The organism is Variovorax sp. NFACC27 (genome assembly GCF_048301545.1).
GTDB lineage: Bacteria > Pseudomonadota > Gammaproteobacteria > Burkholderiales > Burkholderiaceae_C > Variovorax > Variovorax gossypii.
Genome location: NZ_CP157613.1, coordinates 7547672 through 7601414, shown reverse-complemented (window position 1 = coordinate 7601414; position 53743 = coordinate 7547672). Strand labels below are relative to the sequence as shown.

Sequence of the window (53743 nt, the reverse complement as noted above, 5' to 3'; positions counted from 1 at the left end):
CCCACCGCGCGCAGCCGCAGGCCGGCGGAAGTGCGCGCGAAGAACCATGCCACCGCGCCGAAGATCGGCAGCGTGAGCCATACCATCGCGTTCTGCTCGAAGAGTCTGCCCACGACCGGCAGCAGCGACAGCGGCCACAGGCCCATCGTGCCGATGCCTTCGGTGGCATGGTTGGTCCACTCGGCCATCGAGCCGACCAGCGCCGTGAGCCCCTGGCAGAAGAACACCAGCGCGAGCCCGGCGATCACCTGGTTCACGCGCAGCCAGATCACCATCACCGCGAACAGCACCGACACCACGCTGGCTGCCAGCATCGCGAGCACCAGCGACACGGCCGGCTGGCCGATGACGATCTGCGCGCCGATGCCAGCCAGCGCGCCGACCAGCATCAGGCCCTCGGCGCCGAGCGCGAGCACGCCCGCGCGCTCGCAGATGATGAGTCCGAGCGCTGCCAATGCATAAGGCACAGCGAAGTCCGGCGTGCTCGCCAGCCAGTTCAGGACGATGCCACCGCTCATCGATAAGCCTCCGCGCTTCGCGCTGCGGCGCGAGCTTGCTTGGGGCGGCCCGGCGCGGCGCTCATGCCGAAGCCTCCCCACCCACGCGGCGCAGCCGGTGGCGGATGAAGAAGTCGCTCGACGCCACGCACACCACGATCACCGCCTGTATGAGCTGCACCATCGAGAATGGCACCTGGTAGAACACCTGCAGGCTGCGCCCTGTGACAAAGAGAGCCGCCACCAGCAGCGCGACCACCGTGGCCGCAAGCGGGTTGTTGCGCGCGAGGAAGGCGATGAGGATGCCCGAGAAGCCATAGCCCTGGTAGAAGGCCTGCGTGAGCCGCCCCTCCTGCCCCGCGGCTACCGCGAAGCCTGCGAGCCCGGCCATCGCGCCCGACAGCAGCACCGCGCCGTAGATCGTGCGCCGCACCGGCACGCCGTTGGCATGCGCCACGCGCGGATTCGCATCGACGAAGCGCAGGTAGAGCCCCACGCGGCTCACGCTCACCAGCCACCACGCCAGCAGCGCGACGACGCCCGCGAGCAGGATGGAGCTGCCGATGCCGGCACCCAGCTCGGGCAGGCGCTCGAAGGCGTGGAACTGCGGCGAGTAGGGGAAGTTGTCCTTCGGGTCCTTCCAGCTGCCGTAGACCAGGTGCAGCAGGAAGTTGGCCGCCATGTAGTTGAGCATCAGCGTCGAGATGATCTCGTTCACGCCGAGCTTCAGCTTGAGCCACGCGGGCCCCAGCACCCACAGCAGGCCGCAGCCGACGGCCGCGACGAACATCAGCGGCAGGCGCAGGTTCTCGGGGCCGATCTGCCACATCGAGATGGTTGTCGCGCCGATGGCGCCCCAGATCATCTGGCCCTCGAGCCCGAGGTTCCAGAAGCGCGCGCGGAACGCGATGGAGCCGGCGAGGCCGACCAGGATCATCGGCGCGGCCTGGAACAGCACGGCGCGAAAGTTCTGGCCGTCGAAGAAGGTCTGTATCACGAACTCGTTGGCGAGTTCGTCGGCAGGCACGCCGGCCGCCACGAGGATCGCGGCGGAGATGGCGAAGCCCGCGAGCAAGGCGGCCGCAAGGATCAGCGCCTGCCAGCGCCATGACATGTGCTGGCGGATCTCGAGCGCGTAGCGGCGGCGGGCCAGCGGCTGCGTCGCGCGCAGTGCCTCGTGGGCGATGGGAGAAGGAATCTTGGAAGAAGGAGCTGCCATGTCGGCCATGAGGGATGCGTCAGCCATGGTCCACCATCGCCTGTCCGATGGCCTGCCGGTCCGCGGGCTGGGCGAACTCGCCGGCGATGCGTCCGCGCGTCATCACGCCCACGCGGTCCGCGAGCTGCAGCACCTCGTCGAGGTCCTCGCTGATGAGCAGCACCGCGGCGCCGCTGTCGCGCGCGGCGCGCAGGCGGGCATGCACCTCGGCGCTGGCGCGCACGTCGAGCCCGCGGCTCGGGCTGTGCGCGAGCACCAGCGTGGGCGACTTGCCGAACTCGCGCGAGAGCACCAGTTTCTGCGCGTTGCCGCCCGAGAGCAGCGCGGCCTTCTGCGCGACCGAGCGCACGCCCTGCACGTCGAAGGCGCGCACCGCTTCCTGCGTGTCGCTCTGGATGCGGTTGCGGCGCAGGCGCCACACGGGGCCGTAGCGACCGGTGTGCACGCGGCCGATGGCGTAGTTCTCCGCCACCGAGAGGCCTCCCGCGAGCGCGAGCCCGTAGCGGTCGGCCGGAATGGCGGCGATGCCGATGCCACGGCGCGCCGATGCGGCCATGGTCTTCAGGTCGCCGTGGCCTTCGAGCCGGATCTCGCCTTCAGTGGCTTCGCCCGGCAGGCCCATGATCGCGCCCGCCAGTTCGCCCTGGCCGTTGCCGCCGACGCCGGCAAGGCCGTAGATCTCGCCCGCGTGCAGTTCGAGGTCCACGCCGTCGAGCACGCGCCGGCCCTCGAGCGAGGCGGGTGTGCGAAGTCCGCGCACCGAGAGGCGCACCGGGCCACGCGATGTGGTCGAAGCCTGGAATCCTTGTGCAGCAATCGATTCGCCCACGGTGAGCTTCACCAGCTCGGCCACCGATGCCTCGCCGGGCTGCAGCGTGGCCACCGTGTGCCCGCCGCGCATCACCGTCACTCGGTCGGCATACGTCTTCACGTCGGCCATCTTGTGCGTGACCAGCACCACGGCGGCGCCCTTGCGCGCCAGCCCCTGCACCGTCTGCAGCAGGCGCGCGGCCTCCTGGTCGGTCAGCACGGCCGTGGGCTCGTCGAGGATCAGGATGCGCGCGCCGGCCAGAAGCACCTTGAGGATTTCCACGCGCTGCTGCTCGGCGATCGACAGCGCGTCGACGCGCTTCGACGGATCGATGTCGAAGCCCAGTTCCGCGGCCTTGTTGCGGATGTCGCGCGTGATCTCGCGCAGCCGCTCGCCATGGCTCTGGAACTCGGCCGGCGGCGGTGCGGTGAGCAGGATGTTCTGCGCCACCGTGAACGGCCGCACCAGCTTGAAATGCTGGTGGACCATGCCGATGCGGTGTTTCGCCGCGTCGCGCGGGCCGTCGAATCGCACCGCGTTGTCGTCCACCAGCAGCTGCCCGGCCTCGGGCGCATAGAGCCCGGCCGCGATGTTCATCAGCGACGACTTGCCCGCGCCGTTCTCGCCCAGCAGTGCGTGCACTTCGCCCCAGCGCGCTGCGAAGTGGGCGTCGGTCAGGGCCGCGAAGCCGTCGAAGGACTTGCTGATGCCGGTGAGTTCGAGCGCATTGGGCATGGCCTGGCCTTCGGCTTACTTCTGCGTGACCACGCCCTTGACGAACCAGTCCATCTTCCAGAGGTCGGCGTCCGACAGCACGGCGCCCTTGGCCACGCGTTCCTTGCCGTCGCGATCGGCGAGCGGGCCGGCGTAGATCTGCTTGCCCTTCATGATCGCGTCACGCTCGGCGGTGATGAGCGCGGCCTTGTCCTTGGGCACCGCGGGGCCGAAGCCGGCGATGTCGGTGCCGCCGTCCTTCATCTCGATGAAGGCGCCGTACTGCGCGGGCTTCCAGCCGCCGGCGATGATCTTCTTGAGCTCCGGCGTCAGGAAGCGGTCCCACACCCACACGGAGGAGCACAGCGTGGCCTTGGGCGCGAACTGGCGCAGGTCGCGGTGGTGGCCGGTGCCGTAAACGCCGCGCTCCTGCGCGACGATCTGCGGCGTGGGGCTGTCGACGTGCTGGCCGATCACGTCGGCGTCCTGGTCGATGAGCGCCGCGGCCGCCGCGCGCTCCTTCACCGGGTCGTTCCACGCGCCGGTGTAGATCACGTTGACGGTGGCGTTCGGGTTCATCTTCTGCGCGCCGAGCGCGAAGGCGTTGATGGTCCAGTTCACCACGCCGAAAGGGTTGGCCGCGACGAAGCCGAGCTTGCCGGTCTTCGATGCGGCACCGGCGGCCATGCCGCAGAGGTACTGGCTCTCGTAGGTGCGGCCGTAGAACGATTCGAGGTTGCTGCCGTTGGTGGTGCCAGAGCCGTTGAGGAAAGCCACGTCGGGGTACTTGGCGGCCAGGTCCTTGAAGCTGTCGGAGTAGCCGAAGGCGGTGCCGATCACGATGTTGGCGCCGCGCTGGATGAACTTCTCGGCCGCCGGCTTGATGGCCGACGCGTCCTCGGGCACGTTCTCCACGAACTGGATCTTCTGGCCGATCTCCTTCTCGATCTTCACGCGGGCCTCGTCGAAGGCCTGCGTCCAGCCGCCGTCGTTCTTGGGGCCGAAGTAGAGCATCGCGATCTTCGGCTTGTCCTTCAGCGTGAAGCCGTCGGCCGCCGCGGCGGGCAGCGAGGTGAAGAACGCGCCGCCGGCCGCGATGGTCATCGCTAGGCCCAGGCCGGGAGTGAGGGTGCGCAGCTGCTGCATGGAACTACCTTTGAGAAGAGGCGTTGAAGAAGCGTTGAAGGGAGGAGAGGCGAAACGGAAAGAAGCGGCGCAGCGCGCGTCACATCATGAAGTTGATGCGGAACACGTTGCCCTCGGGATCGAGCAGCACCGACTGGTACCAGTTGTAGTAGGTGACGTACGGCGGCTTCACGAGCGTGGCGCCGGCTTCGAGCGCAACGGGCACCATGCGGTCGACATCGGCCTGGCTGTCGACGTCGATGTTCAGCAGGAACTTCACGCCGCGCGTGTCCGAGAACTCGCTCAGGTGCAGCAGCTCGTAGGCATCGAGGGCGTTGAAGCCGAGGCTCGACTTGCCGGTATCGAGCCCGCGGAAGATCGGCGAGCGGATCGCCTCGATCTCCTCGAAGCCGAACACGCGCTGGTAGAAGCCGCTGAGGGCGACAACGTCCTTCGCGAAGACGTTGACGTAGGACAGGTGAGCCATGCGTTCAGGCCGCCACTTTGGTGCCGCCGAAGGTCGTCTGCTTGACGAACTTCGAAGTGAGGTGGTCGCCCGAGGAAATGGGCGCGTACTTCGCCTGCTCGCCCGGTGCGAGGCAGCTGGGCAGGCACTCGACCATCGCGTCGTAGTTGGGCTGGTGGAAGAACACCAGCGACTGGCGGCGGTTGGTGCTCGCCACCTCGAAGGGCGGGTTGATCACGCGGTGCAGCGTGGACACCCACTGGTCGTTGGTCCACTGCATCATGAGGTCGGCGATGTTGACCACCAGGCCGCCCTCGACCTGCGGCACGTCGACCCATTGGCCGGCCTTGTTGAACACCTGCAGGCCCTTGTCGTCGGGCAGGACGATGGTGAGGCTGCCGTAGTCGCTGTGCGCGCCCGCGCGCAGCTGGCCGGGCAGCGGCTGCTCGCGCTGCGGCGGGTAGCTCAGCACGCGGAACATGCTGATGTGCCTGTCGATCTTGTCGTCGAAGAAGAACTCGGGCAGCGACAGGCCGAGCGCGAAGACGCGCATCAGCGAGCGCGAGAGATCGCTCATCGCATCGAAGTAGCCCTCGTAGGCTTCGCGGAAGCCCTCGATGGGCGGCCAGCTGTTGGGCTCGAAGTGCGGGCCTGCGGCAGGCCCGCGGTGGTAGTCGTCGTCCGGCACGTTCGAGGGGCCGATGGAGAACGATTCCTTCAGGTCGCCCGGCGCCGCCTCCTCGAGGCTGTAGGAGAGGCCTTCCTCTCCCACCGCGCTGTAGCCGCGCACCGCGTCCTCGCGCGGACGATCGACCTTGCGCTTCTCGCCCAGCGGCATGTCGAAGAACCTGCGCGAGAGCGATGACACGCGCGAGATCAGATCGGGCGAGATGCCGTGGTTGGTGATGACGAGAAAGCCGATGCTGCGGCAGGCCTCGTCGACTTTCTTCGCTACCTCCGCCTTGCCTTCGGCGGTTCCGGCGAAGTAGGGCGCGAGATCGATGATGGGTACGGAAAGCAGGGTCATGGCAGGTTCCTCATGCTTGGCATGCCTTTCGCCATGCAACGTCTGTGCCAGTTGGACCAAATGGACAAAACCCATCCGTCGCGTCAGCATGGTGCGCATTGCCGTGCCGCGAAGACGGTTGCGGCGCAAGGCGATGCATCGCGGCTTTACAGTGGTGCGTTGTCCTGTCCACCGATTCACGACCGAACGAACGAGGGAAGAGCGAGGGAAGATGCCGAAGACCAAAGCACTGGCCGCGAGCGCCAGCAAAGAGATCCCGGTGCGCAAGCGCGCGAAGCCCGCGGTGCGCAGCGCGTCCGCGGTGAACCGCAGGCTGCGCCAGATCGAGGACAAGCGCAGCGCGATCCTCGGTGCCGCGCTGGGGCTGTTCTCGCGCTTCGGCCTGCATGGCACGTCCATCGACCAGGTGGCGGCGCGCGCCGACGTTTCGAAGAGCAACCTGCTCTACTACTTCGCGAACAAGGAAGAGCTCTACGTCAACGTGCTGCGCGACCTGCTCGCGCTGTGGCTCGAACCGCTACGCGGCTTCAGCGCGGAGCAGGACCCGGCCCAGGCCATCGGCGACTACATCCGCCGCAAGCTGGTGATCTCGCGCGACCGGCCCGATGCGTCGCGGCTCTTCTGCCTGGAGATGATCCAGGGCGCGCCGCTGCTGCGCGACGAACTCGACCGAGAACTGCGCACGCTGGTGGAGAAGAAATCGGAAGTGATCCGCGCATGGATCGAAGCGGGCAAGCTGGCGCCTGTCGATCCGCATCACCTCATCTTCGCGCTGTGGGCGGTGACGCAGCACTACGCGGACTTCGGCGTACAGGTGCAGGCGCTGTCGGGGCACACGCTGGAAGACGAGGCATTCTTCGAGCGCACGGTGGAGAACGTGCAGCGCATCGTTCTCCAGGGCATCGCGCCGCGCTGAGGCTTGCTCCCTCTCCCCTTGGGGAGAGGGAAGGAAAAGAGATCAGTGCTGCTGCGGTGCCGCGATCTCGTGGTACTGCCGGTCGAAGTAGATGAGGCCCTGCGCCGCGCCGCCGATAGCGATGGAGACGGCCTCGCAGAACAGCACGTCGTGCGTGCCCGCGCTCGTCGCGTGCACCACGCGGCAGTCGAAGGACACGGCCGCGTCGTCGAGCACCGGCGAGCCGGTGGTCTTGCTGCTCCAGCGGGCTGCGGCGAAGCGCTCGTCCATCGGCGTCCTGCCGCCGAAGAGCGCGGACAGCGACTGGTGCCCGGCAGCCAGCACGTTGACGCACAGCACGCCATTCGCCTTGAATGCCGGGTACACCGAGGCCGAACGATTCAGGCACACCAGCAGCGTCGGCGGCTCGTCGGTCACGCTGCAGACTGCCGAGGCAGTGAAGCCCGCGCGGCCCGCGGGACCGTCGGTGGTGATGATGTTGACCGCTGCGCCCAGCCGTGCCATCGCATTGCGGTAGTCGGCCTTCTGCAAGCCGGGGGGAATCGATGCCGATGGGGAGACGGGGTTCGAGGCCATGGCGTTGTGCAGCATGTCGCGCGGCTCCTTCAGGCCAGCACGCAGGCCTCGTCGAAGGCCAGCCGCGGCAGGCGGCCGAACACCTTCGACGCGTCGCCGTGGCCGAGGTTGATGAGGAAGTTGACGGTCCAGTCGGTGCCCTCGAAGAAGGCCGCGTCGACCTTCGCCTTGTCGAAGCCCGACATCGGACCCGCATCGAGGCCGACCGCGCGCGCCGCGAGCAGCAGGTAGCCCGCCTGCAGGCTGGCGTTGCGGAAGGCGGTCTCGTGCGCGGCCTCGGGGCTGCCGGTGAACCAGCTGCGCGCGTCGGCATGCGGGAACAGCGTGGGCAGCCTGTCGTAGAACTTGCGGTCCCACGCGGCGATGACCGTGACGGGCGCGGCCATGGTCTTGTCGAGATTGCCCTTGGAGAGAGCCGGTGCGAGGCGCTGCTTGCCTTCGGGCGTGCGCACGAAGACGAAGCGCGCGGGCGAGCAGTTGGCCGAGGTGGGACCGAGGCTCGCGAGCGAGTAGATCTGTCGCAGCTGCGCGTCGGTGACGGGCTCGGCGGTCCAGCCGTTGTGGGTGCGCGCGCCGGTGAAGAGCAGCGAAAGCGCGGCGTCGTCGAGAGTGTTGGTGGAGGTCATGCTGGAACGGCGGGTGCGCTGACCCGCGAAAGAAAGTCGAGCAGGCTGCGGTTGAAGGCTTCCGCCTCGGTCACGCTGTGGGCATGGCCGCCATGCGGCACGAAGTCGAGCGTGACGTCGCGCATGCCGTCGGCCAGGCGTTGGGAGCAGGTCCAGGGCACGAGGGTGTCGTCCTTGGCCGCTGCAATCAGTGCGGGAGCGGCGATGTCGGCGAGGCGTGCGTCGACGTCGAATGCCCGAAGGGCGGCGATGCGCGCCCTCATGTTGGCTTCTCCCGGAAAGTGCGCGAAGGCGTGATCGACTTCGTCGGCCACGCGCTGAGCGTTCCCCGCGGACCAGGCGGCGGGGTAAAGGAAGATCGGCTGTGCTTCGACATACGCGCGCGGTCCGCACGCGCCCAGCAGTGCGAGCCGTGTATCGAAGCAGCGCGCCGAATGCGGATTGGGCTTCGACCACGCATTGACGAGCGCGAGGCTCGCGATGCGCGAAGGTGCGTCGAGCGCGAGCTGCAACCCGACGAGGCCGCCGAGCGCGTGGCCTGCGAAGTGGCACTGCGAAGTGTTCGTCGCGTCGAGGATCTCGATCACGTCCCGGGCCATGTCCGCGATGGCATAGGCCTCGGGCAATGCGGCAGGGCTGCGGCCCGTGCCGCGCTGGTCGTAGGCGATGACGCGGTACCCGGCGACGATCAGCGCGCCGAGCTGCGGCTGCCAGAACCCGGCGGAACCGCCGAGGCCCGACGACAGCAGCACCGTGGCTGCCACGCCGGACGGTCCGTGCACCTCGTAGTGCAGGGCGCTCATGAAGCTCAGGCCTTCTTGCCGACGTGTGCGATCGAGGCGATCTCGACCAGCGCATCGGGCTTCACCAGGCCGCACTGGATGCAGTAGCGCGCGGGCTTGGTGCCGGGGAAGAACTCGGCGTACACCGCGTTGATCTTCGCGTAGTCGGCCCAGTCCTTGAGCATGATCTGGTTGAAGGTCACGTCGTCCATGGTGCCGCCGGCAGCCTCGACCACGCCCTTGATGGTGGTGAGCACGTGGCGCGCCTGCGCGCTGGCGTCACCCACGTGCACCACGTTGTTGTCCTTGTCGAAGGGCAGGGTGCCCGAGACGTAGAGCACGCCGTCGGCGAGCGTGCCGGGAACGAAGGGGGCGATCGGCACTCCGGTGCCGGGAGGGATGATGGCTTGCTTGGGCATGGAGACTCCTTGTTGGTGAAGAGAAATCAGGCGATGGCCGCTTCGGCCGGTGCGGGGTGGGTAGTGGAGGCGGGCGCGAAGACGCTGCAGAAGTGGTCCACCGTGGAGACCCATCCGAAGAAGGTCTCCACGTTGTAGACCGAGGCCTTCTGGATCGCGGGCCCGCCGAGTTCGTGCGTGGCGTCTTCCAGCATCACGGCGAAGTACTCGAGGTGGAAGGCATCGCGCAGCGTCGATTCGACGCACACGTTGGTGGCGATGCCGGTGAACACCAGGTGGCGGATGCCGCGCGCGCGCAGCGTGCTGTCGAGCGTGCTGTTGAAGAAGCCGCTGTAGCGCGTCTTCGGCACGACGATGTCGCCGGCCTGCGGTTTCATTTCCTCGATGAGCTCGTAGTCCCAGCCGCCCTTGGCGAGGAACTTGCCCTGCAGCTCGGGCTTCGCGCGCATCGTCTTGAGCGCGTTCGACTTGTGCCAGTTCGGCGAGCCGGGGCCGCCGGCCTCGACGTAGCCCGCGTCCCAGCCGTTCTGCAGGAACACGACGAGCATGCCGGCGGCGCGTGCCGCCGCGATGGCGCGCACGATGCCGGCGATGGTGCCCTGCGCGCCGGAGATGTCGAAGCCGGCCGAGTCGACATACCCGCCGATGGATGCATAGGCGTTCTGCATGTCGACGACGATCAGTGCGGAGTCGCTCGCGTGCAGCGCGAGCGGCTCGGGGCGTGCGGGAAGTATCAGCGGCGCCGGCGCACCGGGTGCGCGCGGTGCGCCGACGGGCGTGTTCGAGGTGAGGGTGGTGTTGCGTGCGGGAGTGGTCATGTGGCGCTCCTTCCGCTCAGGCCGCGAGGCGCTCGGGCTCGACCTGCGAGGGCACGGGACTCGGCACGTGCGCGCGGCTCTTCATCAGCGGCTGGATGCGCTCGCCGAAGGCTTCGACGCCCTGCACGAAGTCGTCGAAGGTCAGCAGCACGCCTTCGGTGCCGGGCACCTCTGCCACTTCGTCGAGCATGCGCGCGACGTTCTCGTACGAGCCTACGAGCGTGCCCATGTTGATGTTCACGGCGGAGGTCGGGTCGGCCATCTGGCGCACGTTGGTGTCGGCGCCCGACTTCGTGTCGGCCGCGCCCTGCTGGCCCAGCCATGCGATGGCCTCGTGGTCGGCGCCGGCCTTGTAGTGCTCCCATTTGGCGCGCGCGGCCTCGTCGGTCTCGGCGGCGATCACCATCATCAGCACGTAGGTGGTGACCTTGCGACCGGTCTTCGCGGTGGCCTCGATGAGCTTCTCGGCCGCGGGCGCGAAGGCCTTGGGCGTGTTCACGCCCTTGCCGAAGCAGAAGTTGTAGTCGGCGTACTTCGCCGAGAACTCCATGCCCGCGTCGCTCTGGCCGGCGCAGATCACCTTCATGTCGGCCTGCGGCTGCGGGCTCAGGCGGCAGTCGTCCATTTTGAAGTGGTCGCCCTTGAAGTCGGACGAGCCCTTGCCCCAGAGGTCGCGCAGCACCTGGATGTATTCGGACAGGTACTGGTAGCGGGTGCCGAAGAACTGGTCACCGGGCCACATGCCCATCTGCGAGTACTCGGGCCGCTGCCAGCCGGTGACGAGGTTGAGGCCGAAGCGGCCGTTGGAGATCGAGTCGATGGTGGACGACATGCGCGCCACGATGGCCGGCGGCATCACCAGTGAGGCGGCGGTGGCGAAGAGCTTGATCCTGCTGGTGACCGCGGCGAGGCCGGCCATGAGCGTGAAGGACTCCAGGTTGTGGTCCCAGAACTCCGTCTTGCCGCCGAAGCCGCGCAGCTTGATCATGGACAGCGCGAAGTCGACGCCGTAGTGCTCCGCCTTCAGCGTGATCTGCTTGTTGAGCTCGAAGCTGGGCTTGTACTGCGGTGCGTTCTCGGAAAGCAGCCAGCCGTTGTTTCCGATGGGAATGAAGATGCCGACGTTCATTGGAAGGGCTCCTGTTGCGGGTTCGAGAGGCTCCTTGCATGCGCCGTGCCAGTTGGATAAGTCCTTTCAGATCAATGGTTTATGAGAAATTGGCGTTTTCTTTTTGACCATTTGGTCCAAAACGGAGCATGCGATCCGGCCAGGCTGCGGCCAGCCGGTGCGGCAAGGACCAAAGCGGTGCAGTGCCGGCGTCATGGAGCGCACGGCAAAATCACGCCATGCCCAAGACCCCACTCCGCGCCGCCGCGGCCATCGGCGGTACCGCCGACGATGTCGAGGCGGCCTTCTACGAAGCGCTGCAGCGCGGCGACATCGATGCGCTGATGGCCTGCTGGGCCGATGAGGACGAGGTGTTCTGCGTGCACCCCGGCGGCCCGAGGCTGGTGGGGGCCGTGGCGATCCGCGCGGCCTTCGAGCAGATGTTCGGCAACGGCGCGATCCACGCCATGCCGGCGCGGGTGCGCAAGATCGATTCCCTCGCGAGCGCGGTGCACAACGTGCTCGAGCGCATCGAGGTGCTCACCGCCGAGGGGCCGCGCCATGCCTTCGTGCTGGCGACCAACGTCTATCACAAGACCGCCCAGGGCTGGCGCATGGTGGCGCATCACGCGAGCCCCGGCACCGCGCGCGAACCGGACGACGCGAACGACCCACCCCAGGTCCTGCATTGACGATCGATTGATGCTTTCTCCCGCAGCTTCCTTTTCTCCTGTTGCGGCTGCCGCCGCGACTTCCTTCGAGTCGATGGACTACGCGGCGCCGCGCTGGCTGCCCGGCGGCAACCTGCAGACCATCTGGGCCGCGCTCTATGCCCGCCGTTTCGACGGGCCGGCCCCGGTCTACCGGCGAGAGCGCTGGTCCACGCCGGACGGCGCCGACTTCATCGACGTTGACTTCGTCGATGCGCCGGTTGCCGGCGCGAGGCCGCTGCTGGTGCTGTTCCACGGACTCGAGGGCTCGTCGCGCAGCCACTACGCCGAAGCCTTCGCGGCTTTTGCGACGTCGCGCGGCATGGCCTTCGCGGTGCCTCACTTCCGCGGCTGCAGCGGCGAGATGAACCTAGCGCCGCGCGCCTACCACTCGGGCGATTTCGAGGAGATCGGCTGGATCCTCGCGCGCATGCGCGAGCAGCATGCGCAGAAGGGCGGAGGGCCGGTGCTGGCGGCGGGCGTGTCGCTGGGCGGCAATGCGCTGATGCGATGGGCTTCCGAAGCGGGCGAGACTGCCTCCGGCGCGGTGAGTGCCGTGGCCTCGGTCTGCGCGCCGCTCGACCTCGCGGCGGGTGGCGAGGCCATCGGACGGGGCTTCAACAAGCTGGTCTACACGCGGATGTTCCTCGCGACCATGAAGCCCAAGGCGCTGGCCAAGCTGGCGCAGTTTCCGGGCCTGTTCGACCGCGAGCGGCTGGTGTCGTCGCGCAACCTCTACGAATTCGACAACGTCTTCACCGCCCCGCTGCACGGCTTTCGCGACGCCGACGACTACTGGGCCCGGGGCTCGGCCAAGCCGCACCTGGCCTCGATCCGCGTGCCCGCGCTGGTGGTGAATGCGCGCAACGATCCGTTCATTCCGGCGAGCAGCCTGCCGAAGCCCGGCGAGGTCGGGGCGCACGTCACGCTGTGGCAGCCCGCGCATGGCGGGCACGTCGGCTTTCCGATGGGGTCGCCGCCGGGGCATGTGCGGGGCATGCCAGAGCGGGTCGGCGGGTGGTTGGCTCAGTTCGCACCCCCTGTTCATTCGTGAGGGCCGCCGCGCACGGCCGCCCGAAGCGGCCGGCCCGCCCCCGGTAGGGGGTTGGCGAAATGACACGAAGTGCACGGAGCCGGGGGCGAGCAAAATGCTGCCATGGACGACATCGTCAAACAAGCACTCGCCAAGTGGCCCAACGTGCCGCACTGCTACGGCTGGCTCGGCCTCGACGCCCGCGGCAACTGGTACATGCGCGACGACCGCACCCAGGCCATGGGCCCGTTCCGCTCGGCCAAGGGCTCGATGCTGCGGCACGACAAGCTGATCGAATTCATCCACCGCAACTACGAGCACGACGACGAAGGCCAGTGGTTCTTCCAGAACGGGCCGCAGCGCGTCTACGTGGAGCTGGAGGCCTCGCCGCTGGTCTGGCGCGTTGCCGAGGATGCGAATGCGAGCGGCGGCTTCGCCGTCACGGCCCATACGGGCGTGGCCACCACGGTGTCGGATTGCCTGCTCGATGAGGAAGGGCGGCTCTACCTGGTCTCGCCGCTCGGGCTCGGGCTGGTGCACACGCAGGACGTGGGCATCGCGGCGGAAGCCGTGGAACGGGGCCTGTGGACACCCGCGAACGTGCAGGCCGGCGAGTTGCCGGCGCGCTTCGGCCATGTGCTGAGCCCTGCCGAACGCCACGCCGCCGTTGCGGCCGCGTCGCACCCCTGAATGAAAAAAGCCGGCGCTGGGCCGGCTTTCTTTCGTGGCTGATCAGGGAAAACGCTTACTTGGCTGGCGCGCTGGCCGCTGCGGCAGGAGCCGCACCTGAAGCGCCTTCGGCAGGCGCCGCGGCTGCTGCGGCGGGGCGATCCGGCACCGGGAACTTGGCGCCGCCGGCATTGGCCATGTAGACCACGGCACGGCCAACTTCGAGGTCTTCGAAGTCGCCGCCGCCCTGCGCAGGCATGGCGCCCTTGCCCTTCAGGGCATGTTCGAGCAGCGTTGCATAACCCTGGCCGATGCGCGGGCCCCAGGCTGCGGCGTCGTTCAGGTGAGGGGCTCCGGGGATGCCGGGCGCTCCGTGGCAGGCGACGCACTGGGCCTTGAATACGGCCTCGCCGGCTGCGAGCGGGCGGTTGGCGTCGCGGATCTCGATGCTGCCGACCTTCTTGAGGCGTTCGGCCACGTCACGGTCGCGCGCTTCCTTGGTCACGCCGTAGAGCGCCATGTTCTCGCCCTCGGCGGTGCCGGCGGGCTTGGTGCCCGAGACCACGTAGGAGACAAGGCCCACGATGATCAGGATCGGGACAATGAAGGAAAAAAATACCGCGAGCAGCAGTTGCTTCGGGTTCTTGATCGGCCCGGTGTGGGCTTCTTCTGTGGCCTGGTAATGCGGGTCTGCGCTCATTCGCGTCCTCAATTATCGGGGGCTCGTCGGGGGGCTTTTCCTAACCAACCGGCGATTATAGGGAGTGCCCTTGCCGGCGGGAGCAAGGGAGCACCCTTATGGGACGCCTTGGCGTCTCGGCCCTGATCGGGCTCGAGACGCCCTCGAGGGCTTCAGCCCTTCTCGCCGTTGCCGTCGCGCGTGGCCCAGCCGCCGCCCAGCGTCCGGTAGAGCGTGACCTGGTTCTGCAGCTGCAGCAGGCGCGAGTTCACGGCCGATTGCTGGGCCGTGAACAGCGAGCGCTGCGCATCGAGCAGGTCGAGCGCGCTGGCGATGCCGTTGCGATAGCGCAGGTCGGAGAGCTTGTAGCGCACCGACTCCGCATCGGCCTGCGCACGCTGCGCGCGTACCTGCTCGCCCAGCGTGGCACGGCCCGCGAGCGCGTCGGCCACTTCGCGGAACGCGGTCTGGATCGACTTCTCGTACTGCGCCACCGCGATCTCGCGCCCGGCCTTGGCCGAGTCGAGCGTGGCGATGTTGCGGCCGGCGTCGAAGATCGGCAGCGTCACCATCGGAGCGAACGACCATGCCTTGGAGCCGCGGTCGAACAGGCCCGAGAACTCGCTGCTCGCGGTGCCGATGGAGCTAGTCAGCGACACGCGCGGGAAGAAGTTCGCGCGCGCCGCGCCGATGTTGGCGTTGGCCGCGATCAGCTGCTGCTCGGCCGAGCGGATGTCGGGCCGCTCCGCCAGCAGGTCCGAGGGCAGGCCGGCCGGCACGTCGGGCATCGGCTTGATGCCGTCCAGGCCCTTCGCACCACCCGCCGTCGCATCTGCCGGCACCGGAGCGCCCAGCAGCAGGGCGAGGGCGTTCTCGTCCTGCGCGCGGGTGCGCTGCTGCTGCGCGTAGGCCGCGCGCGCGGCCTCGAGCTGACCGTTCGCGGCCTGGTAGTCGAGTTCCGACGAAACGCCGTTGTCGAAGCGCAGCTTGGTAAGGCGCACCGATTCTTCGCGCGTGACCATGGTCTGGCGCGTGATCTCCAGCAGCTCGTCGTCGGCCAGCAGCGTGAGCCAGCCGTTGGCCACAGACGCGATCAGGCTGGTCTGCACCGCCTTGCGGGTCTCGTCCGTGGCGAGGTACTGCGCCAGCGCCTGGTCCTTCAGCGCGCGGATGCGGCCGAAGAAATCGATCTCCCACGAGGTGAAGCCGAAGTTGACGGCGTACTGCGACGACACGCTGCCCTGGCTCGGGTCGATCGCCTGGTAGGCGTTGGGGCTCGAGCGCGAGCCCGTGCCCGTGAGGCCGAGCGCGGGGAAGAGGTTGGAGCGCTCGATCTGGAACTGCGCGCGCGCCTGCTCGATGTTGAGCACCGATACGCGCAGGTCGCGGTTGTTCGCGAGCGCCGTGCGGATCAGGCCCGCGAGCCGCGGGTCGGTGAAGAAGTCCTGCCACGGCAGGTTGGCCGCGGCCTGGCCGGACGGCTGCGCCGGATCACCCGGGTAGGTGGTCGGCACCGGCGCGGCGGGGCGCTCGTAGGTCGGGATCAGCGAGCAGCCCGCCAGCAGCATCGCGGCGGCCAGCGCGGTTGGAATCAGTTTCTTAGTCATGTTGTGGTTGCTCCGGTGCAATGCCGGCGGCTTCGGCGTGTCGCTTGTCGGCCTCGTGCTGGCGCGCGCTGCCCTTGAACAGCTTGCGCACCACCACGAAGAACACCGGCACGAAGATCACGGCGAGGGCGGTACCCGTCACCATGCCGCCGAGCACGCCGGTGCCGATGGCGCGCTGGCTTGCGGAGCCCGCGCCCGAGGCGATGAACAGCGGCACGACGCCGAGGCCGAAGGCCAGCGAGGTCATGATGATCGGGCGGAACCGCAGGTGGGCGGCTTCGAGCGCCGATTCGATGATCCCCTTGCCCTGGGCCTGCAGGTCCTTCGCGAACTCGATGATCAGAATCGCGTTCTTCGCGGACAGGCCGATGATGGTGATCAGCCCCACCTGGAAGTACACGTCGTTCGAATAGGAGCGCAGCATCGTCGCCACCAGCACGCCCAGCACGCCCAGAGGCACCACCAGGATCACCGACAGCGGGATCGACCAGCTCTCGTACAGCGCGGCCAGGCAGAGGAACACCGCCAGGATCGCGAAGGCATACAGGATGATGGCCTGCGAACCCGCGAGCTTTTCTTCACGCGACTGGCCGGTCCATTCGAAGCCGAAGCCTTGCGGCAGCTGCTTGGCGAGCTTTTCCATCTCGGCCATGGCCGCGCCCGTGCTGTAGCCGGGTGCCGCGTCGCCGCTGATGCGGATCGCCGGATAGCCGTTGTAGCGCACCGTCTGCGTGGCGCCCGTGACCCACTTGGTGGTCGCGAAGGCCGACAGCGGCACCGGCTGGCCCTGCGTGTTGCTGGAGTTCAGCTTGAGCAGGTCGTCGGGCTGCATGCGCGCCGGAGCGTCGGCCTGCACCACCACGCGCTGCAGGCGGCCGCGGTTCGGGAAGTCGTTGATGTAGCTCGAACCCAGCGCGGTCGACAGCGTCGTGTTGATCGCGTCGAAGCTCACGCCCAGCGCGTTCGCCTTGTCGCGGTCGATGTCGATCTGCAGCTGCGGCGCGTCTTCCAGGCCGTCGGGACGGACCTGGGCCAGCACCTTGCTCTGCGAGGCCATGCCCAGCAGCTGGTTGCGTGCCTTGATCAGCGCGTCGTGGCCCGCGCCCGAACGGTCCTGCAGGCGGAAGCTGAAGCCGCTGGCGTTGCCCAGTTCGGGAATGGGCGGCGGGCTCAGCGGGTAGATGAAGGCGTCGCGGATGCCCGAGAGCGCGCCGAAGGCACGGCCGGCGAGCGCGCTGGCCGAGTGGGCCGGGTCCTTGCGTTCTTCCCAGTCCTTGAGCGTCACGAAGGCGAGGCCGGCGTTCTGGCCCTGGCCAGAGAAGCTGAAGCCCATCACGCCCACCATGCTTTCCACTTCGGGCTGCTTCAGGATGAAGCCTTCGACCTGCTGCATGACCGACAGCGCGCGCTCCTGCGTCGCGCCAGGCGGCAGCTGCACGTTCACGATGATGTTGCCCTGGTCTTCCTGCGGCAGGAAGGAGCTCGGCAGGCGGGTGTAGGTGAACACCACCGCGCCGATGATCGCGACGTAGATCACGAGGTAGCGCGCGGCGCGGCGCAGGATGCGCGCGACCACGCTCTCGTAGCCCTTGGCCGTGCGCGAGAAGCCACGGTTGAACCAGCCGAAGAAGCCGGTCTTCTCGTGGTGGTGGCCGGCTTCCACCGGCTTGAGCAGCGTGGCGCACAGCGCCGGCGTGAGCGACAGCGCCATGAAGGCCGAGAAGGCGATCGAGGCCACCATCACCGCCGAGAACTGGCGGTAGATGTTGCCGGTGGAGCCCGCGAAGAAGGCCAGCGGCACGAACACCGAGATCAGCACCACCGTCACGCCGATGATGGCGCCGGAGATCTGCCTCATGGCCTTGCGCGTGGCTTCGAGCGGCGGCAGCCCCTCCTCGCTCATGATGCGCTCGACGTTCTCCACCACCACGATGGCGTCGTCCACCACGATACCGATCACCAGCACCATGCCGAACATGGTCAGCACGTTGATCGAGAAGCCCAGCGCCAGCAGCGAGGCGAAAGTGCCCAGCAGCGCGATCGGCACCACGATGGTCGGGATGATCGTGTAGCGCCAGTTCTGCAGGAACAGGAACATCACGATGAACACCAGCGCCACGGCTTCCAGCAGCGTCTTGACCACTTCGGTGATCGAGATCTGCACGAAGCGCGAGCTGTCGTACGGAATCGCCCACTTCACGCCCTGCGGGAAGTAGCGCTCGAGTTCGGCCATCTTGGCGCGGATCGCCTTGGCCGACTGCAGCGCGTTGCCGTTGGGCGTGGGCTGCACGCCGATACCGACCGCGGGCACGCCGTTCAGGCGGGCCGAGGTGGCGTACGACTGGCCGCCGAGCTCCACGCGCGCGACGTCCTTCAGCCGCACGGTCGAGCCGTCGGTGTTGGCGCGCAGCACGATGTTCTGGAACTGCTCCACGTTGACGAGCTGGCCGTTCACGGTCACCGTGGCCGCGATGGCCTGGCCGGGAATGTTGGGCAGGTCACCCAGCGTGCCCGAGGACACCTGCGCGTTCTGCGCGCGGATGGCGTTGTTGACGTCGGTCGACGACAGGTTGAAGCCCTGCAGCTTGGCCGGGTCGATCCACACGCGCATCGCGTTCTCGGAACCGAAGAGCTGCGCCTGGCCCACGCCGACCACGCGCTGCAGCTCGGGCACGACGTTGCGCGCGGCGTAGTCGCCGAGCGCCACCGGGTCGAAGTTCGGGTTGTCCGAGGACAGCATCACGAACATCAGGAAGTTGTTGCGCGACTTGTCCACGCGCACGCCCTGCTGCGTCACGGCGGAGGGCAGGCGCGGCGTCGCGCGCGACAGCCGGTTCTGCACGTCCACCTGCGCGAGGTCGTCGTTGGTGCCGGGCTCGAAGCTGATCGTGATGGAGCCGGTGCCGTCGGCCTGGGCCACCGATTCCATGTAGATCAGGCCCGGGGAGCCGTTCATTTCACGCTCGATGACGGACAGCACGCTGTCCTCGAGCGTCTGGGCCGAGGCGCCGGGGTAGGCGACGTTGATGACGATGGCGGGTGGCGCCACCGGCGGGTACTGCGAGATCGGCAGCTGGGTGATTGACACGCCGCCCACCACCAGGATGAACAGTGCGATCACCCAGGCGAAGATCGGTCGGTCGATAAAGAATTTGGCCATTTGCGGGCGCGCTCCTGATTACTTCTTCTCGGCCGGGGTCTTCTCGGCGGAGGCGGGTGCCGCAGGCGCGGCTCCCTCGGCGGCGGGCTTGGCCGCGCCGCCGTTCGGGTTGGGCTTGGTCCACGGGACTGCCTTCACCGGCGTGCCGGGCGGCATCATCTGCAGCTTCTGGAAGCCGTCGACCATCACCTGTTCGCCGGCCTTCAGGCCGTCGAGCACCACCCACTGGTTGTCCTTGGCGGCGCTGATCTTCACGCTGCGCTGGCTGATCTTCCCGTCCTTGTCGACCACCGATACGGTGTCGCCCTGCTGGGTGCGCGTGACGGCCTGCTGCGGCACCGTGATCGCGTTGGTGGCCTGCGCCTGCTCGAGCTTCACTCGCACGTACAGGCCGGGCAGCAGCTCGCCCTTGGGGTTGGGCACTTCGGCGCGCAGCGTGACCTGGCCGGTGGTGGAGTCGACCGTGAGGTCGGAGAACAGCAGCTTGCCTTCGAGCGGGTAGTCGGTGCCGTCTTCAAGCACCACGCGGATGGTCGCGGCTTCCTCGCCGCTCGCGCGCTTGTACTGGCCGGCGGCCACGGCGCGGCGCAGCTTCATCGCGTCGGAGGCCGACTGCGTGAAGTTCACGTACAGCGGATTGATCTGCTGCACCACGGCCAGCTCGGTGGCGTCGCCCTGGCCCACCAGCGCGCCCTCGGTGACGAGCGCGCGGCCGATGCGGCCCGCGATGGGCGAGGTCACGTCGGCATAGCTCTGGTTGATCTTGGCGGTCTGCAGCGCTGCGCGGCCCGATGCCACGTCGGCCTCGGCCTGCTTGGCGGAGGCCACGGCGGTCGCGTATTCCTGCTTGCTGACCGCATTGGCCTCGACCAGCGGCTTGTAGCGGTCGGCCAGGGCCTTGGCCTGTACGGCATTGGCTTCGGCGCGGGCCAGCGTGGCCTGCGCGTTCTGGGTGGCGGCCACCAGCGGCGCCGGGTCGATGCGGAACAGCAGCTGGCCGGCCTTCACGTCGCTGCCTTCGCGGAATTCGCGCTTCAGCAGGATGCCCGATGCGCGGGCGCGGACCTGGGCGATGCGGGAGGCCTCGAGGCGGCCGGGCAGCTCGGTGACGAGGCCGACGTCGGTCGGCGCGGCCACGACCACGCCGACTTCGGGCGCGGGGTGGCCACCGCCACCGCCTCCGCCGCCCGGGCCTCCGGGCGCATCGCTCTTGCCGCAGCCCGCGAGGACCAGCAGGACGACGGCGGCCACGGTCGCGAGGCGCGGCGAAAAGGACGATTGGCGCGAAACATGCAGGAGAGGCATGCGATTCCTTTGATGCGAAGACGGGAGATGGCGGGCGCGCGGTGCGAACCGGAAACCTGTACAGCCAGGTCGGCCATCGGGGAAGCCGGCTAGTTTACATACATTCATGGATGTATAGTGACAGCCATGCAATGGCCCCACGATACATAGAGGGCGTTGTCTTTACAAATCAGGAGACTTGGTGGCACGTCGTACGAAGGAAGAGGCATTGGCCACGCGGCATCGGTTGCTCGATGCCGCGGAGCTGCTGTTTCAGGCGCAGGGCGTCTCGCAGACCACGCTGCAGCAGATCGCGCAGCAGGCCGGCGCGACGCGCGGCGCCATCTATTGGCACTTCAAGGACAAGGCCGATCTCTTCAACGCGATGATGGAGCGCGTCATCCTGCCGCTGGAGACCTCGCCCAGGGCGGCGGCGACCGCTCCCGGCGTCGACGACCCACTGGCGGAAATCGAGGAGGGCATGGTGCACGCGCTCACCCTCATGACCACCGACCCGCAGGTGCGCCGCGTGTTCGACATCGCGACCCACAAGGTCGAATACACGCACGACATGGCCTCGGTGCAGCAGCGCCACCTCGACGCCCGCAACGCCTGCGTCGGCGACTTCGAGAAGGCCCTGCGCATGGCCGCGCGCCGCGGCCGCATCAAGCTGCCGGTGCCGGGCCATGTGGCGGCGCAGGGACTGCATGCGCTGATCAGCGGGCTCATCCAGAACTGGCTGCTCGACCCCCAGGCCTTCGACCTGGTGCCCACCGGAAGGCGCACGTTCAGGGTCTACCTGGCGGGCCTCGGCTTCGTCCGGCCGTTGCCGGGCGCACCCGTTGTGGACGAGACCGAAACCGTTGTCGCCTGATAGGCGATAATGCGTGGCTCCGGTGCACGCCGGACCCAGATTCCTCGCTGTATTTCAACGGATAGAATTCGGCCCTCCGAAGGCTGAGATCCAGGTTCGATTCCTGGCGGCGGGACCAAGACACCAAGCCGGACACATTTCAAATGTGTCCGGCTTTTTTGTTTTTCCCCGAAGCAAACCGCAACCGCCCCCGCGCTAGGGCGGCAGCCGATCCTCTCCCGCGCATTTCCCGAAGGGCCTTGAAGGCTCGAAGACATCGCGCGTCCGCACGGCATCAGACAACTCTGGGGACAGTTTCGGCACAAGTCATGCCTTATCCACAGCCGGATCGACTTCCAGGATGTTGTTCCATTTCCGGAAGCAGTCCCGAAGCAGGCACACACACAGTAGTACGGGAACCGCAAGTCCTTGTCACGCAAGGAAAAAACGGTGCTGTCCACAGCGCGGGTTTACCCTTATCTACTACTACTATCTTTAAATAAGAGAAGTAAGTAATTAAGAAGTGGAAGCCGGCGGGACGCACCCGAGCGTGCGAAACCCGGTGAGCCCAGGCATCGACCTGTGAACATTCGACACCTCCGCTGTCGGGCAGCGACGGGGCGCGCGGCCGGCACGCGCATTCGTTCACGAATCGGCAAGCCATCTCGTCGTTGTCAGATGGAAGACCGTGCCCGCTCGGATACTCCGACGAAACATGCCGCCGATCAGAGCGGCGATTTCAGGGAGGATCCATGTCCATCTTCGATGGCACGCGCCGGCACGTTCGCCGGTCGTGCATTCCTGCGTCTTCGGCGGTGCGATGACACGCCGCGTCACCATTCGAACGCCGATGGGGGAGGCGCTGCAGTTCCACCGGCTGGCCGGCCACGAAGCGTTGAGCCAGCTCTATGCCTTCGAGATCGATCTGCTGGGCAGCAGCAACGGCGTCGATCCCCGGATGCTGCTCGGCAAGCCCGCCACCGTGGAGGTGCGGACGGAGAGCGGCGATACGCGCCATCTGGGCGGCGTCGTCGCATCCTTCGGCCTGACCGGGGAGGACGCCCGCCATTCCTTCTATCGGATGAGGCTGCGCCCGTGGCTGTGGCTTGCCACGCGTCGAAGCGACTTCCGCATCTTCCAGAACAAGACCGTGCCGGAAATCGTGGCCGACGTGCTCGGCGGCTATGGCTACCCCATGGAGAAAAGACTGGGCCGCGACTACCGCGTCCGGGACTACTGCGTGCAGTATCACGAGAGCGATTTCTCGTACGTCTCGCGCCTGTGCGAACTCGAGGGCATCTGCTACTACTTCAGGCACGAGGCGCAGCGGCATGTGCTTGTGTTCGCGGACGACATCGCGAGCTCGCACGATCCGCTGCCGGGAGGCGACGTCGTGCGCTTCCATCCCCTGGAGAAGGCGGGCATGACCGGAGGGGGATCGAGCCCGAGCGAGCGCATCTACGAATGGAAAACCGGGGAAGAAATCCGATCGGGCCTTCACTTCACCAACGAGTTCGACCCGCTCAAGCCAAGGGCGGATCTTTCCAGCCGGCGGCAACTGCGCGCCGGCCATGCGCACGACGACTTCGAGCTCTACGAATGGCCCGGCGGCTACCGGGAGTACGACGACGGCGAGACCTGCACGCGCATCCGGACCGAAGAGCAGCTGAGCGGACGCTGCACCGCGAGCGGGCGTTCCAACAGACGCGAGCTCGCGCCGGGCTACACCTTCCAGCTGGCGAGTCATCCCAGGGACGACCAGAACCAGAAATACCTGCTGACCAGCGTCGACTACGAGCTGCAGGAAAACCTCCAGGCCAGCGAAGGCGCCAACGCGGGCGAAGGCTCGATTCAGTGCTTCTGCTTCGAAGCGCAGCCCGTCAGCCATGCATGGCGACCGCCGCGCACCACGCCGAAGCCTCGAACGCGCGGTCCGCAGACCGCCATCGTGGTCGGCCCGAAGAACGAAGAGATATGGGTCGACCAGTACGGCCGTGTCAAGGTCCAGTTCCACTGGGATCGCCTCGGCCGACACGACGAGAACTCCAGTTGCTGGGTGCGCGTGTCCATGGCCTGGGCAGGCGAGACCTTCGGTGCTGCTGCGCTGCCTCGCATCGGGCAGGAAGTGGTCGTCGATTTCCTGAGCGGTGATCCGGACTGCCCCATCATCACCGGCCGCGTGTTCAATGCCGAGAACATGCCTGCGTGGCGCCTGCCCGACCAGAAGAATCTGTCGGGCATCCGCAGCCGCGAGCTGGACGCAAGCGACGGTTCGGGCCGTGCGGGCGGAGCGCGGGGCAATCATCTGGCTCTGGACGACCATCATGGCAAGCTCCAGGCCCAGCTCAAGAGCGACCACCTCAGCAGCAGCCTGAGCCTCGGCCACATCGGCCGCATCGACGACACGTCGGGCCGCAAGGATGACCGGGGCGAGGGAGCCGAACTGCGCACCGACGGCCATGCGGCGGTGCGCGCCGCAAAGGGGCTGCTGCTCACCACCGAGGCTCGGCCCGGCGCGCAGGCGCATATCACCGACCTCGGCGAAACCGTCGCCCGCCTGACGGCCGCGCGCGATCTGCACGAGCGTCAGAGCCAGACCGCGCAGGAGGCCAGGGCGCACGAAGCGGGCGACCAGGATGCTGTCACGACGGCACTCAAGGAGCAGAACGATGCGATCAAGGGAAGGAGCGGAGGCTCGCGGCAGGAGGCGTTTCCGGAACTCGACGAGCCTCACCTCGTGCTCGCCAGCGCGGCCGGCATCCAGAGCGCCGCGGCGGGCGCCACCCACATTGCCAGCATCACGCACAACGCCCTGAGCAGCGGCGGCCATACGAGCATCAGCGCGGGCAGGAGCTTCCTGGTGAGCGTCAGGGAGGCCGCGCGCCTCTTCGCGTACAAGGCCATCCGCCTGACGGCCGCCACCGCGGGCATCGACATCGTCGCTCTGCAGAACAGCATCAACCTGCTGGCCAGGCTGGAGATCAAGCTCGAAGCCGACCGGATCGCCATCACCGCGAAGGAGGAGATCCTGATCAACGGAGGCGGCAGCTTCAGCAAGTGGAACGCCTCGGGCATCGTGCATGGAACCAGAGGCCTCTGGCGCGAACACGCCGCTACCCACAGCTATGCGGGGCCGATGGACATGGCCAAGCGGCTGCGCATGCAGGGCGTTAGCCATGACGACAAGTACAGCGTCCGTTTCGCGCCGCTTGGCAGCGACGAAGTCTTCAAGCACATGGAGATGGCAGGACTGCCCTACAGGATCCTCGGCGAGAAACAGGAAATCAAGGCGGAGGGCGTGATTCCCGACGACGGGCGGCTCCCCAGGATCAGCTTCGAGACGCCCGACGAGGCGGTGCTGGTCGTGGGCGAGGAGGCGTGGGACTGGGCGCCCGTGCCGACGATCCACGCGCGGCAGGCCAGTCCGGACAACGACGAAGGCGACGAGGTCCGTGAGGACGATGAATCGCCCGATGCCGAAAGCTCGAGATATGCCCCGCCGGGAGGTGCCTCGGCCTTCAGTCACTTCCTCCCCGAGTCGGCAGTCGAAGCTCATCTGAGCAGCCTGGCCTGAGCGCGAGAGACCAAGCATGCCCAAGCTGATATCCGCTACCTACCACCCCAACATCGAAGTCGCCGAGTTCATCTGCGAAGACGGCCGACACCTGCTGCGCTCGGGCGGAACGCTGCCATGGCGCATCAACAACCCCGGCGATCTGACCGCCCGGATGGTCGACGGTGTGCCCGCGCCCAGAAAGGCAAAGGGCTACGTCGGATTCGCCACGACCAGATCGGGCCGGACCTTCCTGATCTTCCCCGATGAAGATGCGGGGCGAGAGGAACTGAAGGCGAACCTGAAGCGACTGCACGGCGACAGGACGATCCCGGAAGCCATTCCTGTCTACGCCCCGAAGAAGGAAAACGACACGGAAAAATATGCGCGCGATCTGCTCAAGACGAGCGGCATTCCGGCCAGCAGAAAGATCGGCGAGTGCAGCGATGCCGAACTCGAAAAGATAGTGAACAGCATCGCGGAGATCGAGGGGTATCACGCCAACGCCGAGACCAGAAAGGAAACCTGGGTCGCCGTGAGCAGGATCAACGCGACCGACGGCAGCCAGCCTTTGCCCGATGCCGAGATCATTCTGCAAAGAGGAGGCAAGGAGGAAACGGTCAAGTCCGACGCCACGGGGCGATTTCCTCCAGTGATTCATCCGGCCGACAAATCGGCCGTGCACGTCAAGGTGGCGGAGCCGAAGAGCAAGAAGGCCGTGGTGGTCGGAATCATCGAGGGCGACGTCGGGAAGGATTTCAATCTTCTGGCGAAGTTCAGGAGATGGAAGGGCGTTGCCGGATCGGAGAAGGTCAACAGTTCGACGGTGGGGCAGAGGAAGCCCATGAGCTACGTGGTGCAGCCGGGGGACAGTCTTTGGAAGATCGCGAAGCTTTATCGCACCAGCGTTGCCGGCATCAAGGAGGCAAGCGGACTCGACCGCGACAGGATCTACCCCGGGGAGGTGCTGCTGATTACCGGGAGCGGCAAGGCAAAGCCGGACGGCAGGTCATCGAATCCTCCGTCCTTGGCCGCCAAGCCCCCGCCTGTGAGTGCACCGGCGAGCCCGGGAGCTCCGCCGAAGCGCGTACGTGTTTCTGCTCCCGCACCACCGCCTGTTTTGTCTGGAATCAGGTCATCGGATTCGGAGCGATCGAAGGAGGGAACGGGGAAGGTTCTGGCGTTGATCAATGCAATGCCGGACCGTGCACCCTGGATGGCTATCGCCATTGCTGAAGCAAAACTTAGATACGGCAAAGGAGAAGACGTACTGGAGAAGGAGATCGACTATCACGTCGAAATAGGAGATGGCTCGAAATTTCTTTCTCGAAGAGCTTGGTGCGCCGCGTTTGCTAATTGGTGCTTGTTGAAGGCAGGTTATCCAGTAGATAACGTGGGGTTTCGGGATCGGCGTGCCACGCTCGGTAGAGCACATGGTTTTTATGAAATGGATGAGGAGAAGAATATAAGAAACCCTTTGTTTGTGGAGTTGGGTCAGCCGATATATGGGGCAATTGCGATTGCCACACGAAAAAATGGGCACGGCTATCACGTTGGTTTTGCATACGGAAAGGAAGGAAAAGGAAATTTGATCTTGCTCGGTGGAAATCAAGAAGATCGAATTCAATTTTCCCCATTCAACATGGAACCGGAGAAGATGGTGGAGGTGATTGAAAAGAGCGGAAGGAAGCGTCGAAAAATAGTAAAAAGTCCGAGTTATTTGAGATATTTCGTTCCTGTTTCTTATCACGAGCAGGCTAAAAAAGATCTTGCCAACTCTGGTTTGAGTTCAATGGATGTTGATGCACTGAACGGGGTTATTGGTGTTCCTCCTCGACCAAAGAGGAAGAAGCCGGAAACAAAAACTGATTGAGGGTTTTATATGAAGGTATTTTTTCTTTTGCGAAGAATTGAGAGCGCTTTTTTCTTTACGGTGTTTTTTCTAATTCCCGTTGACTCTTTTGCTGGATTTAGGAGTGATCATTTTATTGGATGGGGCAGTCTGGGAGGAGGGGTGGAGAGTCAAGAGATTTCGGAGAAAATAATTAAATTTGCGAATAGCGACCGCATTGATTCTGACTGCGACATTCGATGGAAAAATAATGATTCAATGCTGTATTTAAATGGTCGTCGCTTGAAAATACCTGACGACTTGCTCAGAAAGGTTTTCACCGAACGAGACAGTGAGTCGTTCTCCGCGTTGAGCCATGCATTGCGCTCGTTCAGGGTTCCGGAGGCCAACGTACGCGACGGATTGGATGGAATTGTTTTTTATGACGGAGAAAGAACTTTCCGCATGATGAGCTTCACTGTTGGAGCAAGAAGGATCAAAACCTACCCGCGCGCGCTGAAGGCGTCTGCGAGCAGGGAAGAGGTCGAGCGCGCCTTCTGCTCGCTTCTTCCACCAATTACGCGAGCTCCTTGAGGGAGGCGATTCGAGCGATGAAGTGTTCATGATTGCCCGCGCGCCCACACCTATGCCACCATCCCCGCATGCCCTACCAACTCCATTACTGGCCCACCATCCAGGGCCGCGGTGAATTCGTGCGGCTCGCGCTCGAAGCGGCCGGCGCGGACTACGTCGACGTGGCGCGGTTGCCCGAGGCCGAAGGCGGAGGCGAGTCCGCCTTGGGTGAGCGGCTGGGTGACCCCGACAGTGCGCGCCCGGCGTTCGCGCCGCCGTTCCTCGTCGACGGCGACATCGTGGTCGGACAAACCGCCGCGATCCTGCTGTACCTGGGCCCCAGGCTCGGCCTCTCGGGCGTGGGCGAATCGGACGGGCTGTGGACGCACCAGCTGCAGCTCACCATCGCCGATGCGGTGGCAGAGGCGCACGACACGCACCATCCGATCTCGGTCGGCGCCTATTACGAAGACCAGCGCGATGCGGCCATGCTGCGCGCAAGAGCTTTTCGTGAAGAGCGCATCCCGAAGTTCCTCGACTGGTTCGAATGCGTGTTGCAGCGCAATCCCGCGGGCAGCCAGCATCTGGTGGGCGACACGCTGACCTACGCCGACCTGTCGCTGTTCCAGCTGGTGGACGGATTGCGTTACGCATTTCCAAAAGCTTCGGCGCGGGCGCTGGTCGCCACGCCCGCGGTCGAGAAGCTGCATGCCAATGTCAAGCGCCGCCAGCGCGTGCGCGACTACCTCCAGAGTCCTCGCCGCATCGCGTTCAACGAAGACGGCATCTTCAGGCGCTACGCCGAGCTGGACGGCTAGCTCTCCGAGCTTGCCGGTCAGTTGACGAGGGCGGCCGCGTCCTTCCACGCCGGCAGCAACACCAATCCTGCGACCGTCACCGGCTTGCGCTGCGGGCCGAAGAGGTACCGGTGAGGCACCATGCCTTCGAGGTGGTGCAGCACGTCGCTGCGGTCGTCGATGAAGTGCGTGATCCGCAGCTCGCGGCAGTGGTCGGCCTTTTGCGGCCGCTGCAGGCAGAAGCGAAGGTTCGCGGGCGCGATGCCGGTGCGCTCGAAGAAGCTGTGATGCCGCAGCCACGCACGGCTCTTGGCCTGCACGCTCGGCCCGCATTTCGACACCAGCCACACGCGGCCCTCGAACTTCTCGACCAACGGGCCGACAGCCTCGAACATGCCTTCGTAGGGCGGTGTGTCCAGCGCGTCCTGCAGCGAGCCGCCGATGAAGGATGTGTCCGCGCCGCCGGCGCCTTCGGCCGCGATCAGCACGCGGCCGATGTCGATGCCGAGCCGGGGGAGTCGGGATGAGGGTGCAGATGTAGATGCAGATGTGTGTTTCATTTCTTGTTCCTTTTCGTCTTGAAGCAGGCGGATCGTAGAAATGAAGCTCATCACCAGGAACTACTGTTATTGGATGAGCTATCCATAGAATGGATAGCCAGATGGACATCCCCCGCACCAACCTCGATGCACTGCAGTCGTTCGCCGTGTTCGCCGACACGCTGAACTTCAGCGAGTCGGCGCGCCTGCTGCACATCAGCCAGCCGGCGCTGCACGCCAAGGTGCGCAAGCTGTCGGAACAGATCGACGCGAAGCTCTACGTGCGGGTGGGCGGTGCGCTCGAACTCACTGCCACGGGCGAGCAGGTTGCGAGGCATGCGCGGGAGCTGCTCGCGTTCAACCAACGCTTCGTGAAGGGCCTGGCCCAGGGGCAGGACGCTCCGGTCGTCACCCTGGCCGCCGGCGAGGGCGCATACCTCTACCTGCTGGGCAAGGCGCTGTCGCGGTTCTCGGGCGCGGGGGCGTCGCCGCACCTGCAGCTGCTCACGCGTGATCGCGACGAATCGATCCGGGCAGTGCGCTCGGGGCAGGCGCAGCTGGGCATCGCGCCGCTTGGCACCGTGCCCGCCGATCTGCGTGCCGTGCGGTTGACATCCGTGGGGCAGGTGCTGGTCGTGCCGCGAGGCCACGCGCTGACCTCGCGCAAGACGGCGCGCCTGCGCGACTTGAAGGGCGCGCAGCTGATCGTGCCGCCGGCGGGGCGGCCGCATCGCGAGTTGCTCGGCCGTCTGCTGCAGGCCGAGTCGGTGCAGTGGCTGCCATCGCTCGAAGCCAACGGCTGGGAGCTGATGCTGCGCTTCGCACAACTGGGCTTCGGCCTCACGGTGGTGAATGCCTGCTGCCACATTCCCAATGGCCTGGTGGCGATTCCGCTGCAGGGCTATCCGTCGCTCGACTACCACGTGTTCCACGCAGCCGACCGGCCACCGACCGCGCACGTGCAGCGGCTGATGGACGCTCTGCTCGCACACGGCGACCACTGGAAGACCCGATGACGCCCGAAGACGCCAGCAAGTTCATCGCCTATGTCCTGCGGCATGCGCCGGAGTCCATCGGCCTGCGGCTCGACGCGCAGGGCTGGGCCGGCATCGAAGCGCTGGTGGCCGGAGCCGTGGCAGCAGGGCGCGACCTGACGACGGCGGATGTCCTGCAGGCAGTCGACTCGGGCGCGAAGAAGCGTTACGAATTGTCGACAGACGGGCTGAGCATTCGTGCGCTGCAGGGCCACTCCACGCCGCAGGTCAGCCGCAGCTTCGAGGCGATTGCTCCGCCGCCGCTGCTTTTCCACGGCACGGCCACGCGTTTCCTGGCGTCCATTCGTGTCCAGGGCCTGCTGCCGGGATCGCGGCAGCACGTGCATCTGTCAGCGGACGAAGCCACTGCGGTGCTGGTTGGGCAACGCCATGGCAAGGCGCATGTGCTCAGGGTGGATACGGGCCGCATGCATGCGGCGGGCCATGTCTTCCATCGTGCGGAAAACGGGGTCTGGCTGACCGCGGCGGTGCCGCCGGAGTTTCCTTTTCTTCCGCCGGGCTAGTCTTGCTCAGCCTCGTTGCGGATGCGCAAGGCCGTGTCGTACAGCGTGTTGCGCGGGGCGCCGCTGATTTCGGCCGCGAGCTTCACGGCCGTCTTCACAGGCAGTTCGGCCAGCAGCAGGCGCAGTACGCGCTCGCCTTCCGCGCCGCCGTCGCCGCTCACGGCCACGGGGTGCAGCACCAGCGCGAACTCGCCGCGCGTGCGGTCGCGGTCGGCGCCGAACCAGTCGGGCAATGCGCTGGCCGCGACGGTGGCGATTTCCTCGAACTGCTTGGTGAGTTCGCGGCCCACGGTGACGCGGCGCTCGCCCAGCGTGGACAGCGCGCGCGCGAGGTTTTCGATGCGGTGCGGGGCCTCCAGCAGCACCACCGCGCGCGGCTCCTGCGACAGCACCTGCACGGCCGTGTCGCGCTCGCCCGACTTGCTCGGCAGGAATCCAGCGAAGACGAAAGCGCTGCTGCTGGCATTGCCGTCACCGCCGCCGTCGGCCACCAGCCCCGCGGCGCCGATGAGCGTGGTCACGCTGCTGGCGCCCGGCAGCGGCAGCACGCGCTGCCCCGCGGCGCGCACGGCGGCCGCAAGGCGTGCGCCGGGGTCGCTTACGCCGGGCGTGCCGGCGTCGCTGACGTAGGCGATGCGCTCGCCCTGCGCGAGCCGCGCAACCACGGCCTGCGCGGCCTCGGCCTCGTTGTGCTGGTGCACCGCCAGCAGCCGGGAGCCGGGGCGGTCGACGCCGTAGGCGCGCAGCAGGGCCTGCGTGTGGCGCGTGTCCTCGCAGGCGATGGCGTCCACCAGCTGCAGCACGTGCAGCGCACGCAGCGTGATGTCGGCCAGGTTGCCGATGGGCGTGGCGACGACGTAGAGCGTGCCCTGCGGATAATGCTGCGCACCCGCGGCGTCGTGCGCGGCCGCGAGGGCGGCGCCGAAAGAAGCAGGGGCGAGTGAAGCCAAGGGGTTTCTCCGTCGGAACGAACAAGAAGTCAGAAAAAGAGATCGCAAGCAGGCCGCAGACAGGGAGGGCCATGAAGACCGACACCACGACGAAGCATCGGGGCGATGCGGCGGAAGACGCCGCGCTCGACCACCTGCAGGACGCCGGCCTCGTGCTGCTCGCCCGCAATTATCGGACGCCCGGGCGCGGCGGCGGCGAGATCGACCTGATCATGCGCGATCCGCGCCCTTCGCCCGCGGGCACGCTTGTGTTCGTGGAGGTCCGCCAGCGCAGCACCGGCGCGCACGGCGGGGCAGGCGGCAGCATCACCGGAGCGAAGCAGCGGCGCATCGTGCTCGCCGCGCAGCACTACCTGAGCCGGCTGCGCACGCTTCCGCCGTGCCGTTTCGATGTGGTGCTGGTCGAGGAGAAAATCACCTGGCTGCAAGGGGCTTTCGACGCGGGCTGATGCCTCTCGTCATGCCCTCGCACGGGAACCGAAGCGCTGACCAAGGCTCCACAACTCAAACGTCTTGTTTCACAACCCGCAGTTATCATCCCGCCTCATGCTCGAGCAACGGATTCAGCAGCACTTCATCGACAGTGCCGACCTCAAATACCAGACCGGACCGGTCCTCAGCAAACCCATCTCTCAAGCGATGCAGGCCATCCTGGCGTGCGTGACCAGCGGCGGCAAGGTGCTCGCCTGCGGAGCCGGCGTGTCGGGCCTGCTGGCGGCCCAGTTCGCCGCGCAGTTCGTGGGCCGCTTCGAACGCGAGAGGCCAGAGCTCGGCGCCATCGCGCTGCCCGGCGACGCCACCGACCCCGGTGCCGACGGCGCGGAAGCCGTGGATGCCGACCGCTTCGCCCGCCAGGTCCGTGCGCTCGGCCAGGCCGGCGACGTGCTGCTGGCCTTGAGCATCAGCGGCCAATCGGCTTCGGTGCTGGCCGCCGTGACCGCGGCGCACGAGCGCGACATGACCGTGGTCGCGCTGCTCGGCAATGCCGCGTCGGGGGCGGGCGGCTCCATCGGCCGCGCGCTGCGCGAGACCGACGTTCAGATCAGCGTGCCGCACGAGCGTGCGGCTCGCATCCACGAGATCCACCAGATCGCGCTGCATTGCCTGTGCGACGGCGTGGACGCCCAGTTACTCGGAGAACAGGAAGTTTCCTCATGACCATGACGACCATGACGACGACATCGACCCAACGTTTCGCTCTCGCCCTGACCCTGGGCGCCGCACTGGTCACGGGTCTTTCCGCCTGCGTGCCGCTCGTCGTGGGTGGCGCGGCCGTGGTGGGCGTGGGCATGGTGGCCACCGACCGCCGCAGCTCGGGCGCGCAACTGGACGACCAGGGCATCGAGCTGCGCGCGGCGGCCCGCGTGCGCGACATCGCCAACGACCAGATGTACGTGAGCGTCACCAGCTACAACCGCCAGGTGCTGCTGACGGGCGCCGTGGGCAGCGACGCCGACCGCCGCCGCGTCGAGGACGAAGTCAGCCGCATCGTGAACGTGCGCTCGGTGGTCAACGAACTGACCGTCGGCTCCTCCAGCACCTTCCAGGACCGCTCGAACGACCTCTACATCACCGGCAAGGTGAAGGCTTCCCTGCTCGACGCCAAGGACATCTTCGCCAATTCCTTCAAGGTGGTGACCGAGCGCGGCGTGGTCTACCTGATGGGCATCGCCACGCGCCGCGAGACCGATCGCGCCACCGAGATCACGCGCGGCGTGTCTGGCGTGGTCAAGGTGGTGCGCGTGGTCGAGGTCGTGAGCGAGGCCGACCTGGCGGCAAGCCAGGCGGCGAACCAGGCCGCCGCGCAGCGCGGCGGCGCGGGGCCGGCGCCGGTGACTTCGGCTACGCCCTCCACGCCGTCGTCGTCTTCCTCCACCTCGCGCGTGCCGCTGCCGCCGATGGAGCCGCTGCCCGGTTCGGGCTCGTCCACGTCGACGCCGTCCTCGAGCGGGGTGACGACTTCGCCGGTGCGCTGAAGAGCCGGCCGGCGAGCCAAAACAGAAAAGCCCGCGTCAGCGGGCTTTTTTCATGGCGTCACCTGGCTGGTCACTTGAGCCGCGTGATGAGGCTCGAGGTATCCCAGCGCCGCCCGCCGGCCTGCTGCACGTCGGCATAGAACTGGTCGACCAGCGCCGTCACCGGCACGCGCGCGCCGTTGCGCTTGGCTTCGTCGAGCACCAGGCCCAGGTCCTTGCGCATCCAGTCGACGGCGAAGCCGTAGTCGAACTTGCCTTCGATCATGGTCTTGCCGCGGTTCTCCATCTGCCAGCTCTGGGCAGCGCCCTTGCTGATGACGCCCAGCACGGCTTCCATGTCGAGTCCGGCGCGTTGGCCGAAGGCGATGGCTTCCGACAGGCCCTGCACCAGGCCCGCAATGGCGATCTGGTTGACCATCTTCGCGAGCTGGCCGGCGCCGCTCTCGCCCAGCAGCGTGACCGCGCGCGAGAAGGCCATGGCCACCGGCTTGATGCGTTCGAACACCGCCGCGTCGCCGCCGCACATCACCGTGAGCGCGCCGTTCTGCGCTCCGGCCTGGCCGCCCGAGACGGGTGCGTCGATGAAGTGCAGGCCCAGCGCCTGGGCCGCCCTGGAAAGCTCGCGCGCCACGTCGGCCGAGGCGGTCGTGTGGTCGACCAGCACGGCACCCTTCTTCATGCCGGCGAAGGCGCCGTCGTCGCCCAGCACCACCGAGCGCAGGTCGTCGTCGTTGCCGACGCAGCTGAACACGATGTCGGCGCCCGCGACCGCTTCGCGCGGCGTGGCGGCATGGCGGCCGGGCGGGCCGAATTCGTCGGCCCAGGCCTGCGCCTTGGCAGCCGTGCGGTTGTAGACCGTGACGCTGTGGCCGGCCTTTGCCAGGTGGCCGGCCATCGGGCCGCCCATGACGCCGAGGCCGAGGAAGGCCACTGTCTGTGCGGGAACGGATTCGTAGGTGCGGGGGTTGATGCTGCTCATGGGGCGACAGCTTAAAGCCATTCCGTCGCAGGTGGGATGCGCCTAACATATACGTGAACGTACAGGTTTGGGTAAAATCGCCCCATCATGACCGACCAGAACCCCGCCAGGACCATCACGGTGCGCGACGCCGCGGCCCGGCTCGACGTCACGCCGCGCACGCTCAAGTACTACGAGGAACTGGGCATCGTGGTGCCGGTGCGCAGCGAGGGCGGCTACCGCCTGTACGAGCAGGCCGATCTCGACAAGCTGGCGCGCGTGCTGCGCATGCGCTCGCTGGGTTTCTCGCTCACGGCCATCACCGCGATGCTTCAGCAGCCGATGGAGGCGCCGGCCGAAGGCGGGCGTCCGCGGCTGTCGAATGCCTCGCTCAAGACGCTGCGCGAAACTCTCACCGGGCAGCTGGCGACGCTCGACGCGCGCGTGGCGCAGGTCCGTCGCGAGCTCAAGGAAGCCGCCGCGCTGCAGGCGCAGCTCAAGCGCGACCTCGACTACGTGGAGCGCCGCCTCGCCGGCGAGCCGGTGGAAGAGGCGCTCGAGCAGCGCCGCAAGGAACGGCCCGCATCATGAGCACGACGGCCCTGGCATGGCCTTCGCGCGGCAGCAGTGCCGCGGTCGCGCTGCTGCCCTGGGCCATCGGCCTCGTCACGGCCATCGACTATTTCGACAACGCGCTCTTCGCCTTCTTCGCCAGCTACATCGCCGGCGGCGTGAACGCCTCGCCCGACGAGCTCGTGTGGGCCTCGAGCGCCTATGCGCTGGGCGCCGTGCTCGGCATCCTGCAGCAGCACGCATGGATCGAGCGGCTGGGCTACCGGCGCTACCTGGCCGTCTGCATGTTCGCCTTCGCCGCGGGCGGCGTGGGCGCGGCGCTGTGCGACAGCTCGATGCAGCTCACGGCCGCGCGGGCCCTGCAGGGCTACTTCGTCGGGCCGATGCTGGGCGCCTGCCGCATCCTGATCCAGATCGGCATTCCGCCCGCGCGCCGCGCCAAGGCGCTGAAGGCGTTCATGGTGCTGATCGTCTTCGGCGGTGCGCTGGCACCCATCGCGGGCGCCTTCCTGGTCGCCAACTTCGACTGGCGCTGGCTGTTCGCGAGTACCGCGCCGGCCGCGGCGCTGATCGGCCTGCTCGTGCTCTGGACGCTGCCCGACATCGGCGACGTCGAGCCGCACGAGCGCACCGAGCCGCACTACATCGCCTACATGGTGTTCGCGCTCGCGCAGGCCGCGCTGCAGGTGGTGCTGACGCGCTCGCACTTCGAGCTCTTCGCCGGCTCGCCCGCGCTCATCGGCCTGGCCATCGCTGGCGTCGCAGGGCTCGCGTGGTTCGGCTGGCAGCAGTGGCAGCATCCCGCGCCACTGGTGCGGCTGCATGCGCTGCGCAACGCGTCGTTCCGCGTCGGGCTGGCGCTCTACGTCGTCTACTACTACCTCTCGACGGGCTTCAGCTACCTGCTGCCGCGGATGATGGAGGGCGGCCTGGGCTTCACCGTGGGCAACACCGGCTACTTCACGGGTGCGGCCTCGTTCGCGACCGGGCTGCTGGTCTTCGTCTACCTGAAGTACTCGGCGCGGCTGGCGCGCAAGAAGTGGCTGATCGTCGTCGGTTTCGGCATCGCGGCGCTGGCGGCGTGGCTGCTGTCGCGCGTCACGCCGCAGGCCGGGCGCGAGGCACTGCTGGTGCCGCTGCTGCTGCGCGGGCTGCTGATGCTGTTCGTCGTGCTGCCGGTGGCGAACCTCACCTTCAAGCCTTTCGCGGCGGAGGAGTTCGCGCACGGCTACCGCCTGAAGAACCTCGTGCGCCAGCTGGCGATCTCGTTCGCGACCTCGACCGTGATCGCGCTCCAGCAGCACCGGCTGGCGCTGCACGAGGTGCGGCTGAGCGAATCGGCCAACGCCGCGAACGCGAGCTTCATGCAGGCGCTGGATTCATTGACCCGCGGCTTCGCAGCGACGGGCCACGCGGCCGGCGAGGCGCATGCGATGGCGCTCGGCACGCTCTACCGAACGCTGGAGCAGCAGGCCACGTTCATGGCCTCGCTCGACGGCTTCACCGCGATGGCTGTGATTGCGCTGGCTGCCGGCGTGTTCGCCGCGTGGCAGCGGACGATCGACTGATCCGATCAGACGATCGCGAAGTGCTCCGTGCCCGCGGCCAGGTCGGTGCTGCGCGCACGCTGGCTGTTGAGCTTGATCTGCAGGCGCAGGTCGTTGGCCGAGTCGGCGTTGCGGATGGCGTCCTCGAAGCTGATCGAGTGGCTCTCGAACAGGTCGAACAGCGCCTGGTCGAAGGTCTGCATGCCCAGGTTGCGGCTCTTGCGCATGATCTCCTTGATCTCGCCCACCTCGCCCTTGAAGATCAGGTCGGAAATCAGCGGCGTGTTCAGCAGCACTTCGACCGCGGCCACGCGGCCCAGGCCGTCTTCCGTCGGCACCAGCCGCTGCGACACCAGCGAACGCAGGTTCAGCGACAGGTCCATCAGCAGCTGGGCGCGGCGCTCTTCGGGGAAGAAGTTGATGATCCGGTCCAGCGCCTGGTTGGCGCTGTTGGCGTGCAGCGTTGCCATGCACAGGTGGCCCGTTTCGGCGAAGGCCACGGCGTGTTCCATGGTCTCGCGGTCGCGGATTTCGCCCATCAGGATCACGTCGGGCGCCTGGCGCAGCGTGTTCTTCAGCGCGGCCTCCCAGCTGTCGGTGTCGATGCCCACCTCGCGCTGCGTCACCACGCAGTTCTTGTGCGGATGCACGAATTCGACCGGGTCTTCCACCGTCACGATGTGGCCGAACGAGTTCTCGTTGCGCCAGTCGATCATCGCCGCCAGCGTGGTCGACTTGCCCGAGCCCGTGGCACCCACCAGGATGCACAGGCCGCGCTTGGTCATCGACACGTCCTTCAGCACCTGCGGCATGCCCAGGCCGTCGATGGTCGGCAGCTTGGCGGGAATGGTCCGCAGCACCATGCCGACCTTGCCCTGCTGCACGAAGGCGTTCACGCGGAAGCGGCCGATGCCGGTCGGCGAGATCGCGAAGTTGCATTCCTTGGTGCGCTCGAATTCGGCCGTCTGGCGGTCGTTCATGATCGAGCGGGTGAGCGCCAGCGTGTGCGGCGCGCCCAGCGCCTGCTGCGAAACCTTGGTGACCTTGCCGTCGACCTTGATGGCCGGCGGAAAGTCGGCCGTGATGAACAGGTCGCTGCCGTTGCGGCTCACCATGAGCTTGAGCAGGTCGTTGATGAACTGGCTGGCTTGATCGCGTTCCATGAGAGCGCTCCTTGATCTGTTTAGATTGAACCCGTTGGCGGCCGACCGCCGGGCCGCCCCAAGGCGGCCGCGCCTCCCCCTTTGGGGGTGGAGTTACACGCAGCGCAGCGAAGTGAAAAGCCGGGGGGCCTCATGACTAGCCTGGGAAATTCTCTGGGATCTTGGCCTTGCCGCGGGCCTCTGCTGCCGAGATGGTATTGCGGCGCACCAGTTCCGTCAGGTTCTGGTCGAGCGTCTGCATGCCCGAGCCCTGGCCGGTCTGGATGGTGGAGTACATCTGCGCCACCTTGGCCTCGCGGATCAGGTTCCGGATGGCCGGCGTGCCCAGCATGATCTCGTGCGCCGCCACGCGGCCCTGGCCATCCTTGGTCTTGCACAGCGTCTGCGAGATCACGGCCTGCAGCGACTCCGAGAGCATCGCGCGGATCATTTCCTTCTCTTCGCCGGGGAACACGTCGATGATCCGGTCGATGGTCTTGGCGGCCGACGAGGTGTGCAGCGTGCCGAACACCAGGTGGCCCGTTTCGGCGGCGGTCATGGCCAGGCGGATGGTTTCCAGGTCGCGCAGCTCGCCCACCAGGATGGCGTCGGGGTCTTCGCGCAGCGCGGAGCGTAGGGCGTTGGAGAACGACAGCGTCATCGGCCCCACTTCGCGCTGGTTGATCAGGCACTTCTTCGACTCGTGCACGAATTCGATCGGGTCCTCCACTGTGAGGATGTGGCCGTACTCGTTCTCGTTGAGGTAGTTGATCATCGCGGCCAGCGTGGTCGACTTGCCCGAGCCCGTGGGGCCCGTCACCAGCACCAGCCCGCGCGGCTTGAGCGCCAGTTCGCCGAAAATCTTCGGCGCATTGAGCTGCTCGAGCGTGAGGATCTTCGATGGAATGGTCCGGAACACGGCGGCCGCGCCGCGCGCCTGGTTGAAGGCGTTCACGCGGAAGCGCGCGAGGCCGTCGATCTCGAAGGAGAAGTCGACCTCCAGGAACTCTTCGTAGTGCTTGCGGTGCGTGTCGCTCATGATGTCGTACACCATGGCGTGCACGCCCTTGTGGTCGAGCGCGTCGACGTTGATGCGGCGCACGTCGCCGTTGACGCGGATCATGGGCGGCAGGCCCGCGGAAAGGTGCAGATCGGAGGCTTTGTTCTTGACGCTGAACGCCAGCAATTGGGTGATGTCCACGGGGCTCCTCGGCTCGGGTTTCGTGACGTTTTGATACGATTTTGGACGATTATGACGATGATTGGCGACGACCTCCAGCAAGTAAACAACCGGATCGCGAAGGCATGTGTAACGGCCGGCCGTGACCCGTCGGAAGTGCGGTTGCTGGCGGTGTCCAAGACCTTCGGCCCCGAGGCGGTGCGCGAGGCGCACGCGGCGGGCCAGTCGGCCTTCGGCGAGAACTACGTGCAGGAAGGGCTGGACAAGATCGAAGCCCTCGCCGACCTGCGTTCTTCCCTCGAATGGCACTGCATCGGGCCGCTTCAGAGCAACAAGACGCGGCCGGTGGCCGAGCACTTCGACTGGGTCCACAGCATCGACAGATTGAAGATCGCGGAGCGTCTTTCGGCCCAGCGGCCGGCGCACCTGCCGCCGCTGGATGTATGCCTTCAGGTTAATGTGGACGGCGGTGCCAACAAGTCCGGTGTGCCTCCGGAAGAGGCGCTGGCGCTGGCGCGCGCTGTGGCGGCTTTGCCACAACTTCGGCTGCGCGGGCTCATGGCGATTCCCGAGCCGGCCGCCGGCTTCGAAGCGCAGCGCGATCTGTGCCTGCGCGCGCATGCCGTGTACCAGTCGATCCGCGACGCGGGCATCGCGCTGGACACGTTGTCGCTCGGCATGAGCGCGGACCTCGAGGCCGCCATCAGCGCGGGCAGCACGATGGTGCGCGTCGGCACGGCGATCTTCGGCGGGCGCACCTACGCCAGGCCAGCCTGATCGCCTCTTCGTGCGTCAGACCCCCAGCGGCAGCCGCGCGCTGTTCTTCACTTCTTCCATCACCGCATAGGTCCGCGTCTCGCGCACGCCGGGCAGTTGCCACAGCACGGTGCCGGCGAACTCGCGGTAGGCGGCCATGTCGGCCATGCGGGTCTTGAGCAGGTAGTCGAAGCCGCCCGCGACCATGTGGCATTCCATGATCTCGTCGCGCACCTGCACGGCAGCCTTGAACTGGTCGAACACGTTGGGCGTGGTGCGGTCGAGCAGCACCTCGACGAAGACGGTGAAGCCGCGGCCCAGCTTGTGCGGATCGAGCCGCGCCTCGTAGCCCTGGATGAAGCCGTCGCGTGTGAGCCGCTGCACCCGCGCCAGCACCGCGGTGGGCGAGAGCGCCACCGCCTCGGCCAGCTTGAGGTTGGTGATGCGGCCGTCTTCCTGAAGGATCTTCAGCAGCCGGAGATCGATGCGGTCCAGGTCGAGCATCGGAGGATTATCCAGCCCGGACAGCGAATCGTGGCGGAAGATGCGGCCTATGGCCGCCGGCTATAGGAGATAGAACCAAGGAACTGCCGGCAGCCTACCCTGGACTACCCAGGGAGCCGCCGTGCGTTCCGTTCGCCGTCAGCGAACTTGCGTTTGCATTTGCGACTGCGCGGCCGCCTGCTGGTTCTTGAGCTGGTCGACCAGGGCGCCGTAGGCCGGGCTTGCGCGCAGCCGGGAGTATTCGGCGGCGGCTTCGCGGTAGCCCGGCTTCATGGTGTCGGCACCGGCTTCGCTGGCCTGCTGGGCCGCCAGGCCTGACTGGATCCAGAGACGCGTGTCGGCCGCCACGGCGGCGCGGCTGTTGGCCGAGACCGCGACCGGCTCCTGCTGGTAGCCGCTGGTGTAGCCCTGCGTGGGCGCGGTCTTCAGCCACTGCACCGCGTCGGCGGTCACCGCGGCGCGCGTGGTCGACGAGGCCAGCGGCGCGGGGCGCGGATCGCCCTCCGCGTAGTTGCCGGCGAAGCTCGGCGCGGCGATCGTGCCCAGCAGGGCGGCGAGGGCGGCGGTGCCGAACAGACGGGTGGCGGAAGCTTGCTTGCTCATTCGTTACTCCTTGATGTGTGACGTTGGTTGCTGGGTTTGCCTGGGTTGGTGAGGCAACTCTACGAAGCGGATCCGCGAGGTCGATAACCCGTCGATGACGTTTCTGTCATCTGCGCCGACAACGGTCGTGGCGGCCTATCGCTCGCCCGACGGAATCGTTCCCGCCCGCATGGCCTTGATGGCCTCTGCCTCCACCGCCTCGCGCGTGGCGGGCTGGCCGGTGCGCGCGGCCGGCCAGGGCGCGCCGCGGCTCACGTTGTTCCACGCGGGCTGCTTCTGCGCCGTCGCCAGCTCGGCGACGACCCTGTCGCGCGAAGGGTCCTGCTTCGCGTGGTCGGGGTAGCGCGTCACGCCGGCTTCGGTCGGCGCGAAGTGGTACTCGCCGGCGGCGGATGCAGCCAGCGGTGCCAGCGCAGCGGCGGCGAGAAGGGAGGAAGAAAGAAGAAGCGTGCGATGCGGCATGGTCGGTGTCTCCTGGTTGTTCGCCGTCGCCGGAAATGGCGCCGACCGTGCCAATCTAGGAAGCGATGCCGTCAGCCTCCGCACGCCGCGATTACATCGGCGCAATGTGTGCGCCGCGGCGCTACCAACCTCTCTTGCATAACCGCCTCCGCGGCGCGCATAAGCCATGGCGCAACGCGCGGCGGAGGTCTATCGTTGCGGCCACCCTAACAAACCGAGCAAGGGAACTCATATGAGCGAACAACTCTCCTTCGTCAGTCCTACAGCCAACAGCCCGTGGGGCACATATCTTTCGCAGGTCGATCGCGTCGTGCCGTACCTCGGCCCGCTGGCCCGCTGGGTCGAAACCCTCAAGCGCCCCAAGCGCGCGCTCATCGTCGACGTGCCCATCGAAATGGACGACGGCACCATCGCCCACTTCGAGGGCTACCGGGTGCAGCACAACATGAGCCGCGGCCCGGGCAAGGGCGGCGTTCGCTTCCACCCCGACGTCACGCTGGAAGAAGTGATGGCCCTGTCGGCCTGGATGACCATCAAGACGGCGGCGGTCAACCTGCCGTACGGCGGCGCCAAGGGCGGCATCCGCGTCGACCCGAAGAAGCTCTCGCTGCAGGAGCTCGAGAAAGTCACCCGTCGCTATACCAGCGAGATCGGCATCATCATCGGCCCGCACACCGACATCCCCGCGCCCGACGTCAACACCAACGCGCAGATCATGGCGTGGATGATGGACACCTACTCGATGAACGTCGGCGGCACCGCCACCGGCGTCGTCACCGGCAAGCCGCTGCACCTGGGCGGTTCGCTGGGCCGCGTGAAGGCAACCGGCCGCGGCGTGTTCGTCACCGGCCGCGAAGCCGCACGCCGCCTGGGCATCGACCTGCGCGGCGCGCGCATCGCGGTGCAGGGCTTCGGCAACGTGGGCTCCGTCGCGGCAGAACTCTTCGCCGAAGCCGGCGCCAAGATCGTCGCGGTGCAGGACCACACCGGCACCATCGTCAACAGCAACGGCCTCGACCTGGCCAAGCTGGTGCCCATCTCGCGCACCGACGGCGTGATCGGCTTCAAGGCCGGCGGCGACATCGTGCCGAACGAGGACTTCTGGAACACGCCCTGCGACATCCTGATCCCGGCGGCCCTCGAAGGCCAGCTCACCGCCGAGCGCGCGCAGAAGACCACCGCCAAGCTGGTGCTCGAAGGCGCCAACGGCCCCACCGTGCCGCAGGCCGACGACATCCTCTCCGAGCGCGGCGTGCTGGTGGTGCCCGACGTGATCTGCAACGCCGGCGGCGTGACCGTGAGCTACTTCGAATGGGTGCAGGACTTCTCGTCCTTCTTCTGGGACGAGGACGAGATCAACGTGCGCCTCGACCGCATCATGATGAACGCGCTCAACCACATCTGGGACACGGCGGACAAGCACAAGATCACCCTGCGCACGGCGACGTACGCGGTGGCCTGCGAGCGCATCCTGATGGCTCGCCAGGAACGCGGCCTGTATCCCTGATCTTTTTTTGACGCCAGGGGAGGCTACGCTCGGGGGATGACCACCACCCCCGCGCAGAACCTCCCGCTTCTTCCTCCTCTTCCCCCCGAAAGCGCCACCCGCCTGCAGGCCCTCATGGCTGGCGGGCAGCGCAGGCTGCTGGGGCTCGTCGGCGCGCCCGGCGCGGGCAAGTCGACGCTCGCGGCGGCGCTGCTGCAGGCGGTGGGTGCCGACCGTGCGCAGGTCGTGCCCATGGACGGCTTCCACCTTGCCAATGTCGAGCTGCAACGGCTCGGCCGCGCCGGCCGCAAGGGCGCTCCCGACACCTTCGACAGCGCCGGTTATGTCGCCCTGCTGCAGCGCCTGCGCGAGCAGCGGCCCGACGGCGACATCGTCTATGCCCCCGAGTTCCGCCGCGAGATCGAGGAGCCGGTCGCCGGCGCGATCGCGGTGCTGCCTTCGACGCAGCTCGTCATCACTGAGGGCAACTACCTGCTGCACGACGTCGGTCCGTGGGCGGGAGCTGCGGCGATGCTCGACGAGGTCTGGTACGTGGACATCGACGATGCCCTGCGGGAAGAGCGCCTGGTGCGCCGCCACCAGCAGTTCGGCCGCAGCGCCGAGGAAGCGCGAGCCTGGGTAGCGAGCACCGACGCGCCGAACGCGCGGCTGATCGCGGCGACGCGGGTTCGCGCGCATCACGTGCTGCCCTGGTCCTGAAAATTTCGACCGCATGGCGGGAACGCGCCTGCACGGGCGCGCTCGAAGGCTTGCCGGCAAGGCCGCCGGTTAGCATTCGCCGCTTCATGCCGTCCATGCACTCCTTCTTTCTTCCTTTTGTCCACGCCCGGGTCGTCGTCATCGGCCTGCTTTCAGCCCTCGTGCTCGCCGGTTGCGGCAGTACCTCCCGCCGGGTCAACTACGAACCCGAGGCCTTCGGCTCCACCACCACCCACACCCGCGACTACGAGGCCACCGAGGCCCAGACCTGCGAGGCCGCGCGCCGGGCGCTGCTGAGCCAGGGCTACATGATCACGGCCGCCAACTCCGACCTCGTCACCGGGCGCAAGAGCTTCCAGCCGGCTGCCGAGGTGCATGTGGAGGTCGAGTTCCGCGTGGTCTGCGCGCGGGAAAGCACCCGCAGCGGCAAGGCGAGCAAAAGTACCGTGGCCTTCGCCACCGCGCTGCAGGACCGCTACGGCCTCAAGAAGGTGAACAACTCGGCAAGCCTCGGCGTGGGCGCGATCGGCTCGCTCTCGCTGCCGTTCGCGGGCAGCGACGACGCGATGGTGAAGGTGGCGAGCGAGACGCTGACCGACGAGCGCTTCTACGACCGCTTCTTCTCGCTGCTCGACCGCTACCTCGAGGGCCCGGAAGGAGAAGAGGAGGCCGGGGCGCCCGCCGAAACGCCGGTCGCCTCGCCACCACCCGCTGCAATGCCCGAGCCTGCCGCCGCGCCGGCAGTCACCTATCCGGTGACTTCGTCGCCGAACCGCGGCTGAGCGGCGCCGGCCCAAAATACCAAGACACGTCTTACAATCCGGGCATGGCTTCCACCATCCCGGATCCGGCGCAGTGCGCCTCGCGCCTTCGCACTTCCGTATCGCTGCTGACGCGACAGCTGCGCAGCGGCAGCGTCACGCCCGAGGGGCCGAGCGTGGCCAAGCTCAGCGTGCTGGGCCAGATTCACCAGCACGGGCCGTGCACGCCCACGACACTCGCGGGGCTCGAACGCGTCAAGCTCCAGTCGCTGACCAGGCTGCTGGCCGAACTGGAGGCCGAAGGCTGGATCGGCCGCGCGCCGCACCCGGCCGACGGGCGCCAGTGGCTGCTGTCCCTCACCGCCGAGGGCACGCGCCGGCTCAAGGCCATCATGCGAACGCGTGAAGCGGCGCTTGCCGAGGCGATCGATGCCACGCTCGACGCCGACCAGCGCGCCCTGCTGCTGCAGGCCTGCGCGCTGATCGACGGCATCGCGGCCACGCTCGGCGGCAAGGCGAAGACGCCAGGGCCATGAACGGCACGAGTGCACTGCAGCGCCTCGCCGCTCCCTGGCGGCATGGCCGCTGGCGCTCCGGCGCGCAGCTCGCGGCGGCCGTGGCCATCGCATGGGGCGCGGCGACGGCCCTGCGGCTGCCCGAGAGCTTCTGGGCCGTGATGAGCGTGCTGATCGTCATGCGCCCCAGCGCCGGTTCCACGCTCGACGCGGGATGGGATCGCGTGCGCGGCACGGCGGCGGGCGCGCTCTTCGGGCTTGCCGGCGTCTATCTGCATCACCATGGCGCGCCGGTGCTCGCGACCACGCTGGGCGTGGTCATGCTGCTGTCGTTCGCCAGCGCATCCGCGCCGGGCCTGCGCAGCGCGCCAGTAGCCGCGCTGATCATCCTGTCTGCCGGCGGCATTCCGGGCCATTCGGCGCTGCAGGTGGCGCTGCTTCGCATGGCGCAGATCGGCATCGGCGTGGGCGTGGCGCTCGTCGTTTCGACGGTGATGTCCGAATACCACGCGGGTGCGCGCTTCGACGAAGGCTGCGCCGCCCTGCTGCGCGGCATCGCGAGGCGAATGGGCGCCTCGCGACGGCCCCCGAACGCGGCGGAGACGGAGCGCATCCACGCAGGCACGCGAGCGGCACTGGTCCGCCTGACCGCGCTGGCCGGAGGCGCCGACCTCGAGGCGCGCTGGTGGCGCCGCGGCCCGGCGCACGGAACCTCGTATCGCGACAAGGCCCGGCTGGCGGCACGCGTCTTCCAGGACGCGGCGATGCTGGAGCGCGTGTTCCGGCAGGCCGGAAGCGCGCTGGCCGATGCTTCATGGCACGAAGCAGCGCAGGCCGCGGGCGCGGCCGTCGCCGGCATGGCCGATGCGATCGAGGGCAAGGGCGCGCCGCCGGATCTCGCCGAGCTCGACCGCCGCGCGCAGGCCTCGCGGGAGAGCGCGCCGGACGCGCTGCTCGCCGCGCCACTGGGCCTGCTCCTCGACGACCTGCGCCGCCTGGCGGCCAGCCTCGATCCGCATCCGCCGAGGTAGTGCGGCCGCTCGTCCGGCTGGGGGCGTGAACGTCGACACCCTAGAATCTTCCGAAAACTCATTCGTTTCGGAGAGGGACGGGCATGGAAGACAAGTCGCAGGACGCGCGCTACGCGCCTCCGCAATCCCATGTGGAAGACGTGGTGCAGCCCGGCGGCGCGCAGCCGGGCGAGCTCGCATCGCGTGGCACGCGCTTCCTCGCCGCGATGCTCGACGCGGGCATTTCCATCGCGGCGATCTGGTTCCTCGCGATGTTCACGCCCATCAACCTCTGGGAAGACGACGGCCTCGGTTTCTGGGAGCCCCGCATCTCCAGCGCGGCCTCCGGCATCGTTCTCTATCTCGTGCTGCACGGCTACCTGCTGGCCACCCGCGGCCAGACCATCGGCAAGGCACTGTTCAAGATCCGCATCGCACGGCCCGACGGCTCGCAGGCGCAGATCGGGCGCATCCTGGCGCTGCGCGACGGCCCGATGTTCATCATGACCATCTGGCCGCTGCTCGGGCCGCTCTACCTGGTGGTGGACAGCCTGTTCATCTTCCGCGCGTCGCGCCGCTGCCTGCACGACCAGATCGCCGACACGGTCGTGCTGCAGGCCTGAGGCGGGCCCGACGCCAGTGCGCCTCGACACGCTCTACACCGCCGAGACCCCGGAAGGCATCGCGCTCTCGCTGCGCCCGGCCGGACTGGTCGCGCGCGGGCTGGCGTACCTCATCGACCTCGCGATCCGGCTCGGCATCTTCGTCGCGATCTCCATCACGGTCGGCATGCTGGGCAAGATGGGCTTCGGCATCCTGCTCATCGCCTACTTCTGCCTCGAGTGGTTCTATCCCGTGGTGTTCGAGCTCACGCGCGCGGCGGCCACGCCCGGCAAGCGCGTGATGGGCCTGCGCGTGGTGATGGACTCGGGCCTGCCCGTCACGCCCGCCGCCGCGCTCACGCGCAACCTGCTGCGCGCGGCCGACTTCATGCCTTCCTTCTACGGCGCCGGCATCGTGTCGATGCTGTGGCGGCACGACAGCAAGCGGCTGGGCGACCTCGCCGCCGGCACGCTGGTGGTGTTCAGCGACCAGGTGAACCTGCACGGCAGCCTGCCCGTGGCCGAGCCGCAGGCGCCCGCGCGGCCGCTGTCGGCGCGCGAGCAGATGGCCATCGTGTCGTGGGCCGGGCGCGCCACGCGCCTCACGCCCGAGCGCTTCGACGAGCTCGCCCGCGTCGCCGAGCCGGTGCTGGGCCCGGACACCACGGGAGCCTCGGCATCGCAGCGCCTGCTCGGCGTGGCTCAATGGGTGCTGGGCCGCCGCAACGGTGCCGCCGCCGTCGACGCACGGGGAGGGACAGCGCCATGACGCCGCTCGATTTCGAAGCCGCCTATGCGCCCCTGTGGGCCGAACTCGAGGCAGTCATCCGCGTCGCGGAGACCAAGCGCAAGTTCGACGGCGCGCGGCTCGCCACGCTGTACCGCCGCGTGTGCGAGCACCTCGCGCTGGCGCAGGCGCGCGCCTATCCGATCCATCTCACGCAGCGGCTCGAAAGCCTCACGCAGAGCGCGCACCGGCTGATCTATCGCCGGCACGACTACGGCCTCGCGCGTTTCGCGCGGCTGGCGCTGGTCGACTTTCCCGAAGCGGTGCGGGCGCATCGCGTCTACCTGCTGGTCTCCGCGCTGATGTTCGTGCTGCCGCTTCTCCTGGCCGGCTGGGCGGCCTGGCGCGACCCGGGCTTCATCCTGCACCTGCTCGATGCCAACTCGGTGCAGGAGTTCGACTCGATGTACAGCGACAGTGCCGAGTCATTGGGCCGCACGCGCAGCGCGGGCGACGACTGGCAGATGTTCGGCTTCTACATCATGCACAACATCGGCATCGGTTTTCGCTGCTTCGCGGCGGGCATCTTCGCCGGCGTGGGCAGCGCGGCGGTGGTGGTGTTCAACGGCGTGCAGATCGGGGCCGTTGGCGGCTACCTGATCGGGGCGGGCCACGCCCGGAACTTCCTCTCCTTCGTGGTCACGCACTCGGCCTTCGAGCTCACCGCCATCGTGCTGGCCGGCGCGGCGGGCCTGCGGCTCGGCTATTCGTGGGTGGCGCCGGGGCGGCACACGCGGCTCGAGGCGCTGCGGCTGGCTGCGCGCCATGCGGTGGTGATCGTCTACGGCGTCATCGGGCTGCTGCTGATCGCCGCGGCGGTCGAAGCCTTCTGGTCCTCGGCGCGCTGGATCGCGCCGGCGGTGAAATACGGCGTGGGCGGCGCCTGCTGGGTGCTGGTGCTGGCGTACCTGGGCTGGCAGGGCCGGCCGCGCGCCACGGCGAAGGCGGGGGAAGACGATGCAGGTTGACGGCCTCGCCATCGCGCTGCGGCCGCGGCCCATGGCCGAGGCGGCCGACCTCGGCGCGCAGCTGGTGCGCAGCCATGCGCGCTCTGTGTGGCGCACCTTCCTGCCGGTGCACATCGTCATGGTGCTGCTGGCGCTCAGCACGGTCGAGATCGCCGGCTGGCTGCCCAGTCTGCTGATCTTCTGGCTCAAGCCCTGGCTCGACCGCAGCCTGCTCTTCGTCCATTCGCGCGCCGTGTTCGGGCAGGAGACGCGCTGGTCCGACCTGTGGGCCAACCGCCGTACCGTGTGGGGCGGGCAACTGCTGCGCACGCTGCTGTGGCGGCGCTTCTCGCCCTGGCGTTCGTTCACCCAGGCCATCGAGCAGCTCGAAGGCCAGCGCGGGAGCGCGAGGCGCAGGCGCCGCACGCAGCTGCTGCGCGGACGACGCGGCGCGGCCACGGGGATGCAGCTGGTGTTCGCGAACGTCGAGATGGCGCTCGACATCTGCCTGCTGTCGCTGCTGTTCTGGTTCGCGCCCGAAGGCAGCACCCGCGACCTGTTCAGCTGGCTCACGCAGTCGGACTCGCTGCTGCAGAGCCTGCTGACTGCCGGCGCATACGCGCTCGTCGTGGGCGTGCTGGAGCCGTTCTACGTGGCGGCGGGTTTCGCGATGTACCTCAACCGCCGGGTGGAGCTCGAGGCCTGGGACATCGAGCAGGAGTTCCGTCGTGGGTTCAGGTAACACCCCCAGGCTTCGCGCACTTCGTGTCGCTTCGCCAGCCCCCTCGCTGGGGGCGATGCCGGTGGCCCGGCAGAGCCGGTTCCACGGCGGCCTGGAGCTCACCCCCAGGCTTCGCGCACTTCGTGTCGCTTCGCCAACCCCCTCGCTGGGGGCGATACCGGTGGCCCGGCAGAGCCGGTTCCGCGGCATCCCTGGAAGGGGGCTTGTGGTCGCTCTGCTCGTGCTCTTGTGCGTGGGGGTGATGGCGCCTTCGGCGGCCTTGGCTGCGGACGGAGCCGCGTCGACGCGCGAGCAGGTGAACGCCGCGATCGACAAGGTGCGTGCCGATCCGAACATGCCGGGCACCAGGACCGAGAAGCAGCTGCGCTTCAAGGACCGCGACGAAGAAGAGGAGCCCGAGAAGAAGACCGACAGCCTCGACTGGCTGCGCGACTTCGTGCGGGCGGTGGCCGAGGGGGCTCGCTGGCTGATCTGGGGGCTGGCCGCGCTGGCGCTGGCTTGGCTGGCGATCCGGCTGCACCGCTGGGTGCGGGTGCGCGCCGGTGGGGCGCGACCGGGCAAGGCGCCGCTGCCCAGCCATGTGGGCAGCCTCGACATCCGGCCCGAGAGCCTGCCGGACGACATCGGCAATGCCGCGGCCGGGCTCTGGCAGCGCGGGCAGCAGCGGGCGGCGCTGTCGCTGCTGTATCGCGGTGCGCTGTCGCGCCTGGTGCATGCGCACGGGGTGCCGGTGCGCGCCGCGAGCACGGAGGGCGAGTGCGTGGCGCTCGCCTCGACGCGGCTCGCGCCCGAGGCGCAGGCCTTCTTCGTGCGGCTGGTGGATGCCTGGCAGCTGGCTGCGTACGGCGGGCGGCTGCCCGGCACGGCGCAGGTGCTGGCGATCTGCGGCGAGTTCGACCTGCACCTGCCCGACGCGGCCGCCGCTGCCGCGCCGGCCAGTGACCTGAAGGGCGCGACCGCATGAGCAGCACCAACAGCAGCGGCAACAACAACAGCGCCTGGGCGGTCCGCATCCTCGCGGTGCTGGTGGTGGCGCTGGTCGGCTTCTGGCTGGTCTCCGCCACCGAATGGGCGGACACCGAGGTGTCCACGCCCGCCAGCGGCGAGGCCAGGACGAACCGGTTCTACGGCGCGCAGGCCATGCTGCGCGAACTCGGCATGAAGGTGGTCAGGCGCGAGAGCCTCGACGCCATGCCGCCCGCGCAGGCGCGTCTGGTGCTCGCCTCCAGCTACTGGGACATGTTCCCCGAGCGCGGAAAGCGCCTGCGCGAATGGGTGGAGCAGGGCGGGCACCTGGTGATACCCGCCTACCTGGTCAGCGGCGAGCAGCTGGAAGACTGGCTTCCGCTGGTCCGCGAGAAGCAGCCCGGGTCGGACGAGAAGAAAGTCGCTCCCGAGCCGAAGAAGAAAGAGAAAGCACCCGCCTCGCGCCGTTTCGATCCGCCTCCCAAGGACGCGGACTGCCACGCCGTCACCGAGCCCGACACCGTGCCCGCGAGCTACGCCGGCGGACGCAGCTTCCGCATCTGCACATGGTGGTCGTCGTCGCGCTACCGTGCCGCCGACAAGCAGCCGCCGCCGCTGTGGGCGGTGCTCGGCACGCGCGGTGCCACGGAGGCGATCCGCGTGCGGGTCGGCCGGGGCACCGTCACCGTGATGCCCTGGGGTCTGTGGCACAACGAGAACATGGTGCGCGCCGACAACGCGCTGTTCGCTGCCGCGGCCGTGCAGGCGCGCAGCGGGGCGGAGGTCTGGTTCGTCGTCGAGGAAGCGCGCGAGCCCTTCATGCTCTGGCTCTGGCACAGGGGCTGGGTGGCGCTGGTCGTCGGCATGCTGGCGCTGGCATTCGCGCTCTGGCGCGCGGCCGTGCGCTTCGGGACGCTGGCGCCTTCCGCCGGCACGCACCGGCGCTCCATGGCCGAGCAGGTGCGCGGCACCGCCGGCTTCCTGCACATGCACGGCGCGCAGGCGCTGCACGCGGCGCAACTGCGCGCGCTGGACGAGTCCGCCCGCCGCCAGCTGCGCGGCCATGCTCACCGCGATGCCGCGGCGCGCACCGCCGCCATCGCCCAGGCCACCGGCCTGGACGCGGCCATGCTCGCGCGCGCGATGGACGGCGCGCGCCCCCGGCATGCCGGCGGCATGGCGGTTGACCTGGAAGTGCTCGAAACCGCGCGCAGGCGGCTCGATGCCAACGGGCCGTTCGTGCCCAGGTCCTCCGACTCATCTTCTTCTTCTTCTTCTTCTTCTTCCGCCCGATCCACATCCTGAACCGAGAGACGCACATGCAAGCCATCCAACCCGAAGAACTGACGCGCGCGGCCCAGTGGCTGCAGACGCTGCGCGCCGAGGTCGGCCAGGCCGTGGTCGGCCAGCTCGAGGCGGTCGACCAGACGCTGGTGGCGCTGGTCGCCTCGGGCCACGTGCTGATCGAAGGCGTGCCGGGGCTCGGCAAGACACTGCTCGCGCGGGCGCTGGCGCAGGCCATGACGCTGCGCTACGCCCGCGTGCAGTTCACGCCCGACCTGATGCCCTCGGACATCACCGGCCACGCGGTGCTCGACATCGCCTCGCGCGGCGACGGCAGCCTCGGCACCCTGCGCGTGCACCAGGGGCCGGTGTTCACCAACCTGCTGCTGGCCGACGAGATCAACCGCGCGCCGGCCAAGACGCAGAGCGCGCTGCTCGAAGTCATGCAGGAGTACCAGGTCACGCTCGAAGGCACGGCCATGCCGCTGCCGCGCCCCTTCATGGTGATGGCCACGCAGAACCCGATCGACACCGAGGGCACCTATCCGCTGCCCGAGGCGCAGCTCGACCGCTTCCTGCTGAAGATCGACATCGGCTTTCCGAGCCACACCGAAGAGAACGCCATCGTGCAGCTGACCACGCGGCAGCGCGCCGGCAACCAGTTTCCGCTGGAGGCCGTGCGTCCCTGCCTCGACGAGGCGCAGGTGCTCGAGCTGCAGCGGCTGGCCTGCCTGGTGCAGGCCGACGAGCGCGTGATCGACTATGCGGTGCGCATCGCGCGCGCCACGCGCGACTGGCCGGGCCTGTCGTCGGGCGCCGGGCCGCGCGGCACCATGGCCCTGGTGCGCGCCGCCCGCGCCGCCGCGCTGATGTCCGGGCGCGACTTCATCACGCCCGACGACGTTGCGCGCCAGGCGCTGCCCGCGCTGCGGCACCGCGTGATGATCTCGCCCGACGCGCAGCTCGAAGGCATGGGCGTGGACACCCTGCTGCGCGCCGCCCGCGACAGCGTCGAGGCGCCACGGCTCTAGGCCCGCGGATGCGCGCTGCTGTTCCGATCCCCGCGCGTGCGGCCGTGCTGGCGCTGGCCGGCCTGAGCGCGGCCGCCTCCGTGGCGCTGCTGCTGGGCGCGCCGCTGGCGTACGTCGCCGCCGTGGCGGGCGTGCTGCTCGCGCTGGGTTTCGTGCTCGCCGGCTTCGACCTGTGGAGCAGCCTGCGTGCGTGGCGCGCGGCGCCGCTGCGCATCGAGCGCAACCTGCCGGGTGCGTTCTCGCTCGGCGTGCCCACCGTGCTCACGCTCACGCTGGTCAATGAAGGCACCCAGGCCTGGCAGGTGTCGGTGTTCGACGAGCTCGACACCCACTTCGCCTTCGAGGGGCTGCCACAGGCGCACGCCGTGCCGGCGCTCTCGCGCGTCGCGCTGCGCTACACGGCCACCGCCACGCAGCGCGGCGTCGCGCAGTTCGGCGCCACGCAGCTGCGCTGGCGCACCCGCCTCGGCTGCTTCGAGCTGCGCCAGACGCTGGGCGAGCCGCGCCGGCTGCGCGTGTATCCCAACTTCGCCGCGCTGGCGCGCTACGCGTGGCTCTCGGGCGACCGGCGGCTCGCGCAGATCGGCATCAAGACCTATGCGCAGCGCGGGCTGGGCACCGACTTCCGGCAGCTCGCCGACTACAAGACCGGCGACTCGCTGCGCCACATCGACTGGAAGGCCACGCAGCGCCAGCGCCGGCCCATCGTGCGCGAGTTCCAGGACGACCGCGACCAGTGCGTGCTGTTCCTGCTCGACTGCGGCCGCCGCATGCGCGCCGACGAAGGCGCGCTGGCGCAGAAGGCCAGCAGCCATTTCGACGAAGCGCTCAACGCGCTGATGCTGCTGAGCTACGTTGCGCTGAAGGAGGGCGACGAGGTCGGCGCCATGACCTTCGGCTGCCCCGCCGAGGAGCGGCGCGACTTCGCCCCGCGCAAGGGAACGGCCACGCTCAATGCGCTGATGAACCGGCTGCACGACATCCAGCCCGGCGCCACCCATTCCGACTACTTGCTGGCCGCGCAGGAACTGCTGCGCGTGCAGAAAAGGCGCGCGCTCGTCATCGTGCTGACCAACTTCCGCGACGAGGACGCCGCCGAGCTGCGCCCCGCCATCAAGCTGCTGCGCCGCAAGCACCTCGTGCTGGTGGCGAGCCTGCGCGAACGCGTGCTGGGGCACATCGCCGCCCAGCCGCTGGTGCATGCGCGGGACGCGGTCGACGTGGCCGCGGCGCACCTCTTCGAGCAGTCGCGCCGCGACGCCTTCGCGCGCGTGGTCGGCAACGACCCGCTGTCGGTCGACGTGGAGCCTGCCGACCTGGCCGTGGCGCTGGTGAATCGCTACCACGCTGTCAAAAGGGCTGGCCTTTTGTAAAGGTCTTTGCCCACAATGGGCTCTTTACAAAGCAGAGGAGAGAGAAGCAAATGACGACCGATTTCACCAATCCCAATCCGTACGCGGCGCCCCGCTCCGCGGTGGCCGATGTCTACGACGGCGGCACCGATGCCGTGCAGCCGGTGAAGCTGTGGTCCGCCAAGGGCCGCATCGGGCGGGCCCGCTTCCTGGCTTACACGCTTTTTTCTTACCTCATCTTCATCGTCGCGGCCGGCGTGATGGGCGGGATCCTGGGCTTCAGCGGCCTCGCGCGCTCCGAGGGCGTGATCGGAGGGCTGACCTTCCTGCTCGCGATCCCCTATCTGGTCTTCTACGTGCTGACCGGCATCCAGCGTTCGCACGACATGGACTGGTCGGGCTGGATGCTGTTCCTGGCGCTGATCCCCTTCGTCGCGCTGATCTGGGTCTTCAAGTCGGGCACCAAGGGCCGCAACCGCTTCGGCGCGCCGCCGCCGCCCAACGGCATCGGCGTGCTGATCGGCGCATGGCTGCTGCCCGTGATCACGGTGCTCGGCATCCTCGCGGCCGTCGCGCTCCCGGCCTACCAGGGCTACACCACACGCGCCAAGGCGGCGCAGGTCGAGCGCCCCTGATTCATTTCGATGCTCGGCATGGCCCGTTCGCGAGACACCGCGGAACCGGCTTTGCCGGGCCGCAGGTGTCGCTCCCAGCGAGGGGGGAGAAGCGACACGAAGTGCGCGAAGCCTGGGGGAGTTCCTGCTATCGCACCAGAGTCGACTTGCCGAACAGGCTCTCGATGAGTTCGACGGCCACTTCGGCCGTCTGGTTGCGCACGTCGAGCGCCGGGTTGAGTTCCACCACGTCCAGCGAGCCGAGCCGCCCGGTGTCGGCAACCATCTCCATGCACAGCTGCATCTCGCGGTAGGTCGGCCCGCC

At 67.9% G+C, this 53743-nt stretch carries 56 protein-coding genes and 1 tRNA gene (2 of these 57 cut by a window edge); 32 read left to right on the top strand and 25 right to left on the bottom strand.

All coding sequences use genetic code 11. The features are described from left to right. The 6 genes from ABL840_RS35600 to ABL840_RS35575 all read right to left on the bottom strand — a co-directional run. Positions 1–518, bottom strand: the 5' portion of a protein-coding gene (locus tag ABL840_RS35600) for an ABC transporter permease (RefSeq protein ID WP_093206395.1). It extends 415 nt beyond the left edge of the window; 518 of the gene's 933 nt are visible here — the first part of the coding sequence; its start codon is at positions 516–518; its stop codon lies beyond the left edge, outside the window. A gap of 61 nt (positions 519–579) precedes the next feature. After that, positions 580–1743, bottom strand: coding sequence for an ABC transporter permease (locus tag ABL840_RS35595; protein ID WP_418116113.1), 1164 nt, complete (start codon positions 1741–1743; stop codon positions 580–582). Next, the gene (locus ABL840_RS35590; protein WP_093306933.1) at positions 1736–3262 is read right to left on the bottom strand and encodes an ABC transporter ATP-binding protein; all 1527 of its coding nucleotides are present in this window, start codon (positions 3260–3262) and stop codon (positions 1736–1738) included. Before ABL840_RS35590 ends, ABL840_RS35595 begins: the two co-directional genes overlap by 8 nt. Before the next feature lie 15 nt (positions 3263–3277). Then, the gene (locus ABL840_RS35585; protein WP_093306934.1) at positions 3278–4387 is read right to left on the bottom strand and encodes a BMP family ABC transporter substrate-binding protein; all 1110 of its coding nucleotides are present in this window, start codon (positions 4385–4387) and stop codon (positions 3278–3280) included. Positions 4388–4466: 79 nt separating this feature from the next. After that, the gene (locus tag ABL840_RS35580; RefSeq protein WP_093206398.1) at positions 4467–4853 is read right to left on the bottom strand and encodes a VOC family protein; all 387 of its coding nucleotides are present in this window, start codon (positions 4851–4853) and stop codon (positions 4467–4469) included. Positions 4854–4857: 4 nt separating this feature from the next. Then, positions 4858–5859, bottom strand: coding sequence for an isopenicillin N synthase family dioxygenase (locus ABL840_RS35575; RefSeq protein WP_093306935.1), 1002 nt, complete (start codon positions 5857–5859; stop codon positions 4858–4860). A 211-nt stretch (positions 5860–6070) separates the two neighbouring features. Here ABL840_RS35575 and rutR point away from each other — a divergent pair, with 211 nt between their 5' ends. Beyond that, the gene (rutR, locus tag ABL840_RS35570; RefSeq protein ID WP_093206400.1) at positions 6071–6775 is read left to right on the top strand and encodes an HTH-type transcriptional regulator RutR; all 705 of its coding nucleotides are present in this window, start codon (positions 6071–6073) and stop codon (positions 6773–6775) included. Between the two features lie 42 nt (positions 6776–6817). Here rutR and rutF read toward each other — a convergent pair whose 3' ends face one another. Genes rutF through rutA form a run of 6 tightly spaced genes read right to left on the bottom strand, consistent with a single transcriptional unit; the run spans position 6818 to position 11125 of the window. Continuing rightward, the gene (gene rutF, locus ABL840_RS35565) at positions 6818–7366 is read right to left on the bottom strand and encodes an NADH-dependent FMN reductase RutF (RefSeq protein WP_093206401.1); all 549 of its coding nucleotides are present in this window, start codon (positions 7364–7366) and stop codon (positions 6818–6820) included. Positions 7367–7380: 14 nt separating this feature from the next. Beyond that, positions 7381–7977, bottom strand: coding sequence for a malonic semialdehyde reductase (locus ABL840_RS35560; protein WP_093306936.1), 597 nt, complete (start codon positions 7975–7977; stop codon positions 7381–7383). Next, a complete protein-coding gene (gene rutD / locus ABL840_RS35555) occupies positions 7974–8780 on the bottom strand; it encodes a pyrimidine utilization protein D (RefSeq protein WP_093306937.1) in 807 nt (268 codons plus the stop codon). Before rutD ends, ABL840_RS35560 begins: the two co-directional genes overlap by 4 nt. 5 nt (positions 8781–8785) lie before the next feature. Beyond that, entirely contained in the window at positions 8786–9178 is a 393-nt protein-coding gene (gene rutC / locus ABL840_RS35550; RefSeq protein WP_019657601.1) for a pyrimidine utilization protein C, read from the bottom strand. A 26-nt stretch (positions 9179–9204) separates the two neighbouring features. After that, the gene (gene rutB / locus ABL840_RS35545; protein ID WP_418116112.1) at positions 9205–9996 is read right to left on the bottom strand and encodes a pyrimidine utilization protein B; all 792 of its coding nucleotides are present in this window, start codon (positions 9994–9996) and stop codon (positions 9205–9207) included. Between the two features lie 16 nt (positions 9997–10012). Further along, positions 10013–11125 (bottom strand): pyrimidine utilization protein A, encoded by a 1113-nt coding sequence (gene rutA, locus ABL840_RS35540; protein ID WP_093306938.1) that lies wholly within the window; start codon positions 11123–11125, stop codon positions 10013–10015. Between the two features lie 218 nt (positions 11126–11343). Between rutA and ABL840_RS35535 the strand changes: the two genes are divergently transcribed. From ABL840_RS35535 to ABL840_RS35525, 3 genes are all read left to right on the top strand, one after another. Beyond that, positions 11344–11796, top strand: a complete 453-nt coding sequence (locus ABL840_RS35535) for a YybH family protein (RefSeq protein ID WP_093206406.1) — start codon at positions 11344–11346, stop codon at positions 11794–11796. Between the two features lie 73 nt (positions 11797–11869). Then, the gene (locus ABL840_RS35530) at positions 11870–12868 is read left to right on the top strand and encodes a YheT family hydrolase (protein WP_093306939.1); all 999 of its coding nucleotides are present in this window, start codon (positions 11870–11872) and stop codon (positions 12866–12868) included. 102 nt (positions 12869–12970) lie between these two features. Then, on the top strand, positions 12971–13537 hold the full coding sequence (locus ABL840_RS35525; protein WP_093306940.1) for a DUF2946 family protein: 567 nt from the start codon (positions 12971–12973) through the stop codon (positions 13535–13537). Between the two features lie 55 nt (positions 13538–13592). Here the strand turns inward: ABL840_RS35525 and ABL840_RS35520 are convergent, their stop codons facing one another. The 4 genes from ABL840_RS35520 to ABL840_RS35505 form a co-directional block, all read right to left on the bottom strand. After that, complete coding sequence (locus tag ABL840_RS35520; RefSeq protein ID WP_093206408.1) at positions 13593–14216, bottom strand: c-type cytochrome; 624 nt, start codon at positions 14214–14216, stop codon at positions 13593–13595. Between the two features lie 152 nt (positions 14217–14368). Next, positions 14369–15802 (bottom strand): efflux transporter outer membrane subunit, encoded by a 1434-nt coding sequence (locus ABL840_RS35515; protein ID WP_093306941.1) that lies wholly within the window; start codon positions 15800–15802, stop codon positions 14369–14371. Further along, positions 15795–18962: an efflux RND transporter permease subunit gene (locus ABL840_RS35510; protein ID WP_093206410.1), complete on the bottom strand. Its 3168-nt coding sequence runs from the start codon at positions 18960–18962 to the stop codon at positions 15795–15797. The genes ABL840_RS35515 and ABL840_RS35510 overlap by 8 nt, the downstream gene beginning before the upstream one ends. Before the next feature lie 18 nt (positions 18963–18980). Beyond that, positions 18981–20267, bottom strand: a complete 1287-nt coding sequence (locus ABL840_RS35505; RefSeq protein ID WP_093206411.1) for an efflux RND transporter periplasmic adaptor subunit — start codon at positions 20265–20267, stop codon at positions 18981–18983. Between the two features lie 178 nt (positions 20268–20445). On the opposite strand from ABL840_RS35505, the gene ABL840_RS35500 reads away from it, so the two are divergent. The 6 genes from ABL840_RS35500 (at position 20446) to ABL840_RS35475 (ending at position 27874) form a co-directional block, all read left to right on the top strand. Beyond that, positions 20446–21120 (top strand): TetR family transcriptional regulator, encoded by a 675-nt coding sequence (locus ABL840_RS35500; protein ID WP_093206412.1) that lies wholly within the window; start codon positions 20446–20448, stop codon positions 21118–21120. Positions 21121–21163: 43 nt separating this feature from the next. Further along, positions 21164–21238: transfer RNA gene (locus ABL840_RS35495), tRNA-Arg, on the top strand. 681 nt (positions 21239–21919) lie between these two features. Beyond that, positions 21920–24673 (top strand): type VI secretion system Vgr family protein, encoded by a 2754-nt coding sequence (locus tag ABL840_RS35490; RefSeq protein WP_093307005.1) that lies wholly within the window; start codon positions 21920–21922, stop codon positions 24671–24673. 16 nt (positions 24674–24689) lie between these two features. Next, positions 24690–26525: a LysM peptidoglycan-binding domain-containing protein gene (locus ABL840_RS35485; protein ID WP_093306942.1), complete on the top strand. Its 1836-nt coding sequence runs from the start codon at positions 24690–24692 to the stop codon at positions 26523–26525. Between the two features lie 9 nt (positions 26526–26534). Beyond that, entirely contained in the window at positions 26535–27077 is a 543-nt protein-coding gene (locus tag ABL840_RS35480; protein WP_143043002.1) for a hypothetical protein, read from the top strand. Positions 27078–27145: 68 nt separating this feature from the next. Beyond that, positions 27146–27874: a glutathione S-transferase gene (locus ABL840_RS35475; protein ID WP_093306943.1), complete on the top strand. Its 729-nt coding sequence runs from the start codon at positions 27146–27148 to the stop codon at positions 27872–27874. A gap of 17 nt (positions 27875–27891) precedes the next feature. Here the strand turns inward: ABL840_RS35475 and ABL840_RS35470 are convergent, their stop codons facing one another. Further along, on the bottom strand, positions 27892–28413 hold the full coding sequence (locus ABL840_RS35470; protein WP_093306944.1) for a hypothetical protein: 522 nt from the start codon (positions 28411–28413) through the stop codon (positions 27892–27894). Positions 28414–28514: 101 nt separating this feature from the next. Between ABL840_RS35470 and ABL840_RS35465 the strand changes: the two genes are divergently transcribed. Both ABL840_RS35465 and ABL840_RS35460 read left to right on the top strand, forming a co-directional pair. After that, on the top strand, positions 28515–29408 hold the full coding sequence (locus ABL840_RS35465) for a LysR family transcriptional regulator (RefSeq protein WP_176947616.1): 894 nt from the start codon (positions 28515–28517) through the stop codon (positions 29406–29408). Then, positions 29405–29950: an RNA 2'-phosphotransferase gene (locus ABL840_RS35460; RefSeq protein WP_093306946.1), complete on the top strand. Its 546-nt coding sequence runs from the start codon at positions 29405–29407 to the stop codon at positions 29948–29950. The genes ABL840_RS35465 and ABL840_RS35460 overlap by 4 nt, the downstream gene beginning before the upstream one ends. Here ABL840_RS35460 and rsmI read toward each other — a convergent pair. Beyond that, positions 29947–30900 carry a 16S rRNA (cytidine(1402)-2'-O)-methyltransferase gene (rsmI, locus tag ABL840_RS35455; protein ID WP_093306947.1) on the bottom strand — a complete coding sequence of 318 codons (954 nt, stop codon included), beginning with the start codon at positions 30898–30900 and terminating at the stop codon, positions 29947–29949. The genes ABL840_RS35460 and rsmI overlap by 4 nt on opposite strands. Before the next feature lie 71 nt (positions 30901–30971). Here rsmI and ABL840_RS35450 point away from each other — a divergent pair, with 71 nt between their 5' ends. From ABL840_RS35450 to ABL840_RS35440, 3 genes are all read left to right on the top strand, one after another. Further along, entirely contained in the window at positions 30972–31349 is a 378-nt protein-coding gene (locus ABL840_RS35450) for a YraN family protein (RefSeq protein WP_093306948.1), read from the top strand. Positions 31350–31446: 97 nt separating this feature from the next. Then, complete coding sequence (locus tag ABL840_RS35445) at positions 31447–32058, top strand: SIS domain-containing protein (RefSeq protein ID WP_093306949.1); 612 nt, start codon at positions 31447–31449, stop codon at positions 32056–32058. Then, positions 32055–32876 (top strand): BON domain-containing protein, encoded by an 822-nt coding sequence (locus tag ABL840_RS35440; RefSeq protein ID WP_093306950.1) that lies wholly within the window; start codon positions 32055–32057, stop codon positions 32874–32876. Before ABL840_RS35445 ends, ABL840_RS35440 begins: the two co-directional genes overlap by 4 nt. Positions 32877–32946: 70 nt before the next feature. Here the strand turns inward: ABL840_RS35440 and ABL840_RS35435 are convergent, their stop codons facing one another. After that, positions 32947–33855: an NAD(P)-dependent oxidoreductase gene (locus ABL840_RS35435; RefSeq protein ID WP_093306951.1), complete on the bottom strand. Its 909-nt coding sequence runs from the start codon at positions 33853–33855 to the stop codon at positions 32947–32949. A gap of 87 nt (positions 33856–33942) precedes the next feature. Here ABL840_RS35435 and ABL840_RS35430 point away from each other — a divergent pair, with 87 nt between their 5' ends. Both ABL840_RS35430 and ABL840_RS35425 read left to right on the top strand, forming a co-directional pair. Next, positions 33943–34425, top strand: a complete 483-nt coding sequence (locus ABL840_RS35430) for a MerR family transcriptional regulator (protein ID WP_093306952.1) — start codon at positions 33943–33945, stop codon at positions 34423–34425. Then, positions 34422–35975 carry an MFS transporter gene (locus tag ABL840_RS35425; protein WP_093306953.1) on the top strand — a complete coding sequence of 518 codons (1554 nt, stop codon included), beginning with the start codon at positions 34422–34424 and terminating at the stop codon, positions 35973–35975. Before ABL840_RS35430 ends, ABL840_RS35425 begins: the two co-directional genes overlap by 4 nt. A gap of 5 nt (positions 35976–35980) precedes the next feature. Here ABL840_RS35425 and ABL840_RS35420 read toward each other — a convergent pair whose 3' ends face one another. Beyond that, positions 35981–37117 (bottom strand): PilT/PilU family type 4a pilus ATPase, encoded by a 1137-nt coding sequence (locus ABL840_RS35420; RefSeq protein WP_093206425.1) that lies wholly within the window; start codon positions 37115–37117, stop codon positions 35981–35983. Positions 37118–37253: 136 nt separating this feature from the next. Beyond that, a complete protein-coding gene (locus tag ABL840_RS35415) occupies positions 37254–38297 on the bottom strand; it encodes a type IV pilus twitching motility protein PilT (RefSeq protein WP_093206426.1) in 1044 nt (347 codons plus the stop codon). Positions 38298–38348: 51 nt separating this feature from the next. Between ABL840_RS35415 and ABL840_RS35410 the strand changes: the two genes are divergently transcribed. Continuing rightward, entirely contained in the window at positions 38349–39053 is a 705-nt protein-coding gene (locus ABL840_RS35410; protein ID WP_093306954.1) for a YggS family pyridoxal phosphate-dependent enzyme, read from the top strand. Positions 39054–39068: 15 nt separating this feature from the next. Here ABL840_RS35410 and ABL840_RS35405 read toward each other — a convergent pair whose 3' ends face one another. The 3 genes from ABL840_RS35405 to ABL840_RS35395 form a co-directional block, all read right to left on the bottom strand. Continuing rightward, positions 39069–39536 carry an Lrp/AsnC ligand binding domain-containing protein gene (locus ABL840_RS35405; protein ID WP_019657564.1) on the bottom strand — a complete coding sequence of 156 codons (468 nt, stop codon included), beginning with the start codon at positions 39534–39536 and terminating at the stop codon, positions 39069–39071. A 138-nt stretch (positions 39537–39674) separates the two neighbouring features. Beyond that, positions 39675–40139 carry a hypothetical protein gene (locus tag ABL840_RS35400; RefSeq protein WP_093306955.1) on the bottom strand — a complete coding sequence of 155 codons (465 nt, stop codon included), beginning with the start codon at positions 40137–40139 and terminating at the stop codon, positions 39675–39677. A gap of 135 nt (positions 40140–40274) precedes the next feature. After that, positions 40275–40601 (bottom strand): DUF4148 domain-containing protein, encoded by a 327-nt coding sequence (locus ABL840_RS35395; RefSeq protein ID WP_093206429.1) that lies wholly within the window; start codon positions 40599–40601, stop codon positions 40275–40277. Between the two features lie 232 nt (positions 40602–40833). Between ABL840_RS35395 and ABL840_RS35390 the strand changes: the two genes are divergently transcribed. From ABL840_RS35390 to ABL840_RS35325, 14 genes are all read left to right on the top strand, one after another. Continuing rightward, positions 40834–42108: a Glu/Leu/Phe/Val family dehydrogenase gene (locus tag ABL840_RS35390; RefSeq protein ID WP_093206430.1), complete on the top strand. Its 1275-nt coding sequence runs from the start codon at positions 40834–40836 to the stop codon at positions 42106–42108. 36 nt (positions 42109–42144) lie between these two features. Continuing rightward, entirely contained in the window at positions 42145–42807 is a 663-nt protein-coding gene (locus tag ABL840_RS35385; RefSeq protein WP_093306956.1) for a nucleoside/nucleotide kinase family protein, read from the top strand. Between the two features lie 86 nt (positions 42808–42893). Next, positions 42894–43589 (top strand): DUF2242 domain-containing protein, encoded by a 696-nt coding sequence (locus tag ABL840_RS35380; RefSeq protein ID WP_093206432.1) that lies wholly within the window; start codon positions 42894–42896, stop codon positions 43587–43589. Positions 43590–43633: 44 nt separating this feature from the next. Then, positions 43634–44104, top strand: a complete 471-nt coding sequence (locus ABL840_RS35375; RefSeq protein WP_093306957.1) for a MarR family winged helix-turn-helix transcriptional regulator — start codon at positions 43634–43636, stop codon at positions 44102–44104. Continuing rightward, complete coding sequence (locus ABL840_RS35370) at positions 44101–45114, top strand: FUSC family protein (RefSeq protein ID WP_093306958.1); 1014 nt, start codon at positions 44101–44103, stop codon at positions 45112–45114. The genes ABL840_RS35375 and ABL840_RS35370 overlap by 4 nt, the downstream gene beginning before the upstream one ends. Positions 45115–45197: 83 nt before the next feature. Beyond that, entirely contained in the window at positions 45198–45716 is a 519-nt protein-coding gene (locus tag ABL840_RS35365) for an RDD family protein (protein WP_093306959.1), read from the top strand. A gap of 16 nt (positions 45717–45732) precedes the next feature. Then, a complete protein-coding gene (locus ABL840_RS35360; protein ID WP_093206436.1) occupies positions 45733–46464 on the top strand; it encodes an RDD family protein in 732 nt (243 codons plus the stop codon). After that, positions 46461–47450, top strand: coding sequence for a stage II sporulation protein M (locus ABL840_RS35355; RefSeq protein ID WP_093306960.1), 990 nt, complete (start codon positions 46461–46463; stop codon positions 47448–47450). Before ABL840_RS35360 ends, ABL840_RS35355 begins: the two co-directional genes overlap by 4 nt. Further along, positions 47440–48171: a hypothetical protein gene (locus ABL840_RS35350; RefSeq protein ID WP_093206438.1), complete on the top strand. Its 732-nt coding sequence runs from the start codon at positions 47440–47442 to the stop codon at positions 48169–48171. The genes ABL840_RS35355 and ABL840_RS35350 overlap by 11 nt, the downstream gene beginning before the upstream one ends. 205 nt (positions 48172–48376) lie before the next feature. After that, the gene (locus ABL840_RS35345; protein WP_418116111.1) at positions 48377–49135 is read left to right on the top strand and encodes a DUF4129 domain-containing protein; all 759 of its coding nucleotides are present in this window, start codon (positions 48377–48379) and stop codon (positions 49133–49135) included. Then, entirely contained in the window at positions 49132–50442 is a 1311-nt protein-coding gene (locus ABL840_RS35340; protein WP_093306961.1) for a DUF4350 domain-containing protein, read from the top strand. Before ABL840_RS35345 ends, ABL840_RS35340 begins: the two co-directional genes overlap by 4 nt. A gap of 14 nt (positions 50443–50456) precedes the next feature. Beyond that, positions 50457–51452 (top strand): AAA family ATPase, encoded by a 996-nt coding sequence (locus ABL840_RS35335; RefSeq protein WP_093306962.1) that lies wholly within the window; start codon positions 50457–50459, stop codon positions 51450–51452. Between the two features lie 8 nt (positions 51453–51460). Next, a complete protein-coding gene (locus ABL840_RS35330) occupies positions 51461–52825 on the top strand; it encodes a DUF58 domain-containing protein (RefSeq protein WP_093306963.1) in 1365 nt (454 codons plus the stop codon). Between the two features lie 50 nt (positions 52826–52875). Further along, complete coding sequence (locus ABL840_RS35325) at positions 52876–53439, top strand: DUF805 domain-containing protein (protein WP_093206442.1); 564 nt, start codon at positions 52876–52878, stop codon at positions 53437–53439. A gap of 127 nt (positions 53440–53566) precedes the next feature. Here the strand turns inward: ABL840_RS35325 and rocF are convergent, their stop codons facing one another. Further along, positions 53567–53743, bottom strand: partial view of an arginase gene (rocF, locus tag ABL840_RS35320; protein WP_093306964.1) — the final stretch only. It continues 744 nt past the right edge of the window; the window shows 177 of its 921 coding nt (coding positions 745–921); the start codon falls outside the window, past its right edge; its stop codon occupies positions 53567–53569.

Bases quoted from the DNA above. Each gene is read 5' to 3' on its own strand.
- ABL840_RS35595 (WP_418116113.1), bottom strand. From the start codon at position 1,743: ATGGCTGACGCATCCCTCATGGCCGACATGGCAGCTCCTTCTTCCAAG.
- ABL840_RS35590 (WP_093306933.1), bottom strand. From the start codon at position 3,262: ATGCCCAATGCGCTCGAACTCACCGGCATCAGCAAGTCCTTCGACGGC.
- ABL840_RS35585 (WP_093306934.1), bottom strand. From the start codon at position 4,387: ATGCAGCAGCTGCGCACCCTCACTCCCGGCCTGGGCCTAGCGATGACC.
- ABL840_RS35580 (WP_093206398.1), bottom strand. From the start codon at position 4,853: ATGGCTCACCTGTCCTACGTCAACGTCTTCGCGAAGGACGTTGTCGCC.
- ABL840_RS35575 (WP_093306935.1), bottom strand. From the start codon at position 5,859: ATGACCCTGCTTTCCGTACCCATCATCGATCTCGCGCCCTACTTCGCC.
- rutR (WP_093206400.1), top strand. From the start codon at position 6,071: ATGCCGAAGACCAAAGCACTGGCCGCGAGCGCCAGCAAAGAGATCCCG.
- rutF (WP_093206401.1), bottom strand. From the start codon at position 7,366: ATGCTGCACAACGCCATGGCCTCGAACCCCGTCTCCCCATCGGCATCG.
- ABL840_RS35560 (WP_093306936.1), bottom strand. From the start codon at position 7,977: ATGACCTCCACCAACACTCTCGACGACGCCGCGCTTTCGCTGCTCTTC.
- rutD (WP_093306937.1), bottom strand. From the start codon at position 8,780: ATGAGCGCCCTGCACTACGAGGTGCACGGACCGTCCGGCGTGGCAGCC.
- rutC (WP_019657601.1), bottom strand. From the start codon at position 9,178: ATGCCCAAGCAAGCCATCATCCCTCCCGGCACCGGAGTGCCGATCGCC.
- rutB (WP_418116112.1), bottom strand. From the start codon at position 9,996: ATGACCACTCCCGCACGCAACACCACCCTCACCTCGAACACGCCCGTC.
- rutA (WP_093306938.1), bottom strand. From the start codon at position 11,125: ATGAACGTCGGCATCTTCATTCCCATCGGAAACAACGGCTGGCTGCTT.
- ABL840_RS35535 (WP_093206406.1), top strand. From the start codon at position 11,344: ATGCCCAAGACCCCACTCCGCGCCGCCGCGGCCATCGGCGGTACCGCC.
- ABL840_RS35530 (WP_093306939.1), top strand. From the start codon at position 11,870: ATGGACTACGCGGCGCCGCGCTGGCTGCCCGGCGGCAACCTGCAGACC.
- ABL840_RS35525 (WP_093306940.1), top strand. From the start codon at position 12,971: ATGGACGACATCGTCAAACAAGCACTCGCCAAGTGGCCCAACGTGCCG.
- ABL840_RS35520 (WP_093206408.1), bottom strand. From the start codon at position 14,216: ATGAGCGCAGACCCGCATTACCAGGCCACAGAAGAAGCCCACACCGGG.
- ABL840_RS35515 (WP_093306941.1), bottom strand. From the start codon at position 15,802: ATGACTAAGAAACTGATTCCAACCGCGCTGGCCGCCGCGATGCTGCTG.
- ABL840_RS35510 (WP_093206410.1), bottom strand. From the start codon at position 18,962: ATGGCCAAATTCTTTATCGACCGACCGATCTTCGCCTGGGTGATCGCA.
- ABL840_RS35505 (WP_093206411.1), bottom strand. From the start codon at position 20,267: ATGCCTCTCCTGCATGTTTCGCGCCAATCGTCCTTTTCGCCGCGCCTC.
- ABL840_RS35490 (WP_093307005.1), top strand. From the start codon at position 21,920: ATGACACGCCGCGTCACCATTCGAACGCCGATGGGGGAGGCGCTGCAG.
- ABL840_RS35485 (WP_093306942.1), top strand. From the start codon at position 24,690: ATGCCCAAGCTGATATCCGCTACCTACCACCCCAACATCGAAGTCGCC.
- ABL840_RS35480 (WP_143043002.1), top strand. From the start codon at position 26,535: ATGAAGGTATTTTTTCTTTTGCGAAGAATTGAGAGCGCTTTTTTCTTT.
- ABL840_RS35475 (WP_093306943.1), top strand. From the start codon at position 27,146: ATGCCCTACCAACTCCATTACTGGCCCACCATCCAGGGCCGCGGTGAA.
- ABL840_RS35470 (WP_093306944.1), bottom strand. From the start codon at position 28,413: ATGAAACACACATCTGCATCTACATCTGCACCCTCATCCCGACTCCCC.
- ABL840_RS35465 (WP_176947616.1), top strand. From the start codon at position 28,515: ATGGACATCCCCCGCACCAACCTCGATGCACTGCAGTCGTTCGCCGTG.
- ABL840_RS35460 (WP_093306946.1), top strand. From the start codon at position 29,405: ATGACGCCCGAAGACGCCAGCAAGTTCATCGCCTATGTCCTGCGGCAT.
- ABL840_RS35450 (WP_093306948.1), top strand. From the start codon at position 30,972: ATGAAGACCGACACCACGACGAAGCATCGGGGCGATGCGGCGGAAGAC.
- ABL840_RS35445 (WP_093306949.1), top strand. From the start codon at position 31,447: ATGCTCGAGCAACGGATTCAGCAGCACTTCATCGACAGTGCCGACCTC.
- ABL840_RS35440 (WP_093306950.1), top strand. From the start codon at position 32,055: ATGACCATGACGACCATGACGACGACATCGACCCAACGTTTCGCTCTC.
- ABL840_RS35435 (WP_093306951.1), bottom strand. From the start codon at position 33,855: ATGAGCAGCATCAACCCCCGCACCTACGAATCCGTTCCCGCACAGACA.
- ABL840_RS35430 (WP_093306952.1), top strand. From the start codon at position 33,943: ATGACCGACCAGAACCCCGCCAGGACCATCACGGTGCGCGACGCCGCG.
- ABL840_RS35425 (WP_093306953.1), top strand. From the start codon at position 34,422: ATGAGCACGACGGCCCTGGCATGGCCTTCGCGCGGCAGCAGTGCCGCG.
- ABL840_RS35420 (WP_093206425.1), bottom strand. From the start codon at position 37,117: ATGGAACGCGATCAAGCCAGCCAGTTCATCAACGACCTGCTCAAGCTC.
- ABL840_RS35410 (WP_093306954.1), top strand. From the start codon at position 38,349: ATGACGATGATTGGCGACGACCTCCAGCAAGTAAACAACCGGATCGCG.
- ABL840_RS35405 (WP_019657564.1), bottom strand. From the start codon at position 39,536: ATGCTCGACCTGGACCGCATCGATCTCCGGCTGCTGAAGATCCTTCAG.
- ABL840_RS35400 (WP_093306955.1), bottom strand. From the start codon at position 40,139: ATGAGCAAGCAAGCTTCCGCCACCCGTCTGTTCGGCACCGCCGCCCTC.
- ABL840_RS35395 (WP_093206429.1), bottom strand. From the start codon at position 40,601: ATGCCGCATCGCACGCTTCTTCTTTCTTCCTCCCTTCTCGCCGCCGCT.
- ABL840_RS35390 (WP_093206430.1), top strand. From the start codon at position 40,834: ATGAGCGAACAACTCTCCTTCGTCAGTCCTACAGCCAACAGCCCGTGG.
- ABL840_RS35385 (WP_093306956.1), top strand. From the start codon at position 42,145: ATGACCACCACCCCCGCGCAGAACCTCCCGCTTCTTCCTCCTCTTCCC.
- ABL840_RS35380 (WP_093206432.1), top strand. From the start codon at position 42,894: ATGCCGTCCATGCACTCCTTCTTTCTTCCTTTTGTCCACGCCCGGGTC.
- ABL840_RS35375 (WP_093306957.1), top strand. From the start codon at position 43,634: ATGGCTTCCACCATCCCGGATCCGGCGCAGTGCGCCTCGCGCCTTCGC.
- ABL840_RS35370 (WP_093306958.1), top strand. From the start codon at position 44,101: ATGAACGGCACGAGTGCACTGCAGCGCCTCGCCGCTCCCTGGCGGCAT.
- ABL840_RS35365 (WP_093306959.1), top strand. From the start codon at position 45,198: ATGGAAGACAAGTCGCAGGACGCGCGCTACGCGCCTCCGCAATCCCAT.
- ABL840_RS35355 (WP_093306960.1), top strand. From the start codon at position 46,461: ATGACGCCGCTCGATTTCGAAGCCGCCTATGCGCCCCTGTGGGCCGAA.
- ABL840_RS35350 (WP_093206438.1), top strand. From the start codon at position 47,440: ATGCAGGTTGACGGCCTCGCCATCGCGCTGCGGCCGCGGCCCATGGCC.
- ABL840_RS35340 (WP_093306961.1), top strand. From the start codon at position 49,132: ATGAGCAGCACCAACAGCAGCGGCAACAACAACAGCGCCTGGGCGGTC.
- ABL840_RS35335 (WP_093306962.1), top strand. From the start codon at position 50,457: ATGCAAGCCATCCAACCCGAAGAACTGACGCGCGCGGCCCAGTGGCTG.
- ABL840_RS35330 (WP_093306963.1), top strand. From the start codon at position 51,461: ATGCGCGCTGCTGTTCCGATCCCCGCGCGTGCGGCCGTGCTGGCGCTG.
- ABL840_RS35325 (WP_093206442.1), top strand. From the start codon at position 52,876: ATGACGACCGATTTCACCAATCCCAATCCGTACGCGGCGCCCCGCTCC.